Genomic DNA, 57671 nt, shown 5'->3' on the forward strand with positions numbered 1-57671 from the left:
CATCGACAAAAACTGTAAAGCCTTCATGCTTTCCTATTCCAACTCCATTTTGTCCGATATCAACAATCTCACATCTATACTTTTTGTTTTTTTCTAGCATTACTCCTCCGTATTTTTTCAAATCATATAAACTGATTACATTATATCTATTTATACTATTATATTTATTTATATCACTATATTCATTTATATCACTATATTTATTTATATCACTATATCTATTTATATCACTATATCTATTTATATCACTATATCTATTTATATCATTATATCTATTTATATCATTATATCTATTTATATCATTATATCTATTTATATCATTATATCAAAATATCAAAAATTTCGGCATATTATCTAGTGACAAAATTTGTTACATAGCTCTAGCATCTAAATATTTTCCAACTTGTAATTTATCATGAATACCTTGTCATGTCAATATGAAGGCAACACTATTATTTTACACACTATTATTATTTGTCAACACATATGTTAGGCTATCTTAGTTGTCAACACATATATTACACCAACCATCACTATTCAAAAAAACATAGCTGTAAATTACTTAGGGTGATATTGCCTTAGTATTTAAAGCTATGCTTTTAAGTTTCATTATTTTATTATAAGAAATAGTAATGCTTGAATGTATTAATTATTAATATTTTCTTCTCTAGTTACTCCTCCATATGAAGGTTCAACTATTATTTTATTACCTGTTTTAACCTTTTTAGTCACATCTGGAACTGAAACAATTACCGGTATTCCGAGGTTTATTCCGACGATTGCTGCATGTGAAGTCATTCCACCAGTTTCGGTTACTATCGCTGCTGATTTTTCCATATAAGGTAGCATTTCTCTGTCTGTTCCAACAGTTACCAAGATATCTCCCTGATTAAATTCTTCACATTTTTCTCCAGGAAGAACGACTCTAGCAGTACCTTCGACAAATGCCTTACCTATACCTACACCTCTCCCAATAAATTCTGAAATCACACTTACTCTTATCATATTTGTTTTTCCAGTTTTTCCAACAGGCACTCCAGCTGTTACGACAACGATGTCACTAGGCTGTACGAACCCCGCTTTTTTTGTAGCTTCTATTGATGCTTCAACTAATTCGTCAGTGCTTTCTGCCAATTCACTCTTAACTGGATATGTACCCCAAACCAATGATAATTTTCTCATTACTTTGTCACTTTGTGTCGCTGCGATTATAGGTGCCTGAGGTCTGAATTTCGATACCATTCTAGTCGTATATCCAGAGGAAGTACACGTTATTATCGCTTTAGCATTTAAATCCATAGCTGTCGTACAAGTTGCGTGACTTATTGCATCTGTAACCTTGATTCCACTACAAAGCGAATTCTTTTGATTTCCAACGCTATAGTCAAGTGTTTCTTCTGTTCTAATAGCTATTCTATTCATAGTTTTTACAGCTTCTATTGGATATTTCCCAGCCGCAGTTTCACCAGATAGCATTATTGCATCAGTTCCGTCATAAATCGCATTGGCTACATCTGTTACCTCCGCTCTAGTTGGTCTTGGATTTCTAATCATTGAATCCATCATCTGAGTTGCTGTAATAACAGGCTTAGCCAATTCATTACATTTCTTTATTATCATCTTTTGTACAATCGGAACCTCTTCTCCAGGAATTTCAACTCCCATATCACCTCTTGCAATCATTATTCCGTCAGAAACTTGAAGAATTGAATCTATGTTATCAACACCTTCTTGACTTTCGATTTTCGATATTATTTGAATATCTGAAGCATCGTTGTTTTCAAGCACCTTTCTAATTTCTAAAACATCAGAGGCTTTTCTTACAAATGATGCTGCTATAAAATCTATACCTTGCTCAATTCCAAACTCTATATCTGAAATATCCTTGTCAGTAATTGCCGGTAGATTGATTACAACACCTGGCAGATTTACCCCCTTCTTTGATGATATTTTCCCAGAATTTTTTACAACAGTCAATATGTCATTTCCTTCAATCTCCTTGATTAGCAACTCTATCAAACCGTCATCAAGTAATATTTTATCACCAACTTTTACATCATTGACCATATTTTTATATGAAACAGTACACCTTTCACTATTACCCACACATTCATCCATAGTAACTGTAAATTCAGCACCCTCTTCCAAAATTACAGGTTCCTCAAAATCACCTGTTCTAATCTCAGGTCCTTTTGTATCCAACAGAATAGCAATCGGCATCTCCAATTCTTCTCTAATTCTCTTCGTCCTATCCATTCTAGCTTTGTGTTCCTCATGTGATCCATGAGAAAAATTAAATCTACATACGTTTAATCCATTCAACGCCAGATCTCTCAATACATCATCAGAATCGGTTGCCGGTCCCATTGTACACACTATTTTTGTTTTCTTTAAACTAACCATTTTGTTCACTCCCATTAAAATAAAAAACATATACGGCTATATCGATAGCACTTTGGCCATTTCGTAGCTTTCTTCGTCAAATTTCTTTTCTACAGCAAGTGCTTCATCTATATCCATATCAATAATCTCGTTATTTTTGATACCTACAACTCTACTACTTTTTCCCTCTATCAATAATTCAACAGCTTTATTTCCAAGCTTACTGGCAAGTATTCTATCAAATGCAGATGGTGCACCGCCTCTTTGAACATGTCCAAGAACTGTTATTCTAACATCTGCCTTATCCTCGTCTGTCAACGCAGCCTTTAATCCAATAGCTCCATTTTCAATGCTTGTTGCACCTTCTGCTAAAACAATTATACTGTGCTTTTTTCCTCTTTTTTGAGTCGTCTTTAATCGTTTTACAATTTCCTCAGTCTTTATATCTATTTCAGGTACGACTATTGATTCTGCTCCACCTGCCAAGCCTGCATAAAGAGCCAAATCTCCACAATGTCTACCCATCACTTCGACAATATTCACTCTATCGTGCGAAGAAGAAGTATCCCTTATTTTTGAAATAGCATCTATTATAGTATTCATAGCAGTGTCAAATCCAATTGTGTAATCAGTATACGCCAAATCATTGTCTATTGTCCCTGGAATTCCTATTGCTGAAACGCCAAGCTCGCATAGTTTTTTAGCTCCGTTAAATGTTCCATCACCACCAATTACTACCAAGCTTTCAATTCCAATTTTTTCCAAAATTTTTACAGCCTTTGCTCTTCCCTCTTCAGTTCTAAATTCATCACTTCTAGAAGATTTTAGTATCGTTCCACCTCTCTGGATAATATCACCTACAGATGATAAGTCCATTTCGACAAACTCCTCATTTAACAATCCCTTGTATCCCTTTTCGATTCCATATACTTTGTAGCCATAGTATATTGCTGTTCTGACAACGGCTCTAATGGCCGCATTCATTCCTGGAGCGTCTCCACCGCTTGTCAAAATACCTATTGCCTTCATAATAATGCCTCCTTCTTACCATACTCACTTCACTTATTTTATTTTATGCACTTTATTTTTATGCACTTTATTTTTGTGTACATTATTTTTATGTTTTTTATTTCTATGTACTGCTTTTTCTTATTTTATATGCTTTATATATTACTCATTCCATTTATTATGTATTAATATACTATTTATTGCTTTTTCTCCAGTGTATCAATTTTCTTACATTGGCACAAAATACTTCAGTTCATAAAGCTTATTTTTTTAAAATAAAGGGACTAAATTCGTCCATCACAGATATTATTATCCCATCATGGTTAAAAAATTTTGATGAAAAACATCCATCAACTGTTATTATAGCATATTGACACATTCTTGTACAATACTAAATCCCAAATGATAGCTTCAATTTTCAATAATCATTGATGGATAAGTTCAATAAACCTCATTCTAAGCATCCCAACACTCATACTGCTATGGAATTTATTCCTAAATTACTTAAGAAGCCACAAAAATTACATACACTCTTTTTTAATAAAATAAAAAATATCATTTCTGCTAATTATTAAATTTCATACACTAAAATATAAGTATATTTACATCGAATTTATATGAAAATTAAAAACACTATTATATCCATTTATACAATAGCTGCAATCTGCACTGTTTATTTGAGTTAATATATGAAAAAAAGCAAAAATTGTTTAAAAATTGTTTGTATACTTTGTTCTTTATTTTCCGATTATATATTTTTCCTAAATCGATTAATTTCGGGGATTCTCTCAAATAGAGCTTACAAATCCGAATTTTAAATATTTTAATTTTTTGTTACAGCATCAAGTCATAATTAGCTTGATGCCGTAACAGTTTAATATCCATATTGATTCTATTGTCAAACTATCAAACACTTATTTATTATCTTTAAATTCTCTACTTCCTGGTTTTACCAAATCTATTTTTCCTTCATTACAAAGTGGGCAATTATCAGATTCATATACCTGTATATCTATATCAATAGCACTATATATAGGCATTCCAATATCATCCTTTGTTCTATTTGCAATACAGGCAACACCGATTACATTTCCACCAAGACCTTCAAGAACCTTCTTTGTTTCGATTGTAGACTTGCCCGTAGTTACTACATCTTCGGCTATTATTATTTTAGCCCCCGGTTTAACTTCAAACCCTCTTCTAAGCTCCATTATATTATTTTTTCTTTCTGTAAATACAGCCTCTTTTCCTAACTGTCTTCCTAATTCGTATGAAACAATGACACCTCCCATTGCTGGACCAACAACTAAATCTATATCCAAAGCCTTAATCTTTTCTACTACTAGGCTAAGTATTTTTTCAGCTTTGTCTGGGAATCTTAACACCTTTGCACATTGAACATATCTATTTGAATGCTTTCCAGATGAAAGCAAAAAATGCCCTTCTAATAACGCATCACATTCCTTTAATATTTCAATTACATCTATCTTATTTTCCATTATATCCTCCAATTACTTTTTAAAACTAGAATATATTCTAACCGATATTATATTATTATATATCATATTTTATTTCTTTATATTTTCTTTTTTATTATATTATCTTTTCTATATTACATTATTCTTTTATACTATACTATTCCTCGAATTTCATCAAGAGATTTTATTCCTCTAGAATCTATAAAGTAGTTCAATTCCTCTATTATATCCTTTCCGATAGTAGGGTTGACGAAATTTGCAGTACCTATTTGAACACAGGTTGCTCCAGCCATGATAAATTCTATTACATCTCTGGCACACATAATACCACCCATACCGATTACCGGAATTTTCACAGCCTTGCTCACTTCATATACCATTCTTAAAGCAATCGGCTTGATCGCTGGTCCTGAAAGTCCAGCTGTAACATTTTCAAAGACAGGTCGTCTGTTTTCTACATCAATCGCAAGAGCCTTGAACGTATTGACCAACGAAACTCCATCAGCACCTTCTTCCTCACATACCCTTGCCATTTCAACTATATCCTCTGCATTAGGTGACAGTTTAACAATGAGAGGCTTTGAAGTGGCTTTTCTAACTGCTCTTACAACTTCTCTGGCTATTTCTGATTTTATTCCAAAAGCCATTCCTCCATGTTTTACATTGGGACATGATATATTTAGTTCCACAATATCAAAATCTTTGTCATTCAGCAACCTTGCACCTTCTACATAGTCATCCTCGCATCCACCGCCTAGATTTACTATTCTACAAGCATCAAGCTTTGAAAAATACGGCAGCTCGTTTTTGATAAATCCTTCAACACCGGGATTTTCAAGCCCAACACTATTCATCATCCCAGAAGGTGTTTCATATACTCTAAGACCGTTATTGCCATCTCTTTTTTCAAATGTAAGCCCTTTTGAGCTTATTCCACCAAGAGAATTTATATCATAGAGCTCTCCATATTCTCTACCAAATCCAAACGTTCCAGATGCCATGATGATGGGATTTTTTAACTCTATTCCACATAAATTTACTTTTAAATCAGCCATTATAATATCACGTCCTCTCCCCAAAACACCGGTCCATCTTTGCAAGTTCTCTTATTTCCATCTTTTGTCTTGCAAGTACACACCAAGCACGCTCCGACACCACAAGCCATATGATTTTCCAAAGATACTTGAACCCTTACATTCTTATTCCTCGTCAAATCCAAAATCTTTTTCATCATGGGAGTTGGACCACAAACAATTATATGATCATATTTATTAAAATCGATAATATCTGTAATAAATGTATCTCCTACAGTCGTAAAAAGATTGTCACATACATTTTCAAAATCATCGACAGCAATTCTATCTTCCCTAAAACCTAAATAAACATCACAGTTGGGAATATTTTTTGCAACCATATAAAGTGGTGCAATTCCCACTCCACCGCCTACCAAAGCAACTCTTCCACTTACTTTTTCAAATCCGTTTCCATACGGACCTTGTAGTTCAATTTCATCACCTTTTTTGAGATTTGAGATTATTTTTGTTCCCTCACCTACGACCTTGTAGAGAAAGCTAATACCCTCCTCGTCTATATCATATATACTTATTGGTCTAGAAAGTAACGGATATTTATCCCAAGCTCTGAGCATAAAAAATTGACCCATCTTTGCCTCAAACGAGCCCTCAATCTTTATGTGAAACATCCCTTCTCCCACATATTTATTATCTAAAACATTATATATCATTCAAACTATCTCCTTACTTACTTATACCAAGCAGCTTCATTATCAATGCCATTCTGACATACATTCCATACTGAGCTTGCTCAAAATACATTGCTCTGCTATCGTTATCAACATCAGTTGAAATTTCATTGACTCTCGGTAATGGATGCATTACTATCATATCCGCCTTTGCATTCTCCATTTTTTTTGAATCAAGAATGTATATGTCTTTCAATTTTTCATATTCAGCCTTATCTTCAAATCTTTCTCTCTGAATTCTTGTCATATATAATATGTCCAGCTCTGCAATTGAATCATCTAAGTTATCGGTTTCAATGTACTGAGTATCTCCCAAACCATTCAATACGTATTCGGGCATTTTTAATTCTTCCGGAGAAATGAACACAAATTTAATATTTTTGTATCTCGACATCGCCTTTGCCAAAGAATGTACTGTTCTTCCGTATTTTAAATCGCCACACATTCCTATTGTAAGATTGTCTAGCCTTTTCATACATAATTTTATTGTAAGTAAATCTGTTAAGGTCTGGGTTGGGTGTTGATTTCCTCCATCACCAGCATTGATGAATGGAACACTACTGACTGAAGCTACCTGTTGAGCAGCACCGGATTGTGGATGTCTCATTGCAATAATATCCACATATTTAGACACTGTCGTAATCGTATCCTCCAAGCTTTCTCCCTTTGAAACAGATGAAGCATTTGGATCGGAAAAGCCTATTATCTTCCCTCCCAATCTACTCATAGCAGCCTCAAAGCTAAGCCTAGTTCTCGTTGACGGTTCATAGAATAACGTAGCCATTAAATATCCTTCACATACCTTTATATATTCTCTTGGATTTTGTTTAATTTGCATACCAAGCTCAATTATTGAGTCGATTTCTTCGACTGTGAAATCATCTGGCTTCACTAAATGTTTATTTTTCATATTTTCCTCCTTTTTGGCCTCACGGAACCAAATTAAAATACAGAATAAATATCTTCTTAGAAAGATTATCATTTTTTTGGTACTTTTGTCAATCATTATTTTTATTGTCTAGAAAAATAATCAAAAAAATAGCGTTGATCGAATTTCTACACTCATCCTTCGATAAAGTACAAAAATTTACCATCAACGCTAAATTTTTAAAGCCTATCTGCTGTTGCTTTTATATTTTATTATTGATACTGCCATATTAATGGTTGTTTCTGCTGCTTGAGCAGGATCCACATCCACTTTCACTACAACCGGAGCACCCTCCGCTCTTTTTTAATTTTTTAATACTAAATCCAACCACAACAGTCAAGACTATCAATACTAAGATTGTTGGCAAATTCATGCTATCGCCTCCTAAAAGCTATTTACCACTTTCTGCAACGGCACTCTTTGCCATTTCCTTTGCTTCTTTCGGTTTTCTAAACATTAGATAAAGCATTACTACAAATATTGCACCTGCAATATAAGTCCATGCTGTAGCCGGATTGCCTAATAAAAACACATTGGCAAACTGGAATACCATCAATGATATCGAGTATGCAAACACCATCTGATATCCCAATGCGAACCATGTCCATTTTGCACTACGCATTTCTTCTCTTATTGCTCCAACAGCTGCAAAACATGGTATACACAGCTGATTGAAAAGCATAAAGCTTAGTCCAGAAGCCATAGTGAAAACTGATGCTGCATATTTTATCATTGAATCAGTGTCTGGTCCAACTTCACCCAATCCAGCTACTACACCAAAGGTAGATACTACAACTTCCTTTGCAACTAGCCCTGTCATTGTCGCAACAGTTGCTGCCCAGTCTCCAAATCCAAGAGGACTGAATATTGGTGCAAAGGTTCTACCTATCGCCTCCAAGATAGAGCTACTGTCCTCAGAAAATTCCACAAACTCAAAGCTAGTTGATATATTTTGAAGGAACCAAATTACTATTGTCGCCAAAAGAATGACTGTTCCTGCCTTTACTATAAATGCTCTTACTCTATCCCATGTAGTTCTCAATACATTAGAAACCAACGGCATATGGTATTCAGGCAACTCCATTACAAATGGTGCTGGATCTCCAGCAAAGCTTTTTGTCTTTTTCAAAATTAAGCCTGAAATAACGACTGCAAGAATACCAGCAAAATAGCAAACCGGAGCAAACCACCAACCATTGGCTCCAGCAAAAACAGATGCTGCAAACAATGCAATAATATCAGTTTTTGCACCACATGGCATAAATGATGCAACTATAATCGTCATCTTTCTATCGTTTTCATTTTCTATAGTTCTTGTAGACATTATTCCTGGAACTGAACATCCAGTACCTATCAAAATAGGAATAAATGATTTTCCAGATAGCCCAAATTTACGGAATATCCTATCAAGAATAAATGCAATTCTTGACATATACCCTATATCTTCCAATATTGAAAGGAATAGATACAATGTCGCTATAATAGGAGTAAAACCAAGTACTCCTCCCACACCGGCAATCACACCATCTACAATCAAGCTTGTAAGCCAAGGTGCAACGCTAGCGCCTTCCAAATAAGCTCTAACAGATCCTCCTATCATCTCACCAAAGAATTCATCATTTACCCAATCGGTAATATCTGCGCCAACTATATTCACTGAAACATAATATATCAAAAATATTATGGCAGCAAAAATTGGTAATGCCAAAAATCTATTTGTAACAATACTATCTATCTTATCGCTAGTTGTCATTCCGCTTCTACCTTTTTTTACGGTGTCTGCCACAGCACTAGAAATAAATGTATATCTATTATCTGTTATAATTCCTTCTCCATCATCGCCAAACTCTTCCTGAGCTCTTTTTATTATATCTTCTACTGTCTTTCTCTCTGCATCAGATATTTGTAGGTTAGCAGTCGCCTTTTCATCTTCTTCAAACAGCTTTACTGCATACCATCTTCTGTTTTCAGACATACCAACGCTTGAAACCTGTGATTCAATTTCTTTAATATATTTTTCAACTTCCTCGTCAAATGAATTGATATGAACATGGTTAGTTTTTGCTACACTAATTGCAGTTTCAATCACTTTATCGATGTTCTTGTTTCTCAATGCAGAAATTTCCACAATCGGATATCCCAACAATCTACCTAGCTTATTAACATCTATCTTATCTCCGTTTTTCTGAACGATATCCATCATGTTTAAAGCAATAACGATAGGTATTCCTATCTCTGATAGCTGCGTAGATAAATATAGATTTCTTTCAATATTAGACGCATCGACCACATTTACGATAACGTCCGGTTTTTCATTGATTAGATATTCCCTACTAACCACTTCCTCAAGCGTATAAGGAGATAAGGAATAAATTCCCGGTAGGTCGGTAATTTTTATCGACTTATCCTTTTTATATTTCCCTTCTTTTTTTTCTACAGTTACTCCAGGCCAGTTCCCAACATACTGATTTGATCCAGTCAACGCGTTAAAAAGCGTTGATTTCCCACTATTTGGATTTCCGGCTAATGCTATAGTGATACTCATTTTTTCCCCCTTCATATTATTTCGTTTATTTTGATTATCATTTTCAATAAATTAACAGCAACAACCAATCACATATCTTTATATATCCTTCTGAAAATGCAATCAGCTTATGTCGTCAATTACCATTAGTCAATTGGTTCAATTTCAACCAACGAAGAATCTTCTTTTCTCAGTGTCAATTCATAGCCTCTTAACGAAATCTGCACAGGATCACCCAAAGGTGCAACTTTTCTTATAAATAATTCTGCATTCTTAGTTATTCCCATGTCCATAACTCTTCTTTTCAAAGATCCTTCGCCATGAATTTTCTTTACCTTGTAAGTTTTCCCTACTTCGGATTCCCTTAACGTCAACATTACCTAACCTCCATATTAAATAGTTTTTAGCTTCCAGAATTATTAAACCAAATAATAATGCTCAAATAAATAACAGTAAATATCACACGATTAGATATACAGCATTATTAATGATATTAATATAGTGGAGTTTAAAAATCTTATTGCAGTCTGAAAAATCAAACTCACTTAATTCACAATAATATTCTTTATCATTCATAAATTAAAAAATATCCAATATTACTTATATTGGAGAAACCATAATTTTTTGGGAAATATCTATTCCTATTCCTACTCTACTGTCTTTAATATTTACAATTAAGTTTCCAGAATTAGAAGAAACAACTGAGACCACAGCATCTTCAATAAATCCCATATTTGCTAGCTGTTTTTTTTGTTCATCTTTTATTTTTACCTTAACAATTTTCATTTGAACACCAATTGGTGCAAGAGCTAAATTCATCTCATTCCTCCAATATATTTAACAAAATTATCATTATATTTTTAGTATAAGGCAAATTATTATCATTGTCAATCTATTATTGAAATTATTTTCCTATTGATTACAATTTTATATATCGAATATAAAAGCATGTCATGCCAACATTATCGCGAAATATTATTTTATTAATTTAAATTACTTTTTTTATCTTATTTTTGTTCTATTTAAATATTTATAGAAATAAATAATATGTTTTCTATAAAAAATTTTGTTTTACCTTGATGTTCCTTTCAAAAAATTTATAAAAGGAGGTTGAAATCAACCTCCTTTTAAAGTAATTGTAAAAAAATAATATATTATTGATAATTGAAACCAATATCTGTTTTATTTATTACTTTTTTAATATAGCTCTCTAAATCTTAGTACCATCCTCTAAGCTTCATTGCTGTAGCAACTCTCTTTACAGAATGCATATAAGCAGCTTCTCTAACTGTTACATTGTATTCTTCTTTGATTTTCCAAAGTGCTTCAAAAGCTTTAACCATTGCTATATCTTCTTTTTCTTCAACTTCTTTTTCTGACCAATAGTATCCGTATAGGTTCTGTACCCATTCGAAGTAAGAAACTGTAACACCACCAGCATTAGTTAAAATATCTGGAGTAAGAACTATTCCTCTTCTGTTAAGAACTTCGTCACCTTCTGGAGTTGTAGGACCGTTAGCAGCTTCACAAACAAGCTTAGCCTTTATTAATTCAGCAACTCTAGCGTCAATTGAGTTTTCAAGAGCAGCAGGAACAACGATATCAACATCGCATCCCCAGAACTCGTCCATTGAAATAGCTTTTGAACCAGGGAAATCCAATAGGTTACCCTTTTCAGCTCTGTAATCCATCATAGCCTGGAAATCTAATCCATCTTCTTTGTATATTGCATAAGAACCCGCTTCTTTGCACCATTCAGCTATCGCAACAACTGTTCCACCTAACTTCTGAATATTTTTAACTGTGTAAGCACCAACGTTACCGAATCCCTGTACAGCAACCTTTGCTTGCTTCATATCAATTCCTAATTTCTTTGCAGCTTCTCTAGCAGTAACGGCAACACCGTATCCAGTTGCTTCATTTCTACCTTCTGAACCACCAAAATCTAATGGCTTACCAGTAAGAGTACCTATTGCAGAAACACCTGTTAACTTGTTGTATTCATCAACCATCCATGACATTATCTGACCATTTGTATTTACGTCTGGAGCTGGAACATCAACTTTTTCACCTATTAATTTGTATATACCCTGGATATATCCTCTTGATAATCTTTCAAGTTCTCCAGTAGATAATTCAGATGGATCTACTATGATACCACCCTTACCACCACCGTAAGGTATACCAGTTACTGAACACTTAAATGTCATCCAAATAGAAAGAGCTTTAACCTCTTCTAATGAAACGTTTTGATGGAATCTTATACCACCCTTAGTTGGACCTACTGCATCATTATGCTGAGATCTGTATCCCTTGAATACCTTTATTGAACCGTCGTCCATTTTAACTGGGATATTAACTTCAATAACTCTTCTAGGTTCCTTTAATAGTTCGTAAACCTGTGGTTCCATTCCTAACTTATCGCAAGCATTTTTAACTTGTGCCTGTGCCATTTCAAATACATTTGCCATTTGTAAGCCTCCTTATGAATTAAGTTCTCTTAAATTTAATATTATAGTATCGATAGGACAATTCCCCAACAAATCTTTTTAAATCGCATTTCTCAACACACTAAAAATAGTGATAATTTGAATTAACACAACTTTAAAAAAGAAATATAGAAACATTTTCCTAACCACTACTTGTAATTATAGCACATTTATTTATATTAGTGTATAATAATCTATTAATTAACAATTATTTCCTAGCTTATTTTTTTATTATATTTTGTATTTAATTTTCTTTAATAATAATATTTTATCAAATTTGGTATTTTGTTGATTTAGGTAAATATTAATTCTTTTTTTTGAAAAAATTTCTTAGAAAAAATAATGCCAAAATTTTCATAAAAATACAAATATTCTTGATGACAACTCAAAATTTTTATTATAATAATATCATTTAATGCTTCCAAAAAATACGGGAAAACTGAGTATTAGGTGAATCGAAAATACAAAAAAGAAAAAACCAACATACATAAGTATGTTGGTAATAATTAGTAAACTTAATTATTCTGGCTGAGGAGCGTCTACTGGACATACACCTGCACATGAACCACAGTCTATACAAGCTCCACCATCTATTACATAGATGTCTCCTTCAGTTATACATGATACTGGACATTCAGAAGCACATGCACCACAACTAATACAAGTATCTTTAATTACGTAAGCCATATCTAATTCCTCCATTTTTCATAATATTTTATCGACAACACTATTATAGCAAAGTATATAAATATTTGCAATTGATTTTTCAAAAATTTATCATTTTTTTTATTAACCAACAAATATACACTATATAGTGAATAAATATTTTAAAATATTATAAATATCGAAAATTTTATTTTCTATTGAGAATCGATATCTATTAACTCAAGGCTACTTATAATAAATTAAAGCTCACTATCTTCCTTCATCAAATAAGAAAGCGTGAATAGACTTTCTGTTAAATTAACACTTTCAACTATTACATCATTTGGAACCTCAAGATCTATAGGAGCAAAGTTCCATATTCCCTTTATTCCAAGCTTAATCAGTTTATCTGCAACTTCCTGAGCACCGTTTTTAGGAATACATAAAATAGCTATGTCAACTGAGTTATCAGTGATATATTTTTCCATTTCGTCAGAATCCATTATTTCATAATCTCTTAATTTTAGACCTATCATCTTTGGATTAGCATCAAAAACAGCCTTGATATCAAACCCTGCATTCTTAAAGCCAGTATAATTTGTAAGAGCCTGCCCAAGATTTCCAGCTCCAACTAGTATAGCATTATAATTTCTGTCTAAACCAAGAATCTTACCTATCTCCTTGTGTAGAGCTTCCACGTTATATCCATATCCCTGCTGACCAAATCCACCAAAGTTATTCAAATCTTGTCTTATCTGAGAAGCTGTAAAACCGATTATTTCACTCAATTCTTTTGATGAAATTCTTTGAATATCTTTCGACAACAAATCAGCCAAATATCTATAGTATTTTGGTAATCTTCTTATTACAGCCATAGAAATATTTTTATTTCCCATATTATCCTCCTAATATTTTAAGTATTTTTTAGATATATTCGATATATACCACACATATGATACAAATCATAGGTTTTATACACATCAAATTGTCTCCTATCATTTCATAATAAAAAAATAGTCAAAAATAAAACTACTTTTTTGTTAATTAAATATCTTCATAAAAACTAATATTTTAACTACAGAATTATGCCATAGTTCGGTATTTATCTTTATTAAAGATATTATACAACAGTTGATAAGTATTAGTAAAGAGTGTTTTCATAAAATTTACAAAAAATTTAACAAAATACTTTCCTACTCAATCATTCGTTCCCACTTATCATACAATTCATTTAGTTTTCGCTGGTATTCATTTTTTTCTCGTCCAATTTCTGCAATTTTTTCGGGAAAAAGATATATTTCTTCATCACATAACAAATATTCCAATCCTGCTATCTGTTTCTCTAAGATTGTTATTTCATTTTCAATGTTTTTTAAATTCTTTTTCCTTTCATTTTCCTTTTGTTTATTTTCTTTTTCTTTTCTCCGTTCTTCCTTTATCCTTGTCTTCGTTTTTTCTCTGGCAACATTACTAGCATCAGCGATTTTTTGCATCTCCTGCTGTTGCTTTTTCTTCTCAATATAATAATCATAATTGCCCAAGTATTCAGTTATACCTTCCTTATTTAATACAAGAATTTTATCAGAAATTTTATTGATAAAGTACCTATCATGTGAAATTGTAAAAACCGTTCCATCATAGCTCTCAATCGCATCTTCTAAAACCTCTTTTGAATCAATATCAAGATGATTTGTCGGTTCATCTAGCAATAGAAAATTAGAATTCGATAGCATCAACTTTAATATAGCAACTCTAGCACGTTCTCCACCACTCAATGTCTTAATTTCCTTAAATACGTCTTCTCCGTAAAATAGGAATGCTCCCAGTAAATTTCTAACCTCTGTCTGACTCAATTTTGGATTTGAATTCCATATTTCCTCAATAATTGTATTGCTCAAGTTCAAAGCTTTCTGTTCTTGATGAAAATATGATATCTCTACATTTTGACCAATCTGTATTTCACCAGCCATTTTTTTTTCATCGCCCATTATCATTTTAAGCAAAGTCGATTTACCAACTCCGTTTGGACCTATAAGAGCTACTTTTTCGCCTCTATAAATATCAAATGATACATCTTTAAAAATATTCTTTTCATTGTATGACTTTGATATGTTCTCAACCTTCAATACATCTCTTCCACTTTGATGAGATCTTTGGAATCTAAACTTCGCCCTCCTCTTATCACCATCGGGTCTATCTAGCCTATCAATTTTGTCGAGCATTTTTTCTTTACTTCTAGCTCGCTTTAAATGTTTTTCTCTACCATATGCTTTCAGTCTTTCTATAGACTCTTCTTGTTTTTTGATTTCTCTTTGTTGGTTTTCGTATCTTTTTTGCTCCAACTCTTTTTGAATTTTTGACTGCTTTTGATAGTCAGTATAATTTCCGTTATATGTAGTCAGCTTTCTATTACTAATTTCAAAAATTCTATTAACCGATTGATCTAAAAAATATCTATCGTGTGAAATTGTCATTACAGTTCCGTTATATGCTCTGAGGAACGCTTCTAACCACTCAACAGATTCCGAATCCAAGTGATTCGTTGGTTCGTCCAGCATCAATAAAGATGGTTTACTCAAAAGTAATTTTCCAAGTAACACCCTAGTTTTTTCTCCACCAGAAAGCACATTGACCCTTTTATCCATCTCGCCATCTCTAAAGCCTAGTCCTCTTAGAGTTCCAATGACCTCACTTTTATATCCATACCCATTATTTTCTTCAAACTCCTCAAGCTTTTTTGAATACATATTCATCATATTTTCTAGCTCTTCAGTATCTTCTGTAGTCGAATATTCCGATATTTCATGTTCAAGCCTTCTCAGATCTTCCTCCGACTGCACCAAATCTGAGAATACACTCAATACCTCTTCATATACAGTATGCTCTGAATATAGATTGGTATTTTGCTCCAAATAACCAAGCTTACAATTTTTTGCCGTATAAATGTCTCCACTATCATATCCATATATGCCAGTGATTATCTTGAACAAAGTAGTCTTACCGGTACCATTTACTCCTACAATACCAATTTTGTCACCTTCATTTACGGAAAATGATATGTCTTCCAATATCGATTCAACCCCAAAGCTCTTATTTATATTGTTACATGAAAGTATTATCAAGTCATATCACCTCCATTCTATTATCCTTTATCTATCCTAAGGTTTGGAACAGCATTTAGCTCCATTCCGTCTCTTCTTCCATTAATATATCTATAATATCCTGCACATCCAATCATAGCCGCATTGTCAGTACATAGAACAAGTGGTGGATAGCATAGCTTTAATCCATTCTCATTACAAGCCTGCTTCATTTTTTCTCTCAATGCTGAATTTGCTGCAACACCACCAGAAAGTGTCACAATATCGTAATTTTTATCTTTACAAGCCTTTATAGTTTTACTGACTAGTACATCAACTACTGCAGCTTGAAAAGAAGCACATATATCCTCTGGTATTATTTCAACACCCTTCATTTTACATGAATTCAGATGATTTAGAACTGATGACTTTAATCCACTAAAGCTAAAATCATATCCATCCTCATTGATGCAAGCTCTTGGAAACTCAACTGAATGTGGGTTACCTTGCTTTGCCAATCTATCTACTATCGGACCTCCTGGATACCCCAAATTCATTGCTCTTGCAATTTTATCAAACGCCTCACCTGAAGCATCATCTTTAGTCTTACCCAAAATTTCATACACACCGTAATCCTTCACTTCTACCAAGTGAGTATGTCCACCAGAAACTATCAGTGTAATAAACGGAGGCTTTAAATTATTATCAGCAATATAGTTTGCACTTAAATGTCCCTCTATGTGATTCACACCCACAAATGGAATTCCAAGCGAAAACGATAATGCCTTTGCATATGATACCCCCACGAGCAATGCCCCAACAAGCCCAGGACCATATGCTACTGCAATATGTGTAATATCTACAAATTCAAGCTTTGCCTCTTCTAATGCTTGCTGTACAACAACATCAATATTTTCAATATGCTTTCTAGAAGCCACTTCTGGAACAACTCCACCAAATTTTTTGTGAGTTTCAATCTGAGTTGATATGATATTTGTCAAAACTTCTCTTCCATTTTTCAAAATAGCACACGCAGTTTCGTCACAGCTGCTTTCTATTGCCAAGGTTATCACATCCTTCATTTTTAAAACACCTCCCTTAGCTGCTTCCACATTATCAGTGCATCTTCTTTATTATCGTTATAATACTCTTTTCTTATTCCACCCAAAACAAATCCGTATTTTTTGTATAAATTTTGAGCAACAATATTACTTGCTCTAACCTCCAACGTCATCGAGCATATTTTTTCCTTCATGCATTTTTCAATAAAGCTGCTAAGCAATCCATCCCCAATGCCCATACCTCTGTAATCCTTGTGAACGGCTACTTTCGTAATATGAGCCTCATCAATAATAAACCAAGCCCCCATGTAGCCTATAATATTGCCATTCTCATCCTCTGCAATTATATATCTTGAAAGCTTATTATTCAATTCTTCTCTCAATGATGAAAGTGACCATGGCTCTGAAAATGCAGATAGTTCAACCTTATATATCCCGTCAATATCGCCTGCTTTAATATCTCTATATCTCATTTTCTTTAGCTTTCCTTTGTTTTTCATCATACTGCATTTCTGCCTGAGATTTTCTCAAATATTTTGGCAAAATCGTATAGCAGTCATATACATCCAAGCCCTTATCATATTTTATTTTCGCTATTGAACAAAGGCTTGAAGCTCTCGAAACATTCTTATCCGGAGATGCAAACTCTACATTATCAAAATTGAGCTTTGCCCTATATTTGTCTAAGGCTTCTCCAACGATAATATAATTTTCAGGTGAGCATTCAAGTCTATTTGAAAGCTGTTCCAAGCTGATTACATCTATAGCTTCTACCACACAGTAATTGTTATCCTCAACAGACCTGTACATACCGCAATAAACATTTCCGGATTGTGCATCCAAAATTGATATTATTCTTTTCGATGAATCCATTACATTAAATGCAATATTTTCCATAGAATTAATCGCCACAATAGGAAGATTTTTCGCATGAGAAATAGCCTTTACTGTTGCAACTGCAATTCTAATTCCTGTAAAAGACCCAGGTCCAACACAAACAGCCAAAAGGTCTATATCGTCAATGCTCATATCTGCCAAACTCATAAGTGATTCAAGCATAGGCATTAGCTTTTGTGAATGAGTTCTTTTGTCATTTATCAATATTTCACCGACCAAAGCTCCATCCATCATCAAAGCCACACTCGCCGACCTTGTCGCTGTGTCAAAGCTCAATATATTCATCAAACATTCATCTCCTCAACCATTTTTTTATATTTATCTCCGTAAGATATTATCTCCATTTCTCTACCCGTATCACTATAGTTTAAATTTATCTCCAATCTTTCTTTCGGAAGTATATCTCGAATAATACTTGACCATTCAATAATACAAATCCCATCGGAATTTATATATTCATCAAAGCCAATATCGTACATTTCATCTGACTCGCCAATTCTATAAACATCAAAATGGTATAGAGGTATGCTTCCTTCTGTATATTCATTCACTATAGTAAATGTCGGACTTGTTATATCTTCATCTATTTTAAGAGCTTTTGCAATGCTCTTTGTAAGCGTAGTCTTACCCGCACCCAAATCACCATTTAGGCATAAAATAGCACCATTAAACAATTTTTCTCCAATTATCTTACCAATTTTTTTTGTACTTTCTTCATCTTCAAGAAAAATTTTTTTCATACTACACCTCACTGCAAAACTAGTTTAAAAAATAACCACGAATTATATTATATCACTATTTCAGAACAATATATAGATTCATAGGTCAAAAATTGAAAAAATACTCCTATTTGCACAAAAAAACTCGCAACACCCATTTTGAACAATGGAATGTGCGAGCATTATAGAAGCTATTTTTTATTTTTTGCAGCCATCATACAAGCAACAGCTATTGATACAAGCTTTGCAGATTCTCCATCAGATCTTGAGCAAACTACAATTGGAACCCTTGCTCCAACTACTACTCCACCGAATGTCCATCCACCAAGATACTTAGCAGTCTTTAACAATACATTTCCAGCCTCTATTGCTGGTACTATAAGTATATCTGCCTTTCCTGCCACAGGATCATCAATACCCTTTACCTCAACTGCATGAGCATCCACAGCATTATCCATCTGCAATGGTCCACTGACAATGCATCCCTTTATTTCACCATTTTGATTCATTTTTTGTAATTCAGTAGCATCTACAGTCGCAGGCATCTTCTCATAATATTTTTCCTTAGCACAAATCATTGCAACCTTTGGTTCTTCATTTCCAAGAGCATGCGCTACTTCAACTGCATTCTCAATTATACCTTTCTTTTGTTCCAAATCTGGAGCTATTAACATTGCACCATCGGAAGTCAAGAAATATTTATCCTTAATTTCATTAAATAATATGCCTACATAGCTCAAGGTTTTTCCAGTTCTTAGCTCATTTTCTTTTTTAACAACTGCTTTTAATATAAGTGAAGTGTCTATTAGCCCTTTCATTATTAAACTTGCTTTTCCAAGTCTAACCTGATCCACTGCCTTCTGAGCTGAATCAGCAAGGTCTTGTGCATCGACTATCTCCATATCTGAAATATTTAAATTTGCTTTTTTAGCTACATCAAGTATTACTTTTTCTTCTCCTACTAGCTGCACCTTTACAAAGCCTAAATCTACAGCATTTCTAAGTGCTTCTAATGTTGCTTCATCATAAGGTGCTGCAACAGCAACTGTCTGAATTTCTCCTCCTGATTTTTCTTTTGCAAGATTCACAAAATAATCCTGATTAATCATATTTCTCTCTCCTCTTATTAAATTATTTATGCTTTATTTTTTCCTTACACTAATAATAATTTTATCATATTCTGCTATTTATGCAAATGTTTTCTCCAAAACGATAAATAAACCCGCTTTGAATTTCAAGGCGGGTTTAGCTTTTTATGTATTAAACATTAGTATATAGTATATTTTTTTTTATTTGTAAATTAATAGTACACTAGAGATTTATTTTTCATAAATATTAGTTTGCTGGTCTAATCAAAGCTTCCATTTTTTTGTACAAAGGAAGGATTAATATCGATAACATAACCCCTTTAACAAAGTTAAATGGTCCAATAAACCATAATACAAAATCTAACAAATTATTTACTCTTGGATTTACTGCCTTCCCTATTCCAATTATAGCATCGATACCCATCAGCTGACCATAGAAAGGTAATAAGAAAAAGTAATTAACTACAGAGCCTACAACAACCATTAGCAAAGTTGCTCCAACTAGACTCAAAATCAAAGCTTTTATATTCCTTTTTCTATTGTATATCAAAGAAACTCCGATTACAAAGGAGCTGCCTACTATAATGTTTGCTATTTCGCCAACTCCACCAGTTGTAGTCGCCACAATACCATGTAAAAAGTTTTTTATTACTTCAACAGCCACGCCTGCCAATGGTCCCATCGAAATCCCAGCTATCAATGCTGGTATATCCGAAATATCAATCTTTAAAAACTCAGGAAAAAGTCCTGGTATTGGCATTTCGACAAACATCAATATAAACGATATCGCTGAAAGCAATGATACCTTTACTAGCTTATTCGTTGAAACTCCACTGTTTTGATTTTTTAGTACGCCTGTTTTACTCATATTTTTACCTCCATTAGTTCGAGGGATAAAAAAATCCTGAAGAAACTTCTTCAGGATTTGGATTACAATTCAACACGATAATTAGAATCGCTAAATTTCTTCTCTCATCCAGACTTTACTGTCGGCTTTGGAATTTCACCAAATCAGCTTGCGCTCGCGGGCTATAACCGCCGGTAGGGAATTTCACCCACCCCCGAAGATTTTTTATTAATTTATATCTTTATTATAGCCTCGTTTCAAAAAAGTGTCAATAAAAATATCAATATATTTGATAAAAAATAATTTTATTTTCGGCTATAAAAATATTTCTATTTCCTTTCTCTCATGGTACATATATTCCAGCTCGTCCTTATGAAACAAATATCCTTCATCATCAAAGAATTTTGATCCTTTTGGACATCTTTTCACACATGAACAGCATTTCATACATTTTCCTGAAACGACCGAAACATCGTCATACTCTATCGATCCTAATGGACAAGCCTCATAGCAAATCTTACAATCGTCGCAAAGCTCTAGCTTTGTTTTCGGCTTTATTTTTATAAAATTTATCTTATTCCCAGACCTATCTCTTGGAGAAAAATAGTCTCTATATGGAATTGTTCCCTTTATAGCTCCATTCAATTGTACACTACCAGACAATACCTTCTTACAAATCATCATAGCAAACCTGTCAATAGACTTGAAATCCTCATTATCTGGTCTTCCTTTTCCAAGCTCTAATGAAAACGAATGTTCTCCTACAAAAGCGCCTGCAGCAGCTATTCTAAAAAGGTTAGTCCTCATTATCTCAGATAATTCAATAAGAGAATCATCGTAGCTCCTATTACCATATAGAACAACTGGAATACAAAGTGCACCGTTGCCTTTAATTGTTTTCAAAAACGGCAAAAGCAAGTTTGGAACCCTACCAGCATAGGTTGGAACACCAAAGATCACAATATCTTCTCCATCAAAAATCAATTTATTTTTCCTTGAGCTTGGATTGGTAATGTCTATCTCCCTATACACTATACCTTTTCCCAAGCCTTCAGAAATTCTATTACCCATTCTACTGACAACTTTCTTAGTTGTACCTGTTGCACTAAAATAAATCGAACATACTTTCATATCATCACCAATTTACATATCACCTTTAGGCTGCTTCACATTTCTTATAGATAAACCAACTTTGCCACGCTCCAAATCTATTTTTATTACTCTTACATTAACAATATCTCCAACTGTCAGCACATCAGAAACCTTATTTATCCTTTTATTTGATATTTCTGATATGTGAACCAGTCCATCATTTTTTATTCCGATATCGACAAATGCCCCAAAATCCACCACATTTCTTACTGTTCCAGATAATTCCATATCTATCTCCAAATCCTCTAATTTCATCACATCCGTTCTCAGTATAGGCTTTATACCGCTATCACGAATATCTCTACCCGGTTTTTTTATTTCTTCTATAATATCTTTCATAGTAGCATTTCCGACACCTGAATCCTCACAAAGCTTTGCAAAGCCGTATTTTTTCACTCTGCTATCTATATCATCAAGCTTTCCATCCCTTATATCATACATTGTATAGCTCAGCAGGCCTATTATCTTTTCACAAGCCTTATAGCTTTCTGGATGAACACCTGTATTGTCCAATGGATTACTAGAATTTGGTATTCTGATAAATCCAGCAGACTGCTTAAATGCAGCTGGTCCCAACCTTTTTACTTTTTTCAGCTCGTCTATTCCGGCAAAATCTCCATTTTCATCTCTATATGCCACAATATTTTTTGCAACACTTGAGGAAATACCAGCAATATGCTCCAATAACGAAAATGATGCAGTATTAATGTCTACACCTATTTTATTTACCGAATCCTCAACCACTCCGTCAAGAACCTCTGTCAGTCTTTTTTCGTTGACATCGTGTTGATATTGTCCAACTCCAATGCTCTTTGGTTCAATTTTTACCAGCTCTGCCATTGGATCCTGTAATCTTCTTGCTATAGAAATAGCACCTCTTATTGAAACATTTATATCTGGATGCTCTTCATTTGCCAGCTTCGATGCTGAGTAAACAGAAGCTCCAGCCTCATTTACAATCACATAGCTCACATTTCTCTCTATTTCGGAAATCATATCAGCAACAAACTTCTCAGACTCCCTTGATGCTGTACCATTACCTATAGATATTATATTCACCTTGTGTTTTTCTATCAATTTTTTTAGAATTTTTTTGGATTCATCAATTTTATTCTGCGGTTCAGTCGGATATACAGTAGTGAAGTCTAATAGCTTCCCATTTTTATCTACTACAGCAATCTTACATCCAGTTCTATAAGCCGGATCAAAGCCCATCACTACCTTGTCCTTAATAGGTGGCTGTAGCAATAGACCATTAAGATTTTGACCGAATACCTTTATTGCTCTTTCTTGTGCAATATCAGTCAAGTGATTTCTCACTTCCCTCTCTATTGATGGGAATATCAGCCTCTTGTATGAATCCTGTGCTATTTCCAGCAAAATATCTTCATTACCCTCATTTTGTTTTCCGGAATATTTTTTTGCTATGTATTCTATCATTTTTTCATCTTCAATGACAAGCTTTACAGACAATATGCCCTCTTTTTCCCCACGATTAATAGCCAAGGTTCTATGTGGTAAGATTGTTTTCACAGCCTCAGTAAAATCGCTATACATTTTATAGACAGTATCGCTTTCAGCCTTCGATTTTGATACGACTAATCCATAGTTTAGTGCATTTTCTCTAATATGCTTTCTAATTTCTGCATCGTCACTCATCTGTTCTGCAATTATATCCTTTGAGCCCTCAATCGCAATATTGATATTATCAACACCCTTTTCTTCATCTATATAGCTTTCAGCCTCTTTATACAAATCAACATTTCTTGATAATAAAATCATCATTGCTAAAGATTCCAAGCCTCTTTCTTTAGCGATTGTAGCTCTTGTTCTTTTTTTCTGCTTGTATGGTGCATAAATATCTTCAGCCTCCTGTAACGTTTTTGCATTGTCAACTGCAGTTACAATCTCATCAGTCAGCTTGCCCTGTTCATCTATAAGTCTTTTTATATCATCCTTTCTATCTACCAAATTTCTCAAATAAGTCAATCTATCATGGAAATCCCTTAGCTGAACATCGCTCATTTCTCCAGTCTGTTCTTTTCTATATCTAGCAATAAAAGGAATTGTATTTCCTTCATCAATCAATTTAATCGTATTTTCAATTTGAAATTGCCTCAAATTCAATTCTTTTTCCAAAATTTTATTAATATCCATATAGCCCCCCTCTTTCTTGTTTTTCTTTTGGACAATCCATTTTCATTATACTATATTTTGGAGGGTTATTTTGAAAAAACTAACAAATTGTTCAATTTATTTTATACTTTCTATTTTCTTTGCTCAAGCAATTTTTACAATATGCTTAGTCTAATCTATATTTTTTATAAATACAGTAAAAATGGAGGCTGTACATTCATTTTCTTATTTGAATGTACGCCTCCATTGTTTGGATACTGCCCTTATGGGTCAATCCATTTTTATCAACATAGTAAATTACTCTAATGATATTTTATATTTTAACTATGGATTTATGATGATTGTATTTATTATTTTTTGTTATCTCAGTAATTTACTAATGTTTAATATTTTTAAGAGCCTCTTTAATAGCCGTATGTATTGCATTGCTGGAAACTGTGGCATTTGAAATAACATCAACACCGCTCGTTTCACTGCCATCAAACTTACTCAATTGCTTTATTTTCTCATGAACACTTTCACCTATATAATATTTGTATACATCTTTAGCCTTGTTGAAAAAATCATTATTTGAAGACGATTTTACCTTTGTTTCACTGTCGTCAATTTTAGTGATTTTGCCGCCCTTCACTGTAACACTTAGCTTTATCGTATATTTACTTTCTTCCCCCCAAGGCATATTACTTGGTTCAATAGCCTCTGCTTCACCCTTGTACGTTCCATCATATTTTGTCGTGTCAGTATTTTCTCCTGAATTAGGCTCTTTATCATCTGTTTTCCCGAAATTCGGATCCAGTAATTTTATTTTTTCCTTGTAGTCTTCTAGCATCTTTTCAAGCTTTTTATTTTCAGATTTTAGGTTTCCATTTTCCAAGGTTAACACATTAATTTTTTCTAGTAATTCGGAGTTATCTCCAGAAGAGACTGCTTTTTTCAAGGCATTCTTTACTGCAGTCTTTATCCCGTTTGAACTAAATGTAGCACCTGTCACAGAATCCACCTTAACACTCTGATTCGAAACTATTCTTGATAATATAGACTTTGCATCTGTTATATATGGCTCATCATCACTGTGATTTGTCACAGCTATGCTCTCAATTTTACCATTAGATACCTTCACAGATACATTTATATCTCCCTTGAAGCCTCTTCCAGAGCCTTCATATGTTCCATCATTCAACCTGCTGGAAATATCACTGGAGTTACTTAGAGCATCGTTCAATTGTTTTCTCAAAGATTCCTTCTCACTTTGAAGCTCAGAGACCTGTCTCTTTAGCCTATTATTTTCTTGACTGTTATCCTCGCCACCAGAATTTGCTCCTGCACTTTTCAAGGCACTAGAAACCGCAGATTTTATTGCACCACTTGTAAGAGTTGCTCCACTGATAGAATCTACCTTTGTACTTTGAGCAGAAAGTATGCTTGATATAACTCCTGCTCCTTTCTCATAGTATCCTGAAGTTTCAGTATGAGATTCAACTGATATATCGCTTATCCTTCCACCACTTACAACTACCTTAACCTTTATTGGTCCAGCATAACCATTTGATTCTCCATGATATGTACCATCCTTTAGCTTTCCAGGAATTCCATTAGAGTTATTAAGTGCATCATTTAACTGCTTTTTCAATGACTCCTTATCTTTTTGAAGATCAGAAACCTGCTTCTTTAGTTTTTCACTGTCTGAGCTACTATTTGAAGATCCACTTGTTCCTCCAGAACTTGCACCTGCATTTCTTAGTGCACTAGAAACTGCCGATTTTATTGCATTACTTGTAAGAGTTGCTCCACTTATAGAGTCTACATTTGTGTTCTGTGCCGAAAGAATACTTGATATAACTCCTGCTCCTTTTTCATAATATCCTGGAGTTTCAGTATGAGATTCAACTGATATATCGCTTATCCTTCCACCACTTACAACTACCTTAACCTTTACTGGTCCAGCATAGCCATTAGCCTCGCCATAGTATGTACCATCCTTAAGCTTGTTTGGTATAGATGTATTTACTGGTGAACTTGTAGATCCCGAATTTGAATTTCTCACTGAAGATCTACTAGTTCTATTTGATGACGGAGTTTTCGCTTTCTTACTAGATTTGCCATTCTTAGAGCTACTATTTCCGCCTTTGCTCTCACTGCCATCCTTTTTATCTCCACTATCCTTTGAACCACTTGTATCACTGGAGTTTTCACTATTACTATTGCTCTTTGAAAGCTCCTCTTCAAATTGGCTCTTTAGCTTATTCAAATTTTCATCATCTATTGATTTACCATAGATCATTCCTGTACTATAGCCTGTAATTCCTACAAAAATCGACAAAATAATCCCTGAGCAAATCAGTTTATCAATCTTAGCCTTCATTTTTCTACCTCCACTATTTCAAGGCATTAGCAACAGCATTTATAATTCCGTTTGAACTATAAGTTGCACCACTCACAACATTTACGTCTGTTGATTGAGTATTTATAATTTCATCAATTAAAGTCTTAGCTTTACTGAAATACTCTTCGTCATCCGGATTTTCAACAACATCTATAGTTGTTATTTTTCCACCTGAAACAACTACATTAACCTTCACATCACCCTTAAAGCCTTGGGCACTTCCAGAAAATGTTCCATCCTTAAACTTTGATCCAGAGCTTGAATCATCTCCATTTTGATTTGATGATGAGCTATTCTTAGACTGTTCTTTAGATGCTGTATTACCTTCAGAGCCACCATTATTACTACCATTATTTGATTCAGATAAATCTGAATTTTTGCTTGCATCAGCTCGAGAATCATTAAGCTTTCTAGAGATTTCGTTAGTGTTAGATTTTTCAGAGCTTGATGAAATAGGTGTAGGATTTGCCTTAACCTTTGAACCCACAGCTATTACTAGAGCTACCAGCAAGCAAGCTCCTCCAGTAATAATTTCTTTTTTTTTCTTAATAAAAATTCCCCTCATAAAATTCTCCAATTCTACCTGACCTAATATGCCCTAATACTTATTCGTCGCCATTTTTTCAATTTTTAAGCTTCTCTTTTCACACACCATTTTGATTTTAAGAACAGTATATGAAGTGAAAATCAAGAAATAGAATAGCAAATTTAGATTTCTAATAAGACTTGATGGTCTTCCCAGGTAAACCATCATTACCTGAATGAAAATCATCGCATAAAAAATGTATGCATATTCTTGCAGATTTTTCCATGCCTTAGCAGATATTTTCTTTCTAAAATACCTAAAAGATGTAACAAACAAAGGAATCATAATTATGATTGCAATTATAGCTGCGGCAAACATCATTAAGTTTGTCCAGACAGTAAAATCCCTTGCCTTTACTATATTTCCACTATTCATTATAAATGAAAACAAATAGTGGATATTGTGAGGAAACGTAATAATACAGCCTACTATTGATAATTCGGCTCTTATTACCCTCAGCCTTCTCTGATATGCTTTTTTCATATCAAAGACACCCATATACATAACTAGAATAAATACAGCCCCACCCATTGCACCAGAGTCTATAGCTCTCATCAATTGCTTCAGCCCCACTACATAATCTATTGAATTTCCATTTAGAATTAAAATAGCATGAATAATTGCCATCAGAGACAGAGTCGAAACAACAAGGTATACATTAATGCTGTATTTCTTGATATAATCGCTCATGAAATAGCTGAGCAATGTTACTATTGTTAAACAAACTATTATGTACATATAATCCCCCTTTTGAATTTTCTGCAATTGTTTATCATTCTCACTAAATTAGGATACCATACTCTATTACTCATGTCAATCACTTCCTCTTTCATATTTATTTTTTTGTAAAAAAATTAATGTTAATTCATTTTTTTAAATTTTTTTTAAATATTATTATTCCAGTGCTGAGCATCACTTTTGAACAATAAAAAAACAGTAAAATCAAAAATAATTTACTGTTTTTATTAATTTACCATTTTATAAATTATTGATTTATTTTTTTAATATTATCTATAAGCTCTGTATTACAGTCATAAGTGAAAAAAATTACAAACTCTTTAGATATTCAAACATAAATCCGTCCAAATCTCCATCCATTACAGAATCAACATTCGTATTGTCATAATTTGTCCTGTGGTCTTTTACTAGCTTATACGGCTGAAAAACATATGATCTAATCTGACTTCCCCATGTTATCTGGTTATATTTTCCCTGCAGGTCTTCAATTTTCTCTTTCTTTTCCTCTTCCTTCAGCTGTATTAATTTTGCTTTAAGTAACTTCATAGCCACATCTCTATTTGTATGCTGACTTCTCTCATTTTGACACTGTACCACAACTCCAGTCGGTAAATGGGTAATTCTTACAGCAGAATCAGTCGTATTTACATGTTGACCACCTGCACCAGAAGCTCTATAGGTATCAATTTTTAGATCTGATGGATTTATTTCAATTTCTGCATCATCATCTATTTCAGGTGTTACATCGACTGAAGCAAAAGATGTATGCCTTTTCCCAGACGAATCAAATGGCGATATCCTAACCAATCTATGAACACCCTTCTCACTTTTTAGATAACCATAGGAATGAATCCCCTTGATTAATAGAGTCGCAGTTTTAATTCCAGCTTCAGTATCCGAAATCAAATCCAACAGCTTTACTGTAAAACCTCTTCCTTCAGCCCATCTAATATACATTCTAAGCATCATTTGAGACCAATCCTGAGCATCCAATCCACCTGTACCTGAATTAATTGATAAAATAGCATTATTGCCATCATATTCTCCTTTAAATAGAAGCTTCATAGTCATATCATCTAATTTTTTTTGAGTTGATTCGATTTGTTCCTTCAAATTTCGTTCGATATCATCCTGTTCTTCTGATTCTGCTTCCATACTCAATTCAATATATATTCCTATCTCCTCATACATAGAAAACAACACCTCATAATCTTCTATCTGATTTGAAATGGCCTTATTCTCTTGAAGATACTTATTTGACCTTTCACTATCTTCCCAAAAGCTTTGATCTTCCATTAACGCATTTATATCTGATTGCCTAGATCTTAAACTATCCAAGTCAAAGAGAAACACCCAGCTCTCTCACCCTGTTACCTATAGTCTCAAATTCATTTTTATAATCCTGAATATTAAGCACTTAAACACCCACTTTCTTTTTTCTATTGATGATATTAATTATACCACAAAATCATATTTTAATACAAAATTTGATATTATTAAATATCAATAAAAAATAAGAGAACTGTCAATCTGACAGTTCTCCAAAAGGGTATAATTTGAAATTTACATATTTGTACAATTCTGCAATTTACCAGTTTCAACACTATTTTTAATATTATCAAGTGAAGTAGAAACCAGGTTATCTACTGCTGTTTCTGTAAAGAAAGCAAAATGTCCTGTAAGTACAACATTATCCATGCTCATCAATTTTTCAACTACAGTTCCTTTTATCTTTTCGTCATCAACTTTTTGATTAACGTACATTGTTTCACATTCCAAAACGTCTATTCCTGCACCAAAAAGCTTGCCACTTTCAAGAGCATCTATTACATCATCTATGTTGACAAGAGCTCCTCTTCCAGTATTTACTAAAATCGCATCATCCTTCATAAGCTTTATATTTTCTTTGTTTATTAGATGATACGTATCATCAAATAGAGGTAAGTGCAATGAAACTACATCTGCTTCCTTCAACAAGTCATCCAAAGTATCCTTATACTCTAATACTTCTTTTGCCTCTTCATTTATAAACTTATCATATCCAATTACTTTAGCACCCAAGCCTTTAAACAGTTTTGCAGCAGTAAAACCAATTTTACCAGTACCAACAATACCTACAGTACAATTTCTAATTTCTCTTGAAATAAGATCTTTATTCCAAGTAAAGTCCCCTTTTCTCATAGCTGCATTAATATGTTTAACATTTCTTAATAACTGCATAGCATGAGAAACAGCCAATTCAGCAATTGCATTTGGAGAATATCTCGGTACGTTTGTTATGGCAACACCGTACTTCTTTGCTAACAACCCGTCAAACATATCGACTCCAGCAGTTCTAGAAGAAATTTGAGAAACTCCATATTCTTTTAGCTTCTTAAATATTTCTTCATCCTTAACTGGTATAACCTGCTGAGTTGTTACACCATCAAATCCCTTCGCCTTATCGACAGAATCTACTGATAACAACCCTTTTTCCAAAACAACTTCTATACCGTTGTTTTTAGCCCAATTTACAAAAGCTTTTTCTTCATATGGTTGAACATGATATGCTAAAATTCTCATCTTTATCCCCCTTTTTAAAATACAAGAACAATTAATAAATTAACAACAAACTTTTCTCAAACCGACATCAGCCATTATACCCATAATGGCTGCAATGCCAATTTGAATTAAATTCAAACTATTTTTCGATTGAATCTAATGCTTCTATTATTTCTGGAATAACTTTGTACAAATCTCCAACTATTCCATAATCTGCAACATTGAATATAGGTGCATCTGGATCTTTATTTATCGCAACTATTATATCAGATTCCTTCATACCAGCTAAATGCTGAATAGCACCTGAAATACCACAAGCTACGTAAAGATTTGGTTTAACTGTTACACCAGTCTGCCCAACCTGATGACTTCTGTCTATCCAGCCAGCATCAACAGCTGCTCTTGATGAACCAACGACACCACCTAGCTTACTAGCCAATTCCTCAATTACCTTAAACCCTTCTGCATTTCCAAGCCCTTTACCACCTGAAACTATAATGTTCGCATCTGTTAAAGATACTTTTTCATGAGCTGATTTAACTATTTCAATTACCTTTGTTCTGATATCAGATTCTTTTAAATCATAGTTAAGCTCTATTACTTCACCAACTCTCGAATCATCTCTTTCAGCCTTATCCATAACACCAGGTCTAACTGTAGACATCTGAGGTCGAACATCTGGACATATTATAGTAGCCATTATATTACCACCAAATGCAGGTCTAGTCTGCTTGATTTTTCCATCCTCTTCATCTATTTCTAGCTTTGTACAGTCTGCTGTCAAACCAGTGTTTAATCTTGATGCAATTCTAGGAGCAAGATCTCGACCTATATTAGTAGCTCCCAATAGAACTATCTCTGGTTTTATTTCATTTATTGAGTCAACTATAACCTTTGCATACGCATCTGTAGTGTAGTTTTCCAATAACGCATCATCAGCAATATAAACTTTCTCTGCACCGTAAGCTATCAATTCAGAAGCTAAACCTTTAACATCTTTTCCAAGTAGTATAGCATTTAAGCTAACTCCTTTAACATTTGCTAATTTTCTTCCTTCACCTAATAATTCAATTACAACGGGTGTAATTTTGCCTTGTCTTTGCTCAGCAAAAACCCATATGTCTTTATATTGATTTATATCTTGTATCTGCATAATATTCTTCTCCCTAAAATATTTGTTAAATTATGTGTGCTCCCTTTAATTCACCTATTAGCTTCTGAGCAACTTCTTTTTCTGTACCTTCTAAAATAACACCCTGACCCTTAACCTCTGGAGTGAAAGATCTAAATACTCTTGTAGGTGATGCCTTCAAGCCAACTTCTTCAGTTGTAATATCAACATCATTTATTGTAAGTACAGGTATTTCTTTTTGATACGCATCAAATATTTTGTCGATGTACATATGTCTTGGCTCGTTAAGCTCTTTTACTGCTGTCAACAATATCGGCATTTTGGCTTCTATCATTTCATAGCCATCCTCTAACTGTCTTCTTACTCTAACTTTATCGCCTATTATTTCCATATCTTCAACATATGTAACCTGTGGTATTCCAAGCTTTTCAGATATCTGAGGACCAACCTGAGCTGTATCTCCGTCTATCGCCTGTCTACCAGCAAATATTATGTCATATTCACCAATTTTTCTTATAGCCGCTGCTATAGCATTTGAAGTAGCCCATGTATCTGAACCACCAAATGCTCTATCACTTAATAACAATGCTTCATCAGCACCCATTGCCAAACATTCTCTAAGCATTACATCTGCCTGAGGAGGCCCCATTGATATAACTGTAACTGTAACATCACTCATAGTTTCTTTTAACACCAAGGCTTGTTCCAATGCGTTTGCATCATCTGGGTTCAATATACTCGGAACGCCTTCCCTGATTAATGTATTTGTTTTTTTATCTATTTTTACTTCAGTTGTATCTGGAACTTGTTTTACACATACGATAATTTTCAAATCACACACCACCTTCTATTTTAATAATTTTCCTGCTATTACCATCTGCTGTACTTGAGATGTACCTTCATAAATCGGTAGAATTCTTGAATCACGATATATTCTCTCTATTCTATAATCCTTAACGTATCCGTATCCACCATGTAACTGTAGAGCTTTATAAGCCACTTCATTTGCTATTTCAGCAGCGTAGTATTTCGCCATAGAAGATGCAATCGCCGGACTTTGACCGTTATCCTTTAGCTGTGCAGCCTGATATACCAACAATCTTGCAGCTTCAACCTTTGTAGCCATATCTGCTATTGTAAACTGAGTATTTTGGAATGCAGATAGCGGTTTACCAAACTGTACTCTTTCCTTTGTATATTTAATAGCTTCATCTAAAGCACTTTGAGCAACACCAACAGCCTGAGCAGCAACACCTATTCTACCCGCTTCTAGTGTGTTCATCATAACGTTGAATCCCTTACCTTCTTTTCCTAGTAAGTTTTCTTTTGGAACCTTCATATTTTCAAAAATTAAATCTGCAGTTCTAGTTCCTCTGATACCCATCTTATCTTCATGAGCTCCATGAGAGAACCCTTCCCATTTTGTTTCGATAATAAATGTAGATATACCCTTTGTTCCCATTCCTTTTTGAGTAACAGCTGTAACAATGGCAAAGTCACAGAAAGGAGCATTTGTTATCCAACACTTTCTACCATTTAGTATGTAGTGATCTCCTTCTAATACAGCTGTAGTCTGTGTTGCACCAGCATCTGAACCAGCACCCGGCTCTGTAAGACCGAATGCACCTACCATTGTACCTTCCGCCAATGGTTTAAGATATTTTTCTTTTTGCATTTCAGTTCCGAAATTAATTAATGGCAACGCAACTAGAGAAGCCCCTGCAGTAACATAAGTACCACATGATGCATCAGCTCTTGACAATTCTTCCATTATTATTGCATAAGAAACATAGTCAGCTCCTGCTCCGCCATATTCTCTAGGAACTATTGGACAAGAAAATTTATACTTTGCAAGCTTATCCAAAAATTCTTTCGGCATTTCAACGCCTTCTCTGTCCATCTGTTCAGCTAAATCTGTGTCATACAATTCACGCTGGCAAAAATCCTTTATAGATTTTCTTACTAATTCGTGCTCTTTCTTAAATATCATTACTCAACCTCCAAATTTGATTATTAAGATATAATATCTGCAAATGTCTGAATTCTTGTTCTCATTTGCTCAATATTACTTGTTCCTTGTTCAATTTCTATATATAAGTGAGGAATACCTGCTTCATCCATGTCTTTCTTGAAAATAGGATAATCATATTCTTCTGGATCACAGAATTTCATCAATCCATAGATTACGCCATCAATACCTAGTCTCTTCACATGATCAGCTACTATTTTGCCTCTTAATCTCTGTGGATCATAAGCCAATGAGCATCCCTCAATATTTGACCACTGCAATGCCAATCTTTCTAAAGCACTATTTCCTTCTGGAACCAATGTAGAAAATTGTCTAGTTTCCTGACCTACATTGTCATAGGCAACAGCTAGATTATTCTTTTCAATAACCTCTAGGAATCCCTTATCATCAAGAACTATACCTGTTGTCATCACTTTTTTGCCTTTGAAATCTTCCTTCGGCATTGATTTAAGAATTTCATTTAGCTCTTTAACTAGCAATGTATGCTCTTCCTTTAGCATAAAGTTTCCACTCTTTATAACAGCGTTTCTCTTTGTAGGAGTAATAGTGTTTAGATAGCTTGGAACTAATTCTACGAATTCCTGCATAACCTTTCTATGCTCGTTATAAATGTCAATACTCTTTAACATAGCATCTTCAGTTATTTCACATTCGCAAATATCTTCCAATCTTTTCTTTACAGACTCGTATTCTTCAGCTAGATAATCAACACCAGCTTGAATTTTTCTGTTGTGAGGATGAGCAAATGCTACCATAGGAATCTTAACACCTGACTTCCAGTTTTGAGTTGTACTTCTTAAAGTATCACACATACAAGGAATCATTACTGCTGAAACTCCATCATAGCTTCCCTTTAATCCATATTCAACATTTGCAGCGATTATTGAACAGACAAATGCTGGATAGTATTCCTTTGCTCTTTCTATATTCGTATTTCCACCCCACATTGACATTGGAACCATTCCACCTGCATGGGCGATTTCTTCAGGAGTGTACATTGGAAAGCATCCTACAATCTTTTTCCCACTTTTTATATAGTCCTGCAGCATCTTCTTAGGATTATTTGCTACATATTCTAATTTTTCTAATACTTCATTTAGAGTCATTATTGAGCACCTCCCTTATTTTTTCTTTCTGCCATTACTTCTACCAAACCTTCTAATCTTGTTTCAAACTGTGCCTTTGCAAAGTTTCTAGGGTCTGCTTGGTCTCCGTCAAAGCCAGTATAAGGTAGCCCAGTTTGATCATAAACTCTTCTAGCCATTTCATATTGAATGAAGCTCATCATCTTGCAGCTTCTGTTCATATGGTATAATGCACCGTCACAGTCTCCACCCTTAAGTGCATTAACTCTATACTCAACCATTCTTTCCATGTTTACGTTGTTAAACATGGAACTGTATGCTCTAGCCATTCCATCTAGATCATTAACCTCATATTCCAAAGCCCAAGCGTGTGGATATACTGAACCAGTCATATTTACACCAGCTTTAGAAGTTGATTTTAGCTTGAATCCTATATAAGGCCAGCATGGAATACCTTCCATCATTATTCTATATTTTTCCTCGCCTCTGAAAGAGGATTTACCTTCCTTAGCATTTTGCTTTAATTCTTCAATTAAAAGCTTGAATGCTTCAGTTGTTTCTTTTTTGCCTCTAGCTGCAACAATAGCTGCCATATAGTTAAACAAATCAAATCCATTCATTGGAGATGGGAAGTTACCCTCAGGCAAGCTCATTGAGTACTTCCATAGCTTACCATTTTCAGAAGAAATTCTCATTACTTCTTCCAATCTTTTTGGATCAAACGGTTTTCCAGAAATTTTTTCAAATTGCTTTATAGCCTCTTCAAATTGTCCCCTTAGGTACTTAATTCTATTATCACTAACTTCATATTCATAGTTGTATGCTGTATCTATCATAATTAGAGGTATATTAAGGTCTCTGGCAATACTTTCATACCATTTAACAACCTCATCACATATATTGTTACAGCAGCATAGGAAATCTGGCTCCGGCATTGGAAGAGCATCTGAGTGACCTTTTAACAAAAGACCAAAGTTTGTTCTAGCATATGCACAAAGGTCATTTGAATAACCTATGCCTTCAGATAATTCGCAAAGCTCTTGAGACTCTTTCTTTGCTGCAACACCTGCAGCATGGTTTTCTGGATATAATAAAACCAAGTCAAATATTTCTGCCAGCTCTTGTGGAAAAACTGATGTCGCCCAGCCTACAGGTCTGCCTTCTTCTTTGGCTTTAAATCCAGCTTGATATTGAGCATCCAATAATTCAGCAATTAATTGTTTTGCATCTTTTTTTACTTCTTCCACGATAGTCCCCTCCTAACTTATAGTATTATTCCTTTTTCCTTTAATTCGTTATATTGCTTTTCATCAATTCCGATTTCAGCCATAACCTCCTTAGTGTGTTCACCTAGCTTTGGCGCTCTTCTATAGTCACCCTTCTGAGCTTCTGTAAACATAACTGGAGTACTGAATATCACACCCTCATGTCCATTTTCATATGTATGCTTGATTAGATAATCATTTTCCCAACACTGAGGATCAACCAAAACATCAGATGGAGTTGCAAGCTTTTCATATGGTATACCAGCAGCCTGAAGTCTTTCACACCATTCGTCAACTGGTCTCTTAATAAATTCTTTTTCCATCATTTCAACGAATTCTTCCACATAGTTAACTGCACTTCTTAAAGTAGAATACTTTCCGCCAATCAAATCCGGTCTTTCAATTACTGTATTACAGAAACCTGGGAACCATTTGTCATACTGAAAGAATGCTATTTGTATCCACTTATCATCAGCACACTTGAAAGTTGTATTTAATGGGTTAGGTGGTTGACGACGAGTTATAGGCATTTCGTAACCATAGTGAGCAGCTGATACCATAATACCCATACCAAATACAGCAGTATGGAATAAAGATACTGTTACTCTTTCTCCTAATCCAGTTTCTTTTCTCTTATATAAAGCTGCCATAATACCACCAGCTAAACTCATACCAGCATAATGATCACCAAGACCAGCAACTGGGTTAGCAGGAGATGTTCCTTTTTCCATCAAGCTTGCAGCTACACCACCTCTTGCAAAGTATGCAGTATAGTCGAATGCTGGATTATCCTTTGCAGGTCCCTTATCTCCATAGCCCAATAGATGAGCATATATGATGTGAGGAGCTCTCTTCTTTACCTCTTCGTAGTTTAGTCCACTCTTGTCCAAAGCTTTCTGTCTAGTATTAGTTAAGAAAACATCAGCACCTTCCAATAATTTATAAATTATTTCAACACCCTCTTTAGTGTTTGTATCAACTACTATATCTTTCTTACCTGAGTTTTCTATCTCAAACATCGGATTTTCTTCCTCAGTTGCTGGGAAACACCATTGAATACCGACAATTCTCATTGAATCCCCGAAGCTAGGTTCAATCTTAATTACCTCTGCCCCCCAATCAGCAAGTACTCTACCACATATTGGAGCTGCAACAAAGTTTGCATACTCAATAACTCTTATACCCTTTAACGGTAATCCTGTATTTGACATAACTCTACCTCCTAGTATACTTATAAAATAAAAAATAATTTTGTAAAAATCACTAAAATTTTTATACACTATATTATTAAGCAAATCACGTGCCAACTTTTATACAATTTAAAAATTTTTTTGTGTTTTTTTCTGTGTTAAATTCAGAAAATTTTGTAATAATAATTAAAAATTTATTATTTTTTTTGAATAAAAAAATATATTTTTTTCATTTTGATAATTAAACAGCTTTTTAATATTGAGTAGAATTCAGTTAATTATCTGAATATTCTTTTTTTTGTTTGTATTTTTGATATTTGTATTATATACGAAAATAAATTTCATTTTTCTAGTCAAACAAAAATTATTTAAATTATTATCAGCACAGATAATAATTTAAAATCCAACTACAAAATTTATTTTTTTGCTTTTTGCAAAAAATAAAAAGGATAAATAATTATCAAATATTCATCCTTTTTTCATTATTTTTTTATTTATTTTTTATCAAACAACTAAATATATTTTGCAAACCTTTTCTATTAATTCACATTAATAAAAATCTATCAATTTTGCTTTTTGCAAATTTTCGCATTTTGCAAAAAATAACTATTCAATTTCTTCGACATCAAGCTCTTCATTTCTAGCAACCTCCCACTTATGATCAGGATGCTCTCTTTTGAACTTTCTGTTCTTGTAAACTCCAATAGTAAGGAAAGGTATAACGATTGCAACTATTCCCAAGTAGCCACAATATCCATAGCCATATTTAACAATATTAGTAAGTCCTGTCAATGATATAATCATACATACAACCATTATCAATACAGCTACCAATGCTCTTCTCGTTCTTTGAGATTTAATTGACATTAGCTTTGGCGCATCTTCAAACCTATTTACCAATCCAAATATTGTTGTAACACCAGTAGAAATCAAGCATAAGAACAGTGAAATCTTATATGCCACAGATATTGCTGTATTTCCAGTTTGCATCGCAACATAAAGAGTTGGTAAAGTCAGCTGATCAGCAGCCTTTATTTCATGATACCAGCCAAGTAGCATTGTAACTGCCAAACATAGAGCAACTGCATTCATAACAAATGACAAAGCCATGGAAGCAGTAGCCTCTTTTTCGTTCTTTAACAAGCATCTTGAACTAGCTGCCAACGATGGTATAACCACTGACTGAAAACCAGCATAAGTGAATATAAGAATAAAAGGCTTTGAAAAGCTTGGACCCCAAAATTCTTTATTCTGTAAAATCGTACCAATTTCAGTTGCTCTCAGCTTTATACCTGTTATAAATATCAACAGACAGCAAATCAAAATTACAATAGACATTGCTCCAGCAGCACTTGAAACCACAATAACACCATATATCGTTAAGAAAAGCAAAACTGCTCCCACTAACAATAGAGAAATTGCATATGGAATACCCATTGCCTGTAACACCGCTGTCGCTCCAGCAATAACAGCACTAACAGCCATTATTACCATCAGATAATAATATACTTCCCAAAGCAATTCCAGCTTTGTGTAGGGTCTCCACAATTCGGTAAATAATTCCTTATAATTTTTACAATCATTATTATTATACATAACTATTACCTCTCTCATCGTAAGAGTAAGAAGTAACATAGCTAACACAGCTGTGAGTGGAGCAGTCCAGCCAAACTGTACATAGTACTGAGTTTCTTGATTACCAGTAGCAAAGCCTCCACCAGCATGAGAACCAAATAGTACCGCAGCAACACCAAAAATGGCTGCCATTGAGCTTACTGTTCTTACTTTTTTCATTTTTAAATTCCCCCTTGATAAAATTAACTATAATAAATATAATCAAATTTTTATCAAGCAAAAATCATGCCAAAAAGGTTACTTCGTTAAAATATTTTAATTAATATAGACAAAACACCTAATCTAAATTTATATATCCCTTTTTTATTTTTCTATAAACTGTCGAAGGATTTATACCCAATGATTTAGATGCATCACTTATATTACCGAATTTACATAATGCATTTTTCAATAATTCTTCTTCTATTATCTGATGAGCTAAATCTATTGTTATATTTTCACTGTTATTTATTCTAGACAATATCTTTTCTCCAAAATCAGTTGGAAATCTACCATCCTCAGCATTCATTTTATCCTCATTGCTAGAAATGTCATTTATTCCGATATTTTCATTCACTCTTTCAAATCCGATATTGGAATTTTGGGAAAATTCTTTGTTATTCTCATCTGAATTTATATTATCAACATTGTCTATATTATCGATATTCCCTAAGGTCAAAATTCGCTCTAATTGTTCAGAATAAATATTTTCATGTGGAGATAAAATTACCAGCCTCTCGATAACATTTTTTAATTCCCTTATATTTCCCTCCCATTTATTTTTCAAGAGCAGCTTTTCGGCATCCTTTGTCATTACAATCTTCCTATTATACCTTTTATTAAAAAGCTGAATATAGAAGTCGCTTATCAATAGTATGTCCTCTTTTCTCTCTCTAAGTGGTGGTATTATCAAAGGAATAACATTCAAACGATAATAGAGATCCTGTCTGAAAATTTTCGGATCCTTTAGCTCCTCCTTTGTCTTATTTGTTGCACAAATATATCTGACATCGACCTTTTTGGGCTTGATAGCTCCAATCCTCAAAATTGCATTTTCCTGGATTACTCTCAGCAATTTCTTCTGAGTCTCCAATGGTAGCTCTCCAATCTCATCCAAGAAAATTGTACCTCCATCAGCAGCTTCAATCAATCCCATTTTCCCATCTTTGTTGGCACCTGTAAACGAACCCTTTTCATAACCGAATAGCTCCGATTCAATAAGATCTCCCGGTATGGACGCACAATTGATCGCAACGAAGTTTTTATCCCTTCTCTTGCTTTGATTCCAAACTGTGTTTGCAATTATTTCTTTACCGACTCCCGATTCTCCAATTATAAAAACTGGAGCATCAGATGGTGCAACCCTTGAAATTATAGATTTTATTTTCTTTATCCTAGGACTCTCACTAATGTAATCAATCGTATAGTGATCTTTTTTTTCTTGCTTTTTAGCCAAATTAATCAATCTAGAAACATCTCTTCCAGTCAAAACTCCGCCTTTTAAAATACCATCCTTGTCGATAATAGGAACAGCCGTATAAGAGATTACTCTTCCGTCTGAATAAACGATATCTCTATAGACCTTTGTACGTTTGTTGATCATCTCAGTAATCACAGGATTCTCGACTTTATTTTCGATAACCAATTCAGAAATATTTTTTCCAAGTACCTCATTTCTTTTAAAAGGAAGAAGCTCGTCACAAATACCGTTCATTTTTCGAAGTGTTCCATTTTCATCAAACAATACTACTATTTCATCTATATGCTCTATTACGTTGGAGATCATCTCGTCCAGTATAAACGTTCGCTCAAAAATATAAAGGTAGAATCTCTCACCGTCTTCATTTTTTATCAAATACTCCGTACCTTGAAGATACGTATCAGCTATGTTAAAGTATTTAATCTTTGGATTTTCCGAATTATCTCTTATAACCCTTACTTGACTAAGGCTTTCTAGCTCATCAACATCTAGATATTCATAGACGTATTCAAATTGCTTATTTTTGCATACTATTCCACCATCAAAATCAAAAACGATAGCAGGGTTGTCGATATTTGAAATCAGCTCGGCAATTATAGTTAAATCCATAACAATCCTCCATTCAATTGTGGAGATATGAATATTCATATCTCCACCCAAAACACTATACTATTTTATAATAATACTATTTTCCGTGACAGTTTTTATATTTTTTACCACTTCCGCATGGACAAGGATCATTTCTTCCAACGTTTTTTTCAGCTATCTTTGTTCTCACTTTTTCTTTATGAGATTCTTCGGTTTCAGGAGATTCTAGCTTTTCAACATCCACCACTGCCTTTCTCTCCACTGGAACCTCTACCTGTATATTAAATAGGTAAGAAATAGTATCCTCAACTATCAACTGATTCATTTCGTCGAACATCTCGAAGCCTTCCATCTTGTATGCAATAACCGGATCAATTTGTCCAATCGCTCTAAGACCTATACCTTGCCTTAATTGATCCATAGCATCAATGTGATCGATCCAATGATTATCAACTGCCTGCAAAAGAATAATTCTTTCAACTTCTCTCATTCTTTCTGAGCCAATGAATTCTTCTTTTTCATTATATAAACACATCGCCTTTTCAAGCACAGCATTTGTAGCTTCATCATTATTCATTGATGACAGCTCAATATCATCTAATACTCCAGCAGGAAGATATCTACTGTACATATGATGTCTAAATGCATCAGCATTTAGCTCACCATTTTCACTAGTATGTGAAATAGCACTATTTACAATTACGTCTTTCATCATACCTACAATCTGATCTTGAAGGTTTTCACCAGATAAAACTCTTCTTCTCTCCTTGTATATAATTTCTCTCTGCTTATTCATAACATCATCATATTCCAAGACGTGCTTTCTAATTCCGAAGTTTTTACCTTCAACTTTCTTTTGAGCATTTTCAATCGACTTAGTCAACATTCTATGTTCAATAGGAGTTTCATCATCCATACCTAGCTTGTCAAGAATACCTTTAATTCTATCGCTTCCAAACAATCTCATCAAATCGTCATCTAATCCAATGTAAAATCTTGATTCACCCGGATCACCCTGACGACCTGCACGCCCTCTCAGCTGGTTGTCAATTCTACGAGATTCATGTCTTTCTGTACCAAGTATACAAAGACCACCTGCTTTTAAAACTTCCTCCTGTTCAGCATCAGTTATGACCTTGTACTCTTCATAAAGCTTTTTATATGTTTGTCTAGCCGCATCATACTCTTCATTTTGTTCTACTCCAGCAGTTTCATTTGCAGAATTTACTCTATTTATCATCTCATCAGTGAAGTTTAATCTCTTCATTTCCTTAAGAGCCATAAAGGATGGATTCCCACCCAAAAGTATATCGGTACCTCTACCAGCCATATTCGTAGCTATTGTAACGGCTCCCAATCTACCAGCCTGAGCAACGATTTCTGCCTCTTTCTCATGGAACTTCGCATTTAATACCTCATGAGGAATATTATAGTCAGATAAAATACTAGAAAGCAATTCAGATTTTTCAATAGAAACCGTACCAACAAGAACTGGCTGTTTTCTTTCATGCCTTTCGACTATATCTCTGGCAACTGCATTGAATTTCGCCAGCTGATTCGCATATACTGAATCAGGTAAATCCTTTCTCAATAACGGCTTGTTTGTAGGTACTTGAAAAACATCCATTTTATAAATTGATTTAAACTCTTCTTCTTCTGTCTTTGCAGTACCTGTCATACCTGATAGCTTATTGTACATTCTAAAATAATTCTGGAATGTAATCGTCGCCAAAGTCTTTGATTCTCTTTGAATAGTAATTTCCTCTTTTGCTTCTATCGCTTGATGAAGACCATCTGAGTATCTTCTACCAAACATCAATCTTCCTGTAAACTCATCGACTATGATTATTTCATCATCTTTCACAACATAGTCTACATCCTTTTTCATTATCGTATGAGCCTTTAATGCCTGATTTATATGATGATATAATTCAGTATGCTCCATTGTTGTGATGTTGTCGACATTGAAATATATCTCTGCTTTCCTTACACCTGATTCTGTAAGAGAAACAGCCTTGTCTTTTTCTTCTTTTTCATAGTCAGCTTCATTTAAAGTCAAAATAAATACATTTGCATCAGAATATAGATGAGTAGACTTATCTCCAGGTCCTGAAATAATAAGCGGAGTTCTAGCCTCGTCTACCAATATTGAATCGACCTCATCGACAATGGCAAAATTTAACCCTCTTTGCACCATTTGCTCTTCATGTATAACCATATTGTCCTTCAAGTAATCGAAACCATATTCGTTGTTTGTCCCATAAGTTATATCACACTCATATTGACGTTTTCTTTCTCTTGGATTTTGTCCATGAACAATAACACCAACACTCAATCCCAAAAACTCGTAAATCTTTGCCATTTGGTCACGGTCACGTCTTGCCAAATAATCATTTACAGTGACAACGTGAACACCTTTGCCTTCCAATGCATTTAAATACACTGGACAAGTCGCAACCAAAGTTTTTCCTTCCCCAGTCTTCATTTCAGCAATTCTACCCTGATGAAGCACCATACCACCTATCAACTGAACTCTAAAGTGCTTCATACCTAAAATTCTTGTAGATGCTTCTCTTACAACAGCAAACGCATCAACCAAAATATCATCCAAGGTTTCGCCATTTTTCAATCTTTCTTTAAAGATCGATGTCATATTTTGCAATTCTTCATCTGTCATCGCCTCATATTTAGGTCCGACATTATCTATCATATCAACAACTTTATTAAATTGCTTCAAATCTTTTTTATCTGCCATATTAAATAGACCATCTAAAAACCCCATACTTCATCTCCTTTTTTATTTTTTGTACTAATTCTATCAATTCGTCTACATACATAGTTTATTTTATCATAAATTATTTATTTTGAACATATCCGAGCGATAATAATTGGCATTTTTTCATATTTTTTCGATAAAAACGCAAAAAAAGATCGATATGGAGTAATTTTCTCATACCAACCCTTCTTTTTTGTATTTAGCTGACCTGATCTTTGACCCCACACTCGCCTGCTGGAACATTCGCTATCAACTACTAATTCTCTCGATAAATCGGCAGGTCTTACCTCTAAGCCGCGCCATGCTCACGCTCCCATTTATTTTATTATTTTTATATGCGCTTACGTGGATCCCTTTGCCCGCGACTGGCTTGGATTTTCAATCACAGACCTAATTACCTATTCATTGTATATTTATTTTATTTTTATGTCAACATTTTTATTCTATTTTTTGTACTCACCAGTCAAAAAAGTAATAGATACTATTTCAAATACCCCATTTAACCTCAAAATCTTGCTAATTTCATTTATCGTACTTCCAGAAGTAAAAATATCATCAATTATAATCACTTTCTTCCCATTTAATCTATTTCTGTACTCAGGATTGATTTCAAAAGCACTCCTGAGTACCTTTTTCCTGTCAGAGCTATTTAATCCGTATAGCTTTTTAGTATTCTTAACTCTCTTAATAAGCTCCACAGCTTCCAGACTATACCTTTCACATATATATTTCGCCAATTTTTCAGATTGATTAAAGCCTCTTTCTTTCATCCTCACCTTACTAAGTGGCACAAATGTAACAAAATCAGCATTAGTCAAAACATCACTGTGCTTTTTATCTAAAATATCACACATCATGTCAGAAATAACCCTCGCTAGGAATGTTTTTTTACCATATTTATACTTAAACACTATCTTTGAAGAAGCTTCGTTGTACTCTAATATAGAGATATTTTTATCAAACAAAAATGATTTCTTTCTACAAAAATCGCAGCCCTGCTGTATTTCATCATATTCCCTATCATCAGAAAAGCCACTTAAATATTCCGAATTGTCTGATTTAATGGGTTTACCACATATTCTACATCCATCTCCAATGTAACTCAATTTGCAAAAACATCCCTTACATATTGAATATGAATTGTTTTTGCTAATTGGCAAATCACATAGAAAACAATTTAAGTTCTCAGGCAAAATTATGTTCAAAATATAATCTACTAAATCATAAAATTTCATAGCAAAGCACCCAAACAAAATTCCTTCAACATAATACGTTAATAACCATACCACAGCTGCTCACAATAATATTACTGTCCATTCATAACAAAATCAACATCGTTGAAAATTTCATCCAAAAATTTTCCCATCATATCTGAATGGTAATTTTTAATAGTCGAATTCGAGCATATTATTTGTTCTATATTTCCTCAATCTATATCCAAGATTGGTATATCTGTCATTTACAGTATTATTAGATATCATATAATCAAGATATTTTTTTTCCCCAACTATTACAACTAGATTTTTTGCTCTTGTTACTGCAGTATAAATCAAATTTCTATTCATCAATTTTGGAGGACCCCAAGATATTGGTATTATTATTGCGGGAAACTCACTCCCCTGACTTTTGTGAATAGTTGTACAGAAACAGTGCTCAATTTCGTCTAATTCATCAAAATTATATTTATATATCTTATATTCATCAAAAACTATATACATTTCCTTGTTACTTTTGTCAATATGGTAAATATAACCTATATCTCCATTATACACACCTTCGCCAGAATTAGTACCTCTTTCATTTTCCCATTCTTTAGAATAATTGTTTTTGATTTGCATTACTTTATCTCCAGCTCTAAAAATTCTCTTTGTAAGCTTCAATTCATTCCATTCATTTTTACGTGGATTAAGTATCTCTTGAAGCTCTGAGTTCAAATTCGTAACTCCCACGTCACCTTTTCTCATCGGAGCCAATACTTGAATATCCTTTAATGAATCAAGATTATAGTATTTACTCAATCTCCCACTTACCAAGCTCTTTACTTCCGATAATATTCCACTATCTCCAGCTCTATTAATGAAAAAGAAGTCTGTTCCTTCTTTATTTGCAACAATATCCTTGCCTCTATTTATTCTATGAGCATTCAAAACGATGTCACTTTCTTGAGCTTGACGGAAAATTTCATTTAATCTGATAATCTCAATCATATCTGATGAAATTATATCGCCCAGCACATTGCCAGCACCGACTGAAGGTAACTGGTCTACGTCTCCAGCTATAATCAATCTTGTTTTGCTTTTCATTGCCTTAAGTAGATTATCCATCAAAAAAATATCAATCATTGATGCCTCATCTACAATTATGACATCTGCATCAATTGGTTCTTCATCATTTTTTATAAAAATCACCCTATCATCTGCATCAAATGCCATTTCCAAAAGTCTATGAATGGTTTTTGCCTCTTTCCCAGTAGCTTCTGTCATCCTCTTTGCAGCTCTTCCCGTCGGAGCAGCTAAAACAACCTTCTCTCTATTCTTATTCAGCAATTCAATTATTGTATTTATCGTTGTAGTTTTTCCAGTTCCAGGTCCTCCTGTGATAACCATAACACTATTATTAAAGGCTGCCCTTACAGCATTTTTTTGATTTTCTGCCAGCAGGATATCATTGTCTTCCTGAAAGCTCTCTAGCTCTTTTTCAAGATCTATTCCGAGTGGTTTAACTGATGTGCTAATAAGCTCTATCAAATTACTACATACATCCACCTCAGCATGATAGCAGCTACTCAAATACACAATATTGAAGTCACCATATTTCTCTACAATTACTTTTCTATCTATCGCCAAATCATACAAAATGCTTTCAATATCCTTGTAAGCAACCTCCAAGACTCTTGTAGCTTCGTCTAGTAGAATATCCTCAGGTAAAAACATATGTCCGTCATTCATTGCATTTTTTAATACATGCAAAACGCCTTGTTCCAATCGAAACGGAGAGTTTTTTTCGATTCCACACATACTAGCTATATCATCAGCAATTTTAAATCCTATTCCCACAACGGAATCGATTAGGCAGTATGGATTTTGAGTGATAATATCTAGAGAATTTACACCAAACTTTCTGTAAATTTTGATACACATTCTCGGACTTATTCCAAATTTATGTAACGAAATTATGATGTTTTTAACACCTAAATTTTCTCTAAAGCTTTCGACGATTGGTCCAATTTTTTTTGCACCTATACCCTGTACCTCGAGCAACCTTTCTGGATCGTGTTGAATAATTTCCAAAGTGTTTGTTCCGAATCTCTCAACTATTCTAGTCGCCATCTTTTCCCCTATTCCACTGATTACACCCGAAGATAGAAAAGTGACTATACCTGTTTCCGTAGTCGGCATAACTACACTATATTGCTTCACAACAAATTGTCTTCCGTAAATCTCATGTATAGACCAAGACCCGGTTACCTCTATATATTCGCCAGCAGAAATACCTGGAATTATCCCTGTAATAACTTCAACGTAGTCATCATTCTTTATTCTAGCTACTGTATATCCGTTAGCTTCATTAGAAAAGATAATATCAGTAATTACACCCTGAAAGCTCTCCATTTTCATCCCTCCATTATTATTGTAGGCAATTTTGCAAAAAATACACTCTATATATTATTATACATTATTTTTCAAAATAATGCCCACTAAACATTTTCAAATAATATTTCAGATTGACTTTATATTTAGTTTGTCAAATAATTATTTATATTCTTTTCAGAATGTTTTTTTAATTCTTTTGAGAAACAAAACATTTTTGAAGTATTTTGTGCTATAATATTGCAAAGTCTTTTATGGCTAATATGTATAGGAGGATAAAAACATGGCAGAAAACAAAAAAAGAAATTATTTTACATCCATAAGTATTGGAGTTGCAACAGTTTGGTTTTCAACTCACTGTGGAGCTGGCTTTGCTTCTGGAACACAGGAGCTTCAGTACTTTTCAAATCATGGTTGGTTTGGAATATTTATGCCAATATTAACTTTTATTATTATCGGTTTCACTTACTATGTTGGACTTGAAACAGCTAGACAAACTGACAAATGGAGTTATGAAGGCTGGTCAAAGGAAGCGTATGGTAATCATTCAAGATTTCTTACCTTAGCTATGGATTTCAGTATTGTCATCACGACTATAGCCGCTACTGCTGCAACAATCGCTACAGGCGGTTTGTTGGTAAACAAATATTTTCACCTACCTGTAGTTATAGGCTCGATATTGATGATAGTAATTGTCACACTTATATGTGTATTTGGAGAAAAAGTAGTCAGAAAAAATGCAATGTTTATGACTGCAGCAATTGTAATCATAGTTTCAATAGTCTTGGTCGCTGGACTCGTGAAGTTTGCCCCTCAAATCTCAAAGCTTATGTCAGAAGGATACGTCAATCCTAACTCTTCAAAATGGAGTATTTCAGATAGCTCGGAAACAGTTCCCGGAAATATCGGCAATGCGTTGCTATGGGCATTAACCTACGCCGGATTCCAAATAAGTGCTATCGGTGGTATCACATCTTCTTTCAAAGGTGGTCTTCACAAGGAGGAGGCAAAGGGTGCTATGTTTATGGGAGCAATCATAAATATAATCATGCTAGTTGGAATTTGCCTTTTAATTTTTTCAGGAATGCCTGAAATCTACACAAATGAAACGGCTAGAACACTGCCTACTATTTACATAGTAAACCAGCTTGATATAAAAATACTATCTGTTCTTTATCCAATATTATTATTCTTAGCTTTGATAACTACAGCAGTTGGATTTATATTTGGTATGATACAAAGAATAGATCCTTATGTTCTAAAGGGAATGAAAAATCCATTACTAAAAAAAGTAATAATAAGCATCGTATGCTTAATCATATGTTATCTTGTGTCTACTCAAGGACTGATGTGGATTGTAAAAGAGGCATACAGATATCTTGGAATATTCAACTGGATTTTCATGATTATTCCACTTTGGATATTAGGCTACAAAAATATTAAAAAACGAGATAAAGAAAAGATTTCTATTTAAAAATCATTTCTAAATAGGTTTATTCGATAAATAAATAATACGAAAAACTACCGATACAATCATCACTCTCTAGTATGATTTTGCAAAATAACTGAAAAATGTTGACATAAAAGTCAAAGCTAAAAAAGTATCCTACATTTTACAAATATAATTGTGAATGTTTGGATACTTTTTTAAACAAATTATTATAGTTTTTATTCTAATTTTTTAATTGTCAGATTACTTAGCGTTCGATGGATGTTTAAATTTTCGTTTTTGTTGTTTCTTTATGTTATTAAATTAATCATATACTATTTGCTAAATATAGCTTCTAAATCTTTTTTTAATAAATTCGAACCAATCAAAATAATCTTTGACTCCTTCATAATATCTATTTTTTCCAATGTATAAGATTTTCCGACGATATCAACTTTAGACCATACACCATTTATTATCGCAAATCCCTTTACTCTAATAACATTTCCAAATCTTCCTTGCATAATAGCACCCATATACGATTCAAATTCGTACAGCGAATCAAACTCAACATCCCTAAATGATATATTTTCAATATCTATATCAATATCAGTATTTTGATTTTTGCATCTATTATCCCAGCTAGAATTCAATATTTCTTCATACCAGCTTCTATCATATTCAAAAAAATCTTTACAATGTATAGTGGCATTTGGATTCATACGTCTCAACAGCTTTACGGAATGCTCTACTATATCAGTTGAATATAATGATGTTTTTGATATAATAATGTTTTTTGAATTTTCAACTTGATCCTTAAAAATATCCATATATTCATTCATATATAATTCAATATTATAAGGATCTACTATTGTAATCGGCTCCAAAATTCTTATTCTATCGTATTTAACTTTATCTATATTCTTCATAATAGAGCTTAGCATTCCAATTCCAGTTGGCTCAACTATCAGTAATTCCGGATTTATTGTATTATTTATAGTCATGACTGAGGTTGCAAAATTTGCTTTCATAGAACAGCATATACATCCTTCAGTCAATTCCCAAACATTTGAGTTATTATCTTTTTTTAGAATATCTCCGTCAATACCTAATTCTCCGTACTCATTTTCCAAAATAACGGAAAACATATCAGTATTTTTTACTATCGATTCGATAAAAGTTGTCTTTCCAGCGCCTAAAAAACCCGATACTACAAGTATTTTCATACCTTCATCAGCAGACATTATTTTTCAACCCTAACAACAGGCTTAATCAAATCACTTGGTTTATCTTTCATTAACATCAATGCATCCTCTACAAATTCAAAGCCTTCAAATCTGTGAGTGATAAGCTTTGATAAGTCAAGCTTTCCACATTCAACCAATCTTGCAAGCTTTTCCATTCTCAATCTTCCACCAGGCATTAGACCACCTTGAATTTGCTTGTGACCCATACCAACACCCCATTCAACTCTAGGTATTTTTACGTAGTCTCCATTTCCAAGATAGTTTACATTACCAATTTTTCCTCCCGGCTTCAAGCATTCTACTGCCTCTGCAAAGGTATCAACAGTACCTCCTGCTATTATGACTTTATCAACACCTTTTCCATCAGTCAATTTCATAACTTGTTCAACGATAGGACCTTCCTTATAGCTGATAATATCTGTTGCACCATAAAATTTAGCGGCTTCAATACATACAGGTCTAGTTCCTACAGCGAAAATTCTTGATGCACCTCTAAGATTAGAGCCAGCTACAGACATCAAGCCAACAGGACCTATACCAATGACTAATACCGTATCACCAAACTGAATATCAGCAAGTTCTGCACCATGGAATCCTGTAGGAACCATATCTGACAACATGCACGCTTCCTCTGGTTCTATTCCTTCAGGCAATAGTGCTAAATTTCCGTCAGCATCATTTACATGAATTAACTCACCAAATACACCATCTTTGAAGTTTGAAAATTTCCAGCCTGCTAACATTCCACCAGAATGCATAGAATATCCAGCCTGTGCTTCTAAAGAATTCCAGTCAGGAGTTATCGCTGGAACTAATACTCTGTCACCAGGCTTGAAATCTTTAACTAAAGATCCCACTTCCACAACTTCACCACAACACTCATGCCCAAGAATCATATCAGTTCTTTCGCCAACTGCACCTTCCCACACTGTGTGAATATCTGAAGTACACGGAGCAAGGGCTATTGGTTTGATAATAGCGTCCAGCGGTCCACAAACGGGATTTTCCTTTTCAATCCAACCTACCTTACCGATTTCAAGCATTGCAAAACCTTTCATTTCATTTCCTCCATTTCTAAAAATACATTTATAAATTTTTAACAATTTCTTAAGTAGATTATATCATATGCTTTTCATTAATTCAATATTATTTTTTAAAAAATAATATATTAAAAAAAGATAGCATCAAACGCTTAATATTAAGCAATAATGCTATCTTTAATTTATAAATATAATATTTTTTGATAGAATACTAAATACTATTAATTTTTCAATGTAAGTTGTTCTTTAAATTTCATTTTCTATATCCATTTATAAATATCTTTTTAATTTTTCTATCTTGTCAAGCTTTTCCCATGGCAGATCTATGTCAGCTCTACCAAAGTGACCATATGCTGCCGTCTGCTTATAAATCGGTCTTCTTAAATCCAAATCTCTAATTATCGCACCAGGTCTCAAATCAAAGTTTTCCTTTACAATCTCAACTAATTTTTCATTTGAAACAACTCCAGTACCAAATGTATCTACAAATATTGACAATGGTCTCGCAATACCTATCGCATATGATAGCTCTATTTCACATTTATCAGCCAAGCCTGACGCCACTATATTTTTTGCAACATATCTTGCAGCATAACAAGCAGATCTATCAACCTTTGTTGGATCCTTACCAGAGAAAGCACCACCACCATGTCTAGAGTATCCTCCGTAAGTATCTATGATAATTTTTCTTCCTGTCAAGCCTGTATCTCCATGTGGACCACCAACTACAAATCTTCCTGTAGGATTGATATAATACAATGTTTCATCATCCAATAACTCACTTGGAATAGTCGCTTTTATAACCTTATTTATCAAATCTTCTCTAATTGTTTCATTGCTTACTGTCGGATCGTGTTGTGCTGATATAAGAACTGTATGGACTCTAATCGGAGCATCGTCTTCATATTCGACAGTAACCTGTGTTTTTCCATCTGGTCTAAGATATTCAAGCTCTCCTGATTTTCTAACATCTGTAAGCTTTCTAGACAATTTGTGAGCCAATGAAATAGGCAACGGCATGTACTCAGGTGTTTCGTTACAAGCAAAGCCAAACATAATTCCTTGATCACCTGCTCCTACCTTTTCAATCTCGTCTTCAACAGTTTCGCCAGACTTAGATTCCAAGCCTTCATCAACTCCTATTGCTATATCATTCGATTGTTCATCAATCGCAGTTATCACACCGCAATTTTTAGCATCAAATCCAAATTTTCCTCTAACATAACCAATTTCTTCAACTGTTTCTCTAACCAGCTTTGGTATATCTACATAAGCATTAGTAGATATTTCTCCCGCCACTAAAATCAATCCTGTAGTAGCAGTTGTCTCACAAGCAACTCTTGATGTCGGATCCTTCTCAATAAGAGCGTCCAATATTGCATCCGAAATCTGATCACAAAGCTTATCTGGATGTCCTTCCGTTACGGATTCTGATGTAAATAAATGTCTTGCCATATTTTTTCCTTTCTTTTTTCAACTTATTGTTTCTACTCTTTATGACTTTTTTCTAAATACTTTATTACTGTACTGTGATTATCTATCACAACCTATCATTACCTATCATCACTAAAATATATTTCTAAAAAATAAGACCTCTCATTCACTGAGAGGCCACTATTTCAATCCAAAATAATACTAGCTAACCTCATCTTTCAAAACAAATACCTTGGCATCGTCTTGTAGGATTTAGCACCGTCAGATTGCGGTTGCTGGGCGTCACAGGGCCTGTCCCTCAGCCACTCTTGATAAGGCAAATCAAGATTTCTTCAATTTATAGAACAATATTATCATTAAAACGATTAATTGTCAATATGTAATATTCAAAATATTTTACACTACTCTTATTTGTCAAAACATATGTTACACTACCTTAACTATCAACAAATATGCTACACTATTTTGACATCGGTACAGGGGTTATACAGCTCCTGCTATTTCTAAAATGTCAACCGAGCCCAAAGCGATTCCTGTTCCCAATGCAACACAATTAATAGGTTCTTCAGCTAATCTAACCCTCAGCCCTGTCATTTCAGATATCTTTTTATCCATACCGTATAACAACGCACCGCCACCAGTCAATACGATTCCTCTTTCGGCTATATCGGATGCCAATTCTGGTGGCGTATCTTGAAGAACCTTTATTACCAAATTAACTATCTGACCCACACTGTCACTCATCGCATCCATTATTTCAAGAGAGCTAACTGTTATGGATTTTGGTAGCCCATTCGTCAAATCTCTACCAGTTATCTTAATAAATCGCTCCTCTCTCCTTCTATACGCACAGCCTATATCTATTTTTATTCTTTCAGCAGTTCTTTCTCCAATAATAACACTATAATTTCTTTTAATATATCTTATTATATCCAAATCAAACTTACTACCACCTGTTTTGATAGATTTACTTACCACTGTTCCACCCAAAGAGATTACAGCGATATCAGTCGTTCCACCACCGATATCAACCACCAAATTCCCACCTGGAACTGTAATATCTATACCTGCACCGATTGCCGCAGCAACTGGCTCTTCTATCAATAATACCTCTCTGGCACCAGCGTGTTTAACTGCGTCCTGCACAGCCTTTTTTTCTATATCATTTATATTTGTAGGTACGGATACCATAATTCTAGGCATCACAATTTTCCCCATTCCTTTTTTGTTTCCCAACATCTCAATAAAGCCTCTAAGCATTTTTTCAGCATTATCGTAATCTGAAATAACCCCACTCATCATCGGTCTAATAGCCTCAATATCCTTTGGCGTTTTACCTATCATTTTATAAGCCTCATGACCAACTGCAATGACTTCGTCGATTCTATTATCAACTGCCACTACTGATGGTTCATTCAATACTATACCCTTGTCGTTTACAACTATCAGTACATTTGCAGTACCTAAATCTATACCAATATCCATTCCAGCCATAACAATCCTCCTCAATATTAATATTTTAAATTGATAAATACCATCATTAATATTCAAATCGATAATATCATCAATATAATAGTTGAAATCATAGCCTACCACTTACTTAGCACAACTAATCAATATACTGACTATAAAAGCTAATCTTCAACTATTTCAACATCCCCTCCAAGTGCTCTCATTTTTTTATCTATATCAACATAACCTCTCTGAATATGATATACTTCACCAATATTGGTGATGCCATCAGCAACCAAACCACAAAGAATAAGAGCTGCACCGGCTCTTAAGTCAGTTGCAGTAACATCTGCTCCAACTAGATTATCAACACCATTTACAACAGCACTTCTGCCATCGATTTTAATGTTCGCCCCCATTCTGTTAAACTCAGTTACATGCATAAATCTATTCTCGAACACAGTTTCTATAACTACTCCAGTCCCTTCAGCTAGTGTAAGCATAGCCATAAATTGAGCCTGCACATCAGTCGGGAATCCAGGATGAGGAAGTGTTTTGATATCTATTGGTTTAATTTTCTCGTTACCTATTACCCTAATTGAATTTTCACCTTCAATAATCGTAGCTCCAGCCTCAGAAAGCTTCGCTATAACAGGCTTCAGGTGATCGATTATAACATTTTCAACCACGATATCGCCCTTTGTCATAGCAGCAGCAACCATATAAGTTGATGCTTCTATTCTATCTGGTATTATCGTATGCTCAGCACCATGCAGCTTTGAAACACCTTTTATCTTTATTGTGTTAGTACCTGCACCTCTAACTGAAGCTCCCATTTCATTTAAAAAATTTGCCAAATCCACTATTTCCGGCTCTTCAGCAGCATTTTCAATCACAGTAGTACCCTCTGCAAGCACAGAAGCCATGATTATATTTTGAGTCGCACCAACTGAAGGAAAATCCAAGTATAGCTTATTACCTGTCAGCTTTTCAGCTCTTGCCTCAACAAAGCCATGATCCATATTAATATCAGCACCAAGAGCCTTAAATCCTTTTAGATGTAGATCTATAGGTCTTGTACCTATCGCACATCCTCCTGGCATAGAAATCTTCGTATGGTTAAATCTAGCCAACAAAGGTCCCATAACCAAAAAAGACGCTCTCATTTTCTTTACCAACTCATAAGGTGCTTCACAAGTATTAATCGTCGAAGAATCAACTGTTAAAATATTATTCTCATATGTAACCTCTGCTCCCAAATGCTTTAAAAGATCCGAAATAACATGAACATCTCTAAGATTTGGAACGCTTTTTAAAACACACCTTCCATTTGCCAGCAATGTCGCAGCAATGATTGGCAAAACTGCATTTTTTGCACCATCTATTTTAACAGCTCCTTTTAATGGACCACTCTTTTTTACTCTAATTCTCGGCATAATTGTACTCCCTTTTAATAAATTCGTTATCATTCATTCAAAATTTTCATCATATCTTTATGTCATAGTCGGACATCATTTCAGGTGTCCAAAACTTCATTCAATATTTTTTTATCTTCATTTATAAAAAATATATTTCATTTTCTGATTTAAACAATTTACTAATAGCAAATTTTTATAATTATATTACTTATAAATGAACACAATTATCTACTATACTTTTATATACTTATTTTTGTAATATGTCAACAGTTATTTTAAAATTAGTCTGAGTATTGACATCTTTACAAGAGCTCAATACTCAGACAGAAGAAAGGTATTAGCATCCAATTTTATGTTTAATTATTTGAGCCAAACCATTTGCCAAGCTTTCGATTTGTTCAAGCTCTTTTCCTTCCAACATAACCCTTACTAGAGGCTCCGTCCCAGAAGGTCTAATCAAAACTCTTCCCTTCCCATCCATGATTTTTTCTATTCTATCAATTTCAGATGCAATTTCCTCAAAATCCATATAAATATTCTTTAATTCGTGCTTTACCTTTACATTAACCAATACCTGTGGATATTTATCCATAATTTTTGTAGCTTCAGATAATTTTATAGCCTTTTCTACGAGAATCGATGCTAAAACCAAGGATGACATTGTTCCATCACCCGTAGTATTATAATCCAAGAATACCAAATGACCAGACTGCTCTCCACCAAGAGAATAATTTCCCTTAACCATCTCCTCCAAAACGTATCGATCTCCCACCTTGGTTGTCTCAAGCTTAATTCCATTTTCCTTTGCCGAAATAAATAGTCCTATATTGCTCATTACAGTGGCTACCAATGTGTCATTTTTTAGAATGCCCTTTTCCTTCATGCTAGCAGCACAAATCATCATAATTTTGTCACCATCAACGATTTCACCATTCTCATCCACTGCGATTAATCTATCCGCATCACCATCGTAAGCCATCCCAAAATCAGCACTTTCTTCTATGACTTTTTTTTGAAGACTTTCAGGATGAGTCGATCCACATGATTTATTTATATTCGTTCCATCAGGATTACAGTTTATTTCGATTACTTCCGCTCCCAGCAATCTAAAAGCCATCGGAGCAACCTTATATGAAGCCCCATTAGCACAATCTAAAACAACTTTTAGGTTGCTAAAATCCCCCTCTATGTGAGAAACTACTTTTTCAACATATTCCTTAGCAGCGTCATGCTTAAAAATTTTTCTACCCACTCTATTTCCAGTAGGTAAAGCATCTATCAGATTCATATTATCAATATATTTTTCTATCTCTAATTCAATTTCATCTGCCAATTTAAATCCTTTATCATTGAAAAACTTAATTCCATTATATTCTACTGGATTATGCGAAGCAGAAATTACAACACCACAATCAGCACTATATTTTCTGGTTAAGTAAGCCACAGCTGGTGTTGGTACAACTCCCACTGTAACAACATCACATCCAACAGACATCAACCCAGAAACAAGCGCTGCTTCAAGCATATCACCTGAGATTCTAGTATCCCTTCCTACAACCACGCTAACCTGTTCTCTTCCTCTAGTTAAAACAAATCCACCAGCTCTTCCAAGCTTATATGCCATTTCACAAGTCAATTCTGTGTTTGCAATTCCTCTGACACCATCTGTTCCAAAATATTTTCTCATTATTGTCTTCACCTCATAAATATGTATCAATATATATTTTACCACATATTCATATATTTTTCTCGTTTTTTTCGCAAAAAAAGACCGTTGTAATGAATTACAACGGCCAAAATATCAATTTATTAGTTTTTCTGACTCATTACTGCATTATAACCAGCTTCTAATGCCTGTCTATTAACAGGAATGAATTTTTCCTTGCTCTTTCCGAAAACCTTCTTAAAAGCTTCTAGAACTGAGTCTATATTAACAGAATCATCTATCGCTAGGAAAGCACCAAGCATTACCATATTTGCAAACTTTGGTCCTCCCAATTGATTAGAAATATCAACAGCATCGATGTAGTAAGACTGAACATCATCTCTATCACATTTTTCATGTATTAAAGAACTATTTATCAATACAACCCCACCAGGAACTACATCATCTTGGAATTTTATCAATGAAGGAGAATTCATTATTATAGCTGCTGTAGCATCATCAGTTATTATTGGAGAACCGACTGGCTCATCAGAAATAGTAACTGAACAGTTAGCAGTACCACCACGCATTTCTGGTCCGTATGATGGTAACCAAGAAACTTCCTTATTTTCTAGCATACCGGCATAAGTCATCAACTGACCCATAGACATAACACCCTGTCCACCGAATCCTGCACAAATAACTCTAGATGTACTCATTTATTTTTCCTCCTTTGCTGCTGCTAAATCAATATCTTTGAAATTCTGAACTGGATAGTAAGGCACCATGTTGTCTCTTAACCACTGTAAAGCA

General features: G+C 34.0%; 46 protein-coding genes and 2 riboswitches (1 of these 48 running past the window's edge). Of the genes, 1 reads left to right on the plus strand and 45 read right to left on the minus strand.

The window, feature by feature from the left end:
• Positions 1–645: 645 nt before the first annotated feature.
• The 37 genes from pyk to recD2 all read right to left on the minus strand — a co-directional run bounded on the left by pyk (position 646) and on the right by recD2 (position 47214).
• Positions 646–2403 carry a pyruvate kinase gene (gene pyk / locus BM120_RS08365; protein WP_091994944.1) on the minus strand — a complete coding sequence of 586 codons (1758 nt, stop codon included), beginning with the start codon at positions 2401–2403 and terminating at the stop codon, positions 646–648.
• A gap of 36 nt (positions 2404–2439) precedes the next feature.
• The gene (gene pfkA / locus BM120_RS08370) at positions 2440–3411 is read right to left on the minus strand and encodes a 6-phosphofructokinase (RefSeq protein WP_091994946.1); all 972 of its coding nucleotides are present in this window, start codon (positions 3409–3411) and stop codon (positions 2440–2442) included.
• Positions 3412–4304: 893 nt separating this feature from the next.
• Positions 4305–4889, minus strand: coding sequence for an orotate phosphoribosyltransferase (gene pyrE / locus BM120_RS08375; RefSeq protein ID WP_091994948.1), 585 nt, complete (start codon positions 4887–4889; stop codon positions 4305–4307).
• Between the two features lie 131 nt (positions 4890–5020).
• Positions 5021–5923, minus strand: coding sequence for a dihydroorotate dehydrogenase (locus BM120_RS08380; RefSeq protein ID WP_091994950.1), 903 nt, complete (start codon positions 5921–5923; stop codon positions 5021–5023).
• Entirely contained in the window at positions 5923–6612 is a 690-nt protein-coding gene (locus BM120_RS08385) for a dihydroorotate dehydrogenase electron transfer subunit (RefSeq protein WP_091994953.1), read from the minus strand. The genes BM120_RS08380 and BM120_RS08385 overlap by 1 nt, the downstream gene beginning before the upstream one ends.
• Positions 6613–6625: 13 nt before the next feature.
• Positions 6626–7540, minus strand: coding sequence for an aspartate carbamoyltransferase (gene pyrB, locus BM120_RS08390; RefSeq protein ID WP_091994956.1), 915 nt, complete (start codon positions 7538–7540; stop codon positions 6626–6628).
• A 409-nt stretch (positions 7541–7949) separates the two neighbouring features.
• Positions 7950–10103, minus strand: a complete 2154-nt coding sequence (gene feoB / locus BM120_RS08395; RefSeq protein ID WP_091994957.1) for a ferrous iron transport protein B — start codon at positions 10101–10103, stop codon at positions 7950–7952.
• A 125-nt stretch (positions 10104–10228) separates the two neighbouring features.
• Positions 10229–10459 carry a FeoA family protein gene (locus BM120_RS08400; protein ID WP_177187409.1) on the minus strand — a complete coding sequence of 77 codons (231 nt, stop codon included), beginning with the start codon at positions 10457–10459 and terminating at the stop codon, positions 10229–10231.
• Between the two features lie 223 nt (positions 10460–10682).
• On the minus strand, positions 10683–10901 hold the full coding sequence (locus tag BM120_RS08405; protein WP_091994961.1) for a FeoA family protein: 219 nt from the start codon (positions 10899–10901) through the stop codon (positions 10683–10685).
• 398 nt (positions 10902–11299) lie between these two features.
• Positions 11300–12553, minus strand: coding sequence for an NAD-specific glutamate dehydrogenase (gene gluD, locus BM120_RS08410; RefSeq protein WP_091994963.1), 1254 nt, complete (start codon positions 12551–12553; stop codon positions 11300–11302).
• Between the two features lie 537 nt (positions 12554–13090).
• Positions 13091–13258, minus strand: coding sequence for a DUF362 domain-containing protein (locus BM120_RS08415; RefSeq protein ID WP_091994965.1), 168 nt, complete (start codon positions 13256–13258; stop codon positions 13091–13093).
• 218 nt (positions 13259–13476) lie between these two features.
• Positions 13477–14112, minus strand: coding sequence for a redox-sensing transcriptional repressor Rex (locus tag BM120_RS08420; RefSeq protein ID WP_091994968.1), 636 nt, complete (start codon positions 14110–14112; stop codon positions 13477–13479).
• Positions 14113–14409: 297 nt separating this feature from the next.
• Complete coding sequence (gene abc-f, locus BM120_RS08425) at positions 14410–16338, minus strand: ribosomal protection-like ABC-F family protein (RefSeq protein WP_091994971.1); 1929 nt, start codon at positions 16336–16338, stop codon at positions 14410–14412.
• Positions 16339–16358: 20 nt separating this feature from the next.
• Entirely contained in the window at positions 16359–17378 is a 1020-nt protein-coding gene (gene tsaD, locus BM120_RS08430) for a tRNA (adenosine(37)-N6)-threonylcarbamoyltransferase complex transferase subunit TsaD (protein WP_091994974.1), read from the minus strand.
• Between the two features lie 2 nt (positions 17379–17380).
• Positions 17381–17860, minus strand: a complete 480-nt coding sequence (rimI, locus tag BM120_RS08435; RefSeq protein WP_330389438.1) for a ribosomal protein S18-alanine N-acetyltransferase — start codon at positions 17858–17860, stop codon at positions 17381–17383.
• Positions 17820–18539 (minus strand): tRNA (adenosine(37)-N6)-threonylcarbamoyltransferase complex dimerization subunit type 1 TsaB, encoded by a 720-nt coding sequence (gene tsaB / locus BM120_RS08440; protein ID WP_091994978.1) that lies wholly within the window; start codon positions 18537–18539, stop codon positions 17820–17822. The genes rimI and tsaB overlap by 41 nt, the downstream gene beginning before the upstream one ends.
• The gene (tsaE, locus tag BM120_RS08445) at positions 18539–18994 is read right to left on the minus strand and encodes a tRNA (adenosine(37)-N6)-threonylcarbamoyltransferase complex ATPase subunit type 1 TsaE (protein WP_091994980.1); all 456 of its coding nucleotides are present in this window, start codon (positions 18992–18994) and stop codon (positions 18539–18541) included. Before tsaE ends, tsaB begins: the two co-directional genes overlap by 1 nt.
• Before the next feature lie 170 nt (positions 18995–19164).
• On the minus strand, positions 19165–20082 hold the full coding sequence (locus BM120_RS08450; RefSeq protein ID WP_091994982.1) for a bifunctional enoyl-CoA hydratase/phosphate acetyltransferase: 918 nt from the start codon (positions 20080–20082) through the stop codon (positions 19165–19167).
• Positions 20083–20308: 226 nt separating this feature from the next.
• The gene (locus tag BM120_RS08455) at positions 20309–20929 is read right to left on the minus strand and encodes an ECF transporter S component (protein WP_091994984.1); all 621 of its coding nucleotides are present in this window, start codon (positions 20927–20929) and stop codon (positions 20309–20311) included.
• A 92-nt stretch (positions 20930–21021) separates the two neighbouring features.
• Positions 21022–21134, minus strand: a riboswitch (FMN riboswitch).
• 89 nt (positions 21135–21223) lie between these two features.
• Positions 21224–22039 (minus strand): ferredoxin, encoded by an 816-nt coding sequence (locus BM120_RS08460; RefSeq protein ID WP_091994987.1) that lies wholly within the window; start codon positions 22037–22039, stop codon positions 21224–21226.
• 12 nt (positions 22040–22051) lie between these two features.
• Positions 22052–24217 carry a Tex family protein gene (locus tag BM120_RS08465; RefSeq protein ID WP_091994990.1) on the minus strand — a complete coding sequence of 722 codons (2166 nt, stop codon included), beginning with the start codon at positions 24215–24217 and terminating at the stop codon, positions 22052–22054.
• A gap of 355 nt (positions 24218–24572) precedes the next feature.
• Positions 24573–26558 carry an FMN-binding protein gene (locus tag BM120_RS08470; protein ID WP_091994993.1) on the minus strand — a complete coding sequence of 662 codons (1986 nt, stop codon included), beginning with the start codon at positions 26556–26558 and terminating at the stop codon, positions 24573–24575.
• A gap of 13 nt (positions 26559–26571) precedes the next feature.
• Positions 26572–27144: an FMN-binding protein gene (locus BM120_RS08475; RefSeq protein WP_091994997.1), complete on the minus strand. Its 573-nt coding sequence runs from the start codon at positions 27142–27144 to the stop codon at positions 26572–26574.
• 33 nt (positions 27145–27177) lie between these two features.
• Complete coding sequence (locus tag BM120_RS08480) at positions 27178–27903, minus strand: ferric reductase-like transmembrane domain-containing protein (protein ID WP_091995000.1); 726 nt, start codon at positions 27901–27903, stop codon at positions 27178–27180.
• A gap of 309 nt (positions 27904–28212) precedes the next feature.
• Positions 28213–29320, minus strand: a protein-coding gene (gene prfB, locus BM120_RS08485) for a peptide chain release factor 2 (RefSeq protein WP_143076530.1) whose coding sequence is annotated in 2 segments (ribosomal slippage) — positions 28213–29244 and positions 29246–29320 — 1107 coding nt in all. Because the reading frame shifts where the segments join, the coding sequence is not laid out codon by codon here.
• Positions 29321–29466: 146 nt separating this feature from the next.
• The gene (locus tag BM120_RS08490; RefSeq protein WP_091995006.1) at positions 29467–30465 is read right to left on the minus strand and encodes a D-2-hydroxyacid dehydrogenase; all 999 of its coding nucleotides are present in this window, start codon (positions 30463–30465) and stop codon (positions 29467–29469) included.
• Between the two features lie 118 nt (positions 30466–30583).
• Positions 30584–31597, minus strand: coding sequence for an electron transfer flavoprotein subunit alpha/FixB family protein (locus BM120_RS08495; protein ID WP_091995009.1), 1014 nt, complete (start codon positions 31595–31597; stop codon positions 30584–30586).
• A 25-nt stretch (positions 31598–31622) separates the two neighbouring features.
• On the minus strand, positions 31623–32408 hold the full coding sequence (etfB, locus tag BM120_RS08500) for an electron transfer flavoprotein subunit beta (RefSeq protein WP_091995012.1): 786 nt from the start codon (positions 32406–32408) through the stop codon (positions 31623–31625).
• A gap of 15 nt (positions 32409–32423) precedes the next feature.
• Complete coding sequence (gene acdB / locus BM120_RS08505; RefSeq protein ID WP_091995016.1) at positions 32424–33566, minus strand: putative isocaproyl-CoA dehydrogenase AcdB; 1143 nt, start codon at positions 33564–33566, stop codon at positions 32424–32426.
• Between the two features lie 23 nt (positions 33567–33589).
• Positions 33590–34711, minus strand: coding sequence for a 2-hydroxyacyl-CoA dehydratase subunit D (locus BM120_RS08510; RefSeq protein ID WP_091995019.1), 1122 nt, complete (start codon positions 34709–34711; stop codon positions 33590–33592).
• A complete protein-coding gene (locus BM120_RS08515; protein ID WP_091995022.1) occupies positions 34711–35937 on the minus strand; it encodes a (R)-2-hydroxyisocaproyl-CoA dehydratase subunit alpha in 1227 nt (408 codons plus the stop codon). Before BM120_RS08515 ends, BM120_RS08510 begins: the two co-directional genes overlap by 1 nt.
• A 17-nt stretch (positions 35938–35954) precedes the next feature.
• On the minus strand, positions 35955–37166 hold the full coding sequence (locus tag BM120_RS08520) for a CaiB/BaiF CoA transferase family protein (protein ID WP_091995025.1): 1212 nt from the start codon (positions 37164–37166) through the stop codon (positions 35955–35957).
• 585 nt (positions 37167–37751) lie between these two features.
• Positions 37752–38939, minus strand: coding sequence for a YkvI family membrane protein (locus tag BM120_RS08525; protein ID WP_091995028.1), 1188 nt, complete (start codon positions 38937–38939; stop codon positions 37752–37754).
• A gap of 118 nt (positions 38940–39057) precedes the next feature.
• Complete coding sequence (locus BM120_RS08530; protein WP_091995030.1) at positions 39058–40848, minus strand: sigma-54 interaction domain-containing protein; 1791 nt, start codon at positions 40846–40848, stop codon at positions 39058–39060.
• Between the two features lie 76 nt (positions 40849–40924).
• A complete protein-coding gene (gene secA / locus BM120_RS08535; RefSeq protein WP_091995033.1) occupies positions 40925–43609 on the minus strand; it encodes a preprotein translocase subunit SecA in 2685 nt (894 codons plus the stop codon).
• 437 nt (positions 43610–44046) lie between these two features.
• Entirely contained in the window at positions 44047–44838 is a 792-nt protein-coding gene (locus tag BM120_RS08540; protein ID WP_143076531.1) for a ComF family protein, read from the minus strand.
• 150 nt (positions 44839–44988) lie between these two features.
• Entirely contained in the window at positions 44989–47214 is a 2226-nt protein-coding gene (gene recD2 / locus BM120_RS08545; protein WP_091995040.1) for an SF1B family DNA helicase RecD2, read from the minus strand.
• Between the two features lie 262 nt (positions 47215–47476).
• Between recD2 and BM120_RS08550 the strand changes: the two genes are divergently transcribed.
• The gene (locus BM120_RS08550; RefSeq protein ID WP_091995043.1) at positions 47477–48667 is read left to right on the plus strand and encodes an amino acid permease; all 1191 of its coding nucleotides are present in this window, start codon (positions 47477–47479) and stop codon (positions 48665–48667) included.
• A 290-nt stretch (positions 48668–48957) separates the two neighbouring features.
• Here the strand turns inward: BM120_RS08550 and BM120_RS08555 are convergent, their stop codons facing one another.
• The 8 genes from BM120_RS08555 to BM120_RS08590 all read right to left on the minus strand — a co-directional run.
• Positions 48958–49866, minus strand: a complete 909-nt coding sequence (locus BM120_RS08555; protein WP_091995045.1) for a CobW family GTP-binding protein — start codon at positions 49864–49866, stop codon at positions 48958–48960.
• On the minus strand, positions 49866–50927 hold the full coding sequence (locus tag BM120_RS08560) for an NAD(P)-dependent alcohol dehydrogenase (protein WP_091995048.1): 1062 nt from the start codon (positions 50925–50927) through the stop codon (positions 49866–49868). Before BM120_RS08560 ends, BM120_RS08555 begins: the two co-directional genes overlap by 1 nt.
• A 252-nt stretch (positions 50928–51179) precedes the next feature.
• Complete coding sequence (gene metK, locus BM120_RS08565) at positions 51180–52364, minus strand: methionine adenosyltransferase (protein WP_091995051.1); 1185 nt, start codon at positions 52362–52364, stop codon at positions 51180–51182.
• Between the two features lie 187 nt (positions 52365–52551).
• Positions 52552–52661: riboswitch (SAM riboswitch) on the minus strand.
• Between the two features lie 165 nt (positions 52662–52826).
• A complete protein-coding gene (locus BM120_RS08570) occupies positions 52827–53837 on the minus strand; it encodes a rod shape-determining protein (protein ID WP_091995053.1) in 1011 nt (336 codons plus the stop codon).
• A gap of 140 nt (positions 53838–53977) precedes the next feature.
• Positions 53978–55231 carry a UDP-N-acetylglucosamine 1-carboxyvinyltransferase gene (gene murA / locus BM120_RS08575; protein ID WP_091995056.1) on the minus strand — a complete coding sequence of 418 codons (1254 nt, stop codon included), beginning with the start codon at positions 55229–55231 and terminating at the stop codon, positions 53978–53980.
• Positions 55232–55550: 319 nt separating this feature from the next.
• The gene (gene glmM, locus BM120_RS08580; protein ID WP_091995059.1) at positions 55551–56900 is read right to left on the minus strand and encodes a phosphoglucosamine mutase; all 1350 of its coding nucleotides are present in this window, start codon (positions 56898–56900) and stop codon (positions 55551–55553) included.
• Positions 56901–57022: 122 nt separating this feature from the next.
• Positions 57023–57577: a 2-oxoacid:acceptor oxidoreductase family protein gene (locus BM120_RS08585; RefSeq protein WP_091995062.1), complete on the minus strand. Its 555-nt coding sequence runs from the start codon at positions 57575–57577 to the stop codon at positions 57023–57025.
• Positions 57578–57671, minus strand: partial view of a thiamine pyrophosphate-dependent enzyme gene (locus BM120_RS08590; RefSeq protein WP_091995065.1) — the final stretch only. Its footprint extends 668 nt past the window's final position; only the last 94 of its 762 coding nucleotides appear in the window; its start codon lies beyond the right edge, outside the window; the stop codon is at positions 57578–57580.

Origin of the sequence: Peptostreptococcus sp. D1, assembly GCF_900112955.1 — a bacterium.
Lineage (GTDB): Bacteria > Bacillota > Clostridia > Peptostreptococcales > Peptostreptococcaceae > Peptostreptococcus.

Bases quoted from the DNA above. Each gene is read 5' to 3' on its own strand.
- BM120_RS08455 (WP_091994984.1), bottom strand. From the start codon at position 20,929: ATGAGTAAAACAGGCGTACTAAAAAATCAAAACAGTGGAGTTTCAACG.
- BM120_RS08475 (WP_091994997.1), bottom strand. From the start codon at position 27,144: ATGAGGGGAATTTTTATTAAGAAAAAAAAAGAAATTATTACTGGAGGA.
- BM120_RS08470 (WP_091994993.1), bottom strand. From the start codon at position 26,558: ATGAAGGCTAAGATTGATAAACTGATTTGCTCAGGGATTATTTTGTCG.
- tsaB (WP_091994978.1), bottom strand. From the start codon at position 18,539: ATGAATATATTGAGCTTTGACACAGCGACAAGGTCGGCGAGTGTGGCT.
- pyrB (WP_091994956.1), bottom strand. From the start codon at position 7,540: ATGAAAAATAAACATTTAGTGAAGCCAGATGATTTCACAGTCGAAGAA.
- BM120_RS08450 (WP_091994982.1), bottom strand. From the start codon at position 20,082: ATGATTAATCAGGATTATTTTGTGAATCTTGCAAAAGAAAAATCAGGA.
- rimI (WP_330389438.1), bottom strand. From the start codon at position 17,860: ATGATGAAAAACAAAGGAAAGCTAAAGAAAATGAGATATAGAGATATT.
- BM120_RS08525 (WP_091995028.1), bottom strand. From the start codon at position 38,939: ATGAAAAAAGTAAGAACAGTAAGCTCAATGGCAGCCATTTTTGGTGTT.
- murA (WP_091995056.1), bottom strand. From the start codon at position 55,231: ATGCCGAGAATTAGAGTAAAAAAGAGTGGTCCATTAAAAGGAGCTGTT.
- BM120_RS08385 (WP_091994953.1), bottom strand. From the start codon at position 6,612: ATGATATATAATGTTTTAGATAATAAATATGTGGGAGAAGGGATGTTT.
- BM120_RS08495 (WP_091995009.1), bottom strand. From the start codon at position 31,597: ATGCAGATACAAGATATAAATCAATATAAAGACATATGGGTTTTTGCT.
- feoB (WP_091994957.1), bottom strand. From the start codon at position 10,103: ATGAGTATCACTATAGCATTAGCCGGAAATCCAAATAGTGGGAAATCA.
- BM120_RS08405 (WP_091994961.1), bottom strand. From the start codon at position 10,901: ATGAATTTAGCTCTTGCACCAATTGGTGTTCAAATGAAAATTGTTAAG.
- BM120_RS08570 (WP_091995053.1), bottom strand. From the start codon at position 53,837: ATGGCTGGAATGGATATTGGTATAGATTTAGGTACTGCAAATGTACTG.
- BM120_RS08480 (WP_091995000.1), bottom strand. From the start codon at position 27,903: ATGTACATAATAGTTTGTTTAACAATAGTAACATTGCTCAGCTATTTC.
- BM120_RS08585 (WP_091995062.1), bottom strand. From the start codon at position 57,577: ATGAGTACATCTAGAGTTATTTGTGCAGGATTCGGTGGACAGGGTGTT.
- BM120_RS08530 (WP_091995030.1), bottom strand. From the start codon at position 40,848: ATGGATTTAACTATAATTGCCGAGCTGATTTCAAATATCGACAACCCT.
- pyrE (WP_091994948.1), bottom strand. From the start codon at position 4,889: ATGGAAAATAAGATAGATGTAATTGAAATATTAAAGGAATGTGATGCG.
- BM120_RS08520 (WP_091995025.1), bottom strand. From the start codon at position 37,166: ATGTCAAATACAGGATTACCGTTAAAGGGTATAAGAGTTATTGAGTAT.
- gluD (WP_091994963.1), bottom strand. From the start codon at position 12,553: ATGGCAAATGTATTTGAAATGGCACAGGCACAAGTTAAAAATGCTTGC.
- tsaD (WP_091994974.1), bottom strand. From the start codon at position 17,378: ATGAAGGATGTGATAACCTTGGCAATAGAAAGCAGCTGTGACGAAACT.
- BM120_RS08420 (WP_091994968.1), bottom strand. From the start codon at position 14,112: ATGGGAAATAAAAATATTTCTATGGCTGTAATAAGAAGATTACCAAAA.
- pfkA (WP_091994946.1), bottom strand. From the start codon at position 3,411: ATGAAGGCAATAGGTATTTTGACAAGCGGTGGAGACGCTCCAGGAATG.
- BM120_RS08550 (WP_091995043.1), top strand. From the start codon at position 47,477: ATGGCAGAAAACAAAAAAAGAAATTATTTTACATCCATAAGTATTGGA.
- secA (WP_091995033.1), bottom strand. From the start codon at position 43,609: ATGGGGTTTTTAGATGGTCTATTTAATATGGCAGATAAAAAAGATTTG.
- BM120_RS08415 (WP_091994965.1), bottom strand. From the start codon at position 13,258: ATGGCTTACGTAATTAAAGATACTTGTATTAGTTGTGGTGCATGTGCT.
- pyk (WP_091994944.1), bottom strand. From the start codon at position 2,403: ATGGTTAGTTTAAAGAAAACAAAAATAGTGTGTACAATGGGACCGGCA.
- BM120_RS08490 (WP_091995006.1), bottom strand. From the start codon at position 30,465: ATGAGAATTTTAGCATATCATGTTCAACCATATGAAGAAAAAGCTTTT.
- recD2 (WP_091995040.1), bottom strand. From the start codon at position 47,214: ATGGAGAGCTTTCAGGGTGTAATTACTGATATTATCTTTTCTAATGAA.
- acdB (WP_091995016.1), bottom strand. From the start codon at position 33,566: ATGATATTTAAGAAAGAGCACGAATTAGTAAGAAAATCTATAAAGGAT.
- BM120_RS08465 (WP_091994990.1), bottom strand. From the start codon at position 24,217: ATGGATATTAATAAAATTTTGGAAAAAGAATTGAATTTGAGGCAATTT.
- metK (WP_091995051.1), bottom strand. From the start codon at position 52,364: ATGGCAAGACATTTATTTACATCAGAATCCGTAACGGAAGGACATCCA.
- BM120_RS08510 (WP_091995019.1), bottom strand. From the start codon at position 34,711: ATGACTCTAAATGAAGTATTAGAAAAATTAGAATATGTAGCAAATAAT.
- BM120_RS08560 (WP_091995048.1), bottom strand. From the start codon at position 50,927: ATGAAAGGTTTTGCAATGCTTGAAATCGGTAAGGTAGGTTGGATTGAA.
- BM120_RS08540 (WP_143076531.1), bottom strand. From the start codon at position 44,838: ATGAAATTTTATGATTTAGTAGATTATATTTTGAACATAATTTTGCCT.
- BM120_RS08380 (WP_091994950.1), bottom strand. From the start codon at position 5,923: ATGGCTGATTTAAAAGTAAATTTATGTGGAATAGAGTTAAAAAATCCC.
- BM120_RS08555 (WP_091995045.1), bottom strand. From the start codon at position 49,866: ATGTCTGCTGATGAAGGTATGAAAATACTTGTAGTATCGGGTTTTTTA.
- BM120_RS08400 (WP_177187409.1), bottom strand. From the start codon at position 10,459: ATGTTGACGTTAAGGGAATCCGAAGTAGGGAAAACTTACAAGGTAAAG.
- BM120_RS08460 (WP_091994987.1), bottom strand. From the start codon at position 22,039: ATGAAAGTATGTTCGATTTATTTTAGTGCAACAGGTACAACTAAGAAA.
- glmM (WP_091995059.1), bottom strand. From the start codon at position 56,900: ATGAGAAAATATTTTGGAACAGATGGTGTCAGAGGAATTGCAAACACA.
- tsaE (WP_091994980.1), bottom strand. From the start codon at position 18,994: ATGAAAAAAATTTTTCTTGAAGATGAAGAAAGTACAAAAAAAATTGGT.